Here is a 56934-nt window from a genome sequence, read left to right as displayed (position 1 = left end):
GCGCGGCGATACGACCCGGACGGCCGACAAGGCGGCAATGCAGGCCGATGGACATCATTTTCGGCGCGCCTTCCAGGCCTTCCTGATAAAGCGTATCGAACGTGTCCTTCAGGTAAGAATAGAACTGGTCGCCGGAATTGAAACCCTGCGGCGTTGCAAAACGCATGTCATTGGCATCGAGCGTGTAAGGAATGATGAGGAAGGGCTTGCCGTCCACACCCCTTACCCAGAACGGCAGGTCATCGGCATAGCTGTCGGAGGAATAGAGAAAACCGCCCTCCTCCTGCACCAGCCGCAAGGTATTGTCCGAGGGCTTGCCCTGGTACATGCCGTAGGGCCGCTCGCCGGCAACCTCGGTGTGCAGGCGCACGGCGTCCAGAATGTGCTGGCGCTCGAGGTCTTCCGGGTAATCCTTGTATTCGTGCCAGCGATAACCGTGGCTGGCAATCTCCCAGCCGGCCTCGTTCATGGCAGCCACGGCGTCAGGGTTGCGCAGCATGGCAAGCGTGACGCCATAAACCGTGCAGGGCACGTTTAGCCCGGTAAACAGCCGGTGCAGGCGCCAGAAGCCGGCGCGCGAGCCGTATTCGTAAATGCTTTCCATGTTGAGATTGCGCTGGCCCGGCCAGGCGGCAGCACCAACGATTTCCGACAAAAGGTTTTCAGAGGCCGGATCGCCGTCGAGAATGCAGCTTTCGCCACCCTCCTCGTAATTGATGACGAATTGCACGGCCACGCGGGCCTCTCCCGGCCAGTGCGGATGCGGCATCTGGCGTCCATAACCAACGAGATCGCGCGGATAATCAGTCTCTGCCACCATCAAATCACCTTTTGAAGCAAAGGCCTGACGGTAACATCCGCGTGGCGAAAGTCGAGACGCAATGTTGCATTGCACGCAAGGAGATGTCAGGCGCTGCGGCGTGCAGACACGCTGCCGAGCGGATGCAGCGAATGGACGACGAAAGGCGCTCCCGGTTCGCTTTCGACAAACAGCGCAAGGTTCAACACTTCCGGCGGCCGTTCGAGAAACGGCTCGAAATAACGGCGCAGCATCGCGTCGAAGCGCGGGATTTCCGATGCTCCCACCGGCCCGGTCAGCGTCATGTGGAAGCGGAATTCGTCCATCACATGCGGATGGCCGAAGCGGTAGAGATTGGAAAACTGCGTGGCCGACAGATGGCCGGGATCGGCGCGTTCCAGCTCCGCCTCGGTGAGGCTTGCGCGAAACACATCGAAATGCTGCACGACAGCGCCCGCCAGATGATGCAGCGGTTCCGATGGCAACACTGGCGCCAGCGCAAAACGGTTGCCAATCCGCACCACTTCCAGCTTTGGCAGGCGAAATGGCGGGTGCTGGCCGGAAAAATGCATGAGATTGCGCAAAAGCAGCGCCTCGGTCATGCCGTCCGCCAGCCGGAAAGGCGGCTTCAGCGTGCCATGAAACCCGTAGCGGCGCGGCACGGCCGTGTTGAAGGCGATCTCGTGAATGCCAAGGCCGCGAATGGCCGGCGGCTCCGTCGCCTCCCCGGAAAAGGCATTTCGCCCCAGCCATTGCGCAGCAGCAAGCGTCAGCGGATCACTGGCCGGCGGCGTAAAATTGATGGCATATCGCATACGTCACCTCACCTCGCACCCGCCAGGCCCCTCTCTCTGAGGTAGGATCTAGGTGATTTGCGTGACAGATTGACGACGCGGCATAGGGGTTATTTTTGCCTTTGCGCAACTTCAAGATGATGTGACAGGGAAAAAGAAGCCGGCAGCGGGCAAGGCATGCCACCCACAAACGCAAGCGCTGCATCAGCCAGCCGATGGGCAAGGCCAAAACTCACCTTGAAGCCGCCCGTCAAAGCAATGACATGGGCAAAATCAGGATGGGGTCCGACCATCGGATCACGGTCGATGGCCTTGGGGCGAAGGCCCGCCCAGCGCTCCACAACCTTTGCATCATGAAGTTTTGGCGACAGCGCCCGCGCCTTTTCGATCAACTGGTCCAGCAGCACATCGGTGGAGTGGGGGTCGTCGAACATTTCCTCGCTGGTACTGCCAACCGCCACATGTCCTCCCTCGTGGGCCACGACATAAAGGCCGTTGAGGAAGAGCACCGGCAGACCCGGATCGATATCCGCCTTCAGGAGTGCCGCCTGCCCTTTCACCGCGCTGCCGAGCGGACGAATAAGAGGCTGGCGCCTTGTGCCCAGTTGCTGCAGGAGCGGAAAGGAGCCCGGCCCGGCGGCGATGATGGCATGGCCAAAAGCGATCGTTTCACCGGTGGAAAGCTGCGCCAGCCGCCCCTCCAGCCGCTCGACGCGGATGCCATCGAGCCTGCGCACATGCCGCCCGGCATCAACAGAATTGACGAGCGCCGCCGTCAGCCGGCGCGGCGAAAGGCGCGCGGCAAATGTATCCTCGACCACGCCGCAGGGGGCGACATCCGGCGACAACCAGTCCGGCTGCGGCGGCCGGTCCAGCACGTTCCAGAAAAACTGCCGGCCGGGTGCCTGCCAATGGGTTTCGGCCATTTTCGAATGGCCTTCGGCAAGGCTGCGCAGATGCGGTTTCGGCAACGGGATCAGCCGGCCGCAGCGCGTATAACCGCAGGACAAGCCCGTCTCGGCTTCCAGACGAAAAATTTCGTCTTCCAACGCCAGCAGCGCATCGAACTGGAACTGTTTCTTGTCGTTGAAACGATCCGGCATATGCGGCATCAGTGCGCCGAGAAGGCCGCCGCTTGCACCCGAGGCGGGGTGATCCTGATCGATCAGCAGCGCCCTTATGCCCAGCCGCTCGGCCTTCACCGCCGCCCAGAGCCCCATGATACCGGCGCCGACGATCAATAGATCGACATGTCCAGGCGTTGTCGTGGCCGGGTTTGCGGATTGACCGGGAATGAAGACGGGACTATCGGCTTTTGTCATGAAAGACTGGCCCCTTGCAGATCCTGCGTCAGATTCCGAGATGACAGACACACATGTGGACTTGGCGCTTCAATGGCGTGAGGGCGATATGCCCTATTCAAGCCAGTTTGGCGATCATTTTTATTGCCAGACCGATGGCCGGCTGGAATGCGGCCATGTGTTTCTGGCCGGAAACGGCCTGCCGGAGCGCTGGGCAGAGGCGCAGACATTTCGCATCGGCGAGCTGGGTTTCGGCACCGGCTTAAATTTTTGCGAGACTTTTCGGCAATGGAAGCTCTTGGCTCCCGAAAGCGCCAGCCTGCATTTCACCTCGTTCGAGCTATACCCGATGGCCGGCTGCGACATCGACCGGGCGCTTGCCCACTGGCCACAGATCGATGAGGAGCGAAAGGCGCTCGTTGCCCGGTGGCCGGATGTCTGCCAAGGCAGCATCACGCTGCAACCTGCAGACAATGTTTCCCTCACGGTGATCTGCGGTGCGGCGGAAAGCACGGTGCCCTTGATGGCGGCCGATGTCGATGCCTGGTTTCTCGATGGCTTTGCGCCGTCGCGCAATCCGGCCATGTGGTCACCGCACTTGATGCAGGCGGTGTTTGACAAAACAAGGCCCGGCGGAAGCTTTGCCACCTATGCCGCTGCCGGCTTCGTGCGCCGCAACCTGCAGGCCGCCGGTTTTATCGTCAACCGCTCGCCGGGTTTTGCCGGCAAGCGCGAAATGCTCTCAGGCACCCGCCCCGCCTGAACAGTTATCGTCAGCCGCGCGAGGCCTCGCTGCCATGGCGGTTGATGCGCCATCGGCCGATCTTGGCTTCCAGGATCTCCGGGCTGATCGGCTTTGACAGGTAATCGTCCATGCCGGCGGCAAGGCAGAGATCCCGGTCGCTTTCCAGCGCATGGGCCGTGACACCGACGATCGGCACATGGCCACCCTCTTCCGCCTCGATTTCACGGATGCGGCGGCTCGCCTGATGGCCGTTCATCACAGGCATCGACACATCCATCAGAATAAGCGCCGGCTTTTGCGCCTTCCAGGCCTCCACCGCCTCGGCGCCATTGCCGACGATGCGAAAACGCAGGCCCGTGGCCTGCAGGATCTGGGTGAAGACGATCTGGTTGACGTCATTGTCTTCGGCCACCAGCACGTCGAGCAGGCCCTCGCGCTCGGCCGGCATGTCGATGATCATGCGCGACATCACGCCGGGTGCCGCCGATGCAACGGCTTTGACCGGCGCCGGGGATGTCTCTCTCCGCGGCGTCTCTCCCTGCTGCGTCTCGGCCAGCCGGCGCTCCTGGCGGCCGGTGCGCACCACTTCGGCAATGGTTGAGCGCAGAAGATGCGCACGCGCCGGCTTCATCAGATGCGCCTGGATGTTCAGCGTCTGGAAGGCTTGTTCGCTGCTTGCCGTATCCATCGAGGTCAGAAAGATGATGGCAAGATCACGAAGCGCCGGATCGTTGCGAATTTCGGCGGCCACATCGAGCCCGCTCATTTCCGGCATATGATAATCGAGAATGACGGCATCGACGGTAACGTCCAAGGCAGCGGCGGCCCGCAGCACGGCCAGTCCTTCCATGCCGTTTTCCACGGCAACGGCATCGAACTCCCAGAGAGACAACTGCTCAGAGAGAATCTGACGGTTGACCCGGTTGTCGTCGATGACGAGGATGCGGGCGCCACGAATGCTGGCTGTCGAGGCCTCCGGGAGGATGCGCCGGGCGCCGATGGCCAACGGCAGGGTGACGGTAAACACCGATCCCTTGCCATGGACACTCTCGACGCCGATCGTGCCGCCGAACAGCTTGACCAGCCCTGCCGTGATGGCAAGGCCAAGCCCGGTTCCCTCGTAACGGCGGGTGGAGGATGTATCGACCTGCGAAAACTTGTCGAAAATCGTCTTCAGCTTGTCATCGGGAATGCCAAGGCCGGTATCCTCGATACGGATCGTCAGCGACACCGTCGCCTCATCGACCACATCAGACGCCACCTCGATGAGGATATGGCCCTTCTCCGTGAATTTCACCGCATTGCCGACGAGATTGGTCACAATCTGGCGAAACCGGCCGGGATCGCCCACAACCGTATAATGGTTGGAGGCGCCGCGCACGAGAAGCTCGATGTCCTTGTCCGCTGCCGAAGACGATAGCAGCGTCGCCACATCCTCGATGGCGTCCACCGGATCGAAACTTGCCTTGCGCAACGTCATCTGCCCCGCATCGATCTTGGAGAAATCCAGGATGTCGTTGATGATGGTCAAAAGCGCATTGCCGGACTTGACGATGATATCGGTAAACGTCTTCTGGCGCGTGTCGAGATTGGATTTGGCCAGAAGTTCGGCCATGCCCAGCACGCCGTTCATCGGGGTGCGGATCTCGTGGCTCATATTGGCCAGAAACTCGGATTTTGCCCGGTCGGCCGATTCGGCGCGGTCCAGCAGCCGTTCCAGTTCACGTTCGCGCTGGCGCACATCGGTAACGTCATTAAACACGGCAAGCCAGTTGCCATTGCCGCTGAGGTTCATCTCCACGTCGATCCAGCAGATATCCTCGATGCAGAGCGAGGCGGAAAAGCCCTTGCCCTCCGTCTCCATCGTCTGCCAGTAGCGAAAGGTATCTTCCGCCTGTTCCGGCGAGCCGAAATCGCCGCGGGCTGCCATATAGGCAAAAACGGCCCGCCAGGGTTTTCCCGCCTGCACAAGACCCGCCGGCACCTGCAGGATCGCAGCCAGTGCCTCGTTGGAAAACACCACCCTGCCTTCGCGCAGGATCAACAGGCCCTGCGACATCACGCTGGTCGCATCCTGCATCATGGCGCCGTGCTGTTCGAGGGCCGCGCGCGCCTCCTGCACTTCCTGCTCGCGCCGGCGCATGGCCGTGGTATCAATATAGCTCAGCAGCATCTTGTCGTCAGACAGATGCTCGCGCGACATGAGAAGCGTGCGACCCTGGGCGGTGCGCAGCTCGATCGGCGAAAAATCGTCCGGTCTGGTCAGCACCGCAATGCGCGCAGCGTAGAAAGCATCGAAACTTTCATCGCCCTGGCCATAGATACCCGCCTCGTAATTGCCGCGCAGGAAATCCCGGTATGACTGGCCTGTCAGGCCGCCGCAGGCCGCCCCATCTCTGCCGAGCAGTTCGTGAAAGGTGCGGTTTGCATATTCGAAGGCGTGATTGCGATCGAGGATGGCAACGCCGACCGGCAGCGAATCCAGAATGGCCTGCACTTCAAGATGCAGCCGCTCGGCCTCCTGCTGGGCCTTGCGCACCAGAGAGACATCGGTGATGGAGCCCACCACGTAAGGCTCGCCTGCCGGTGACGAAATCCGTGCAAGCCGGGTGATGGCTGCAATCGTCGTCCCTTGCGCAAGCGGAATATCCTCCGTCTTTTCGATCGAACCGCCTTCAGCCAGAAGCTGGTCATTTTCCCGGCGGAAACGGTCGGCAGCGCCCGGGAACATCTCCTCTTCCGTGAGGCCGATCAGGTCGGCGCGCTCCTTGCCAAGCATCGCCTCATAGGCGGCATTGGCATAGATCAGGCGGCGCTGGCTGTCGCGCAGGAACACGGCCACCGGCAGGTCTTCGAAGGCGGCACGAAAGATCTCGGCCTCTTCGATCTTCTTGCCGAGGCGGATTTCCTGCACCTTGTATTCGGTAACATCCAGCCGCAGCATGATCAGCCAGCCATTGTCCAGCCGGCGGTTGACGCTGCGCATCCAGCGCCCGTCGGCCAGCGGCTCCATCGCTTGCCAGCTCTGAAGATGCAGGATGCGCGTGCGCTCCTCAAGCCATTCGCGGCGCCGGTCGCTGGCAACCGCGGCGTCGTCTGCCACCTCAGCCGCATGATCATAAACCTGCTCGATCAGCCGGTCGAGCGTCTGGCGGGGTGAAAGAGTGGCGCCCAGGCTTTCGAAATACTGCGCCAACGGCGTGTTATGATAGAGAAGTTCGTCGGTTTCGCTGAAAATGCCGATGCCGGCATCCAGCAGGTCCAGCGCCGTGCCGAGCATTTCAAGGCTCACCTGTCCGCGCGCCAGGCCACCTTCGTCATCGACCGCGCCCTGCGGCAAGGCCGGCTCTGCTCCCACCGGGAAAACAGCAGAGGCCACAGGCTCGAAAATCCCAAACAGATAGGCTTGGTCATCATCGGTGACGAAACGTTCGATGCGCAGTTCATGGCGCAGCGTCCCGGCGGCATCCCGGCACAACGCCACCTCGTCACTGCCGAAGACCAGCGCCCGCCGCTCTTTGTCCAGACCCGCCTCATCTTCGAGCGACAGCGCAAGATCGGACGTGACAAGACCCGGAAAATCCGCCCGCTCGGCACCGCACAGCTGCGCATAGGCATCGTTGACGGCGACATAACGCAGCATCCCGTCCTTGATGAAGGCCGGTACGTCGAGATCGTTGATCCTTTCGCAGGCCCGCTGCAGAAGTTCACTATCGCTACTCACCCGATCCCCCAACGAACCGCCACACGGACACCACCGCCCATGATTCGCACCATGATGCATCAAACCGGAACTTGAGCACCACTATGGTTAACAAACTGTTTCTGGGCCGGCATGGAGCAGCAACGGAAAAGGCTGATGCGATCCTGAGGGCCCGACAACACCGGAAACAAGCCGCCCACTTGGAGCCACCAATCCGCCACCATTTCGCCACAGTACCCGCTGACCGCGCCGAAGCCGCCCGCATGTTCAACTTCAGGCATTTGCCAGATGAACGGATGTTCAGACTTATCCTTTTGTTTTTCCTTTAATTTGCCGCGATCTGGGATGATCTTGAGGATGTACCCGATAAGGATCAAACGGGTGAAAGGAACAAAGCCATGTCAGTTCTGAAGAAGAGTTTTACTGCGGGTCTTGTCGCGCTCTCGCTGACCAGCGCGCTGATCGCAACTGCCCCTGCTGCCGAAGCGCGGGATCATTTCTGGGCAGGCGTTGCTGCCGGCACCGTGGGCGGCCTCATCGGTGGCGCGATTGCTTCGCAGCCGCGCGGACCCGTCTATGAAGAACGCATCTATGATGCACCTCCCCCGCCTCCGCCGCGCCAGGTGGTTTATGAGCGGACCTATTATCGCGAAGCGCCGCGTCCGCGCTGCCATTTCGAATGGCAGGAAAACGAATGGGGCGATGCCTACCGTGTCCGCGTCTGCCCGGTTTACTGACGGCAGTCGGCAACGGTGGCATGCGGGCGGGCGGTCGCGACTGACCCTCATCAGCCGATAAAATCAAGGAGCCCGCGTCGATCTCGACGCGGGCTCTTGACTTTAAAGCGTAAAAGACGCACATGCAGCATCAGCTTTCACCTTCCGGCCGCCGCGTGAGCTGGCCCTGCGACGAGAATATTCGCGAAGAAGGAACAAGGCGCTCTTATCAGGCCCAAGAGGCCAGCGCTGGGAAGCAATTTCCACTGACAAGTTCCCACTTCACGCGGGGTTCTTGACGCCAGAAGCAGACCGGACGGCATGGTGCCGCACCGGCGTACGTTTCTGGCGCCCCGAAAAGGTATTCGACTTGACGAATTTCCACGAGCTTGGTTTGACCAAGCAGCTCGTTGCCGCCGTTATCAGCCTTGGCTACGAGACCCCGACGCCGATCCAGGCGCAGGCCATTCCGCTTCTGCTCGAAGGCCGCGACATGATCGGCCTTGCTCAGACCGGCACTGGCAAGACCGCAGCTTTCGGCCTTCCCCTTATTGAAATGCTGCTCAAGGAACAGAAGCGTCCGGATAACCGCACGACCCGCACGCTGATCCTTGCTCCGACGCGCGAACTGGTGAACCAGATCGCTGCCAACCTGAAGAGCTACGTGCGCAACACGCCGCTGAAGATCAATTCCGTCGTCGGCGGCGCCTCGATCAACAAGCAGCAGATGCAGCTCGAAAAGGGCACCGACATTCTGGTTGCCACCCCCGGCCGCCTGCTCGACCTGATCAGCCGCCGCGCCATCGGCTTGACCGCCGTGCGTTACCTGGTGCTCGACGAAGCCGACCAGATGCTGGATCTCGGTTTTGTGCATGACCTACGCAAGATTTCCAAGATGGTGCCGGCCCGTCGCCAGACCCTGCTGTTTTCGGCCACCATGCCGAAGGCAATTGCCGATCTCGCCGGCGATTTCCTGAAGGATCCGGTCAAGGTCGAAGTCAGCCCTCCGGGCAAGGCTGCCGACAAGGTTGAACAGTATGTTCACTTCGTCAACGGCAAGAACGACAAGACCGAGCTTCTGAAGGCATCGCTGGAAAAGAACCCGGATGGCCGCGCCATGGTGTTCCTCCGCACCAAGCATGGCGCTGAAAAGCTGTTCAAGTACCTCGAACACCTGCAGTTCAAGGTTGCCTCCATTCACGGCAACAAGAGCCAGGGCCAGCGCGAACGCGCACTGAAGGCTTTCCGTGACGGTGAAATCCGCATTCTCGTCGCGACCGACGTTGCCGCCCGCGGCATCGATATCCCGGGCGTGACGCATGTGTTCAACTACGACCTGCCGGAAGTCGCCGACGCCTATGTCCACCGCATCGGCCGTACCGCCCGTGCCGGCCGTGATGGCATTGCGATTGCCTTCTGCGCACCGGATGAAACGCGTCTGCTGCGCGACATCGAGCGCCTGATGAACATCGAGATCACTGTTGCCTCCGGCGAACGCCCGACGGTGCTGGCAAGCCCTGCCCGCTCCAGCGGCAAGCCCGCCCGCAGCGGCCCTGCCCGCAATGGCGCCGGTCGTGGCCGTCCTGAAGGTGGTCGTCCTGAAGGCGGACGCGGTGAAGGCCCGAGCCGTGGCCGCGCCGAAAATCGTCCGTCGCGCCGTCCGCGCACGCCGGAAGGCGCTGCCCTTTCGGCCCGTGGCGAGGAACTGGGTGAACGCTCCTTCCGTGGCCAGCGCCGCAACGAGGAAGCTCCGCGTTTCGAAGCCGACAATGATCTTGCCTCGACCTCGGATTTCCGCGCGACGAAGAAGCCGGCCGGTGGCCGTCCCGATGGTCGCCCGGCCCGCAACGGCGAACGCAAGGGTGGCCATGCCGCCCACGGCGCCCATGAGCCGGCAACCCAGCGCACGGCCCGCACCGGCCAGGGCCGTCCCGGCCAGAAGCCGGCCGGCAACGGTGGCCCGGTGAAGTTCGGCGGCGAAGGCCGCACGGGTGGCCAGGGTGGCCGCACGCGTGACCGCGCCTAATCTGCCTCTGGCACAGCTCCAATGACCTCGGCCCGCCCCTTTCTCTAAGAAGGGGCGGGCTTTTTTATTTCGTGAAAGCGTTGATCTCGGCGCAAACGGCAGGACACATTCAACGCTGCACCTTGCTGGCGCTGCCGTTCCAGCAAGGCTGGTCTGGACTGGTCTTCCACCGGAGGATGAATCTCCCTGAAGCGTCGCGACAATTCTGCGGGTTTATATGCGGACTTTCTTGAGTGCCGTTAACTTGTGCAGGGGTACGAAAAGGCCTGTGCATTTTCTGTCCAACTGCAATCTTTTGAAAGACTTGCCAGCGTTGGTCTGCTAGCGGACATTCCGCTCAACGCATTTTAGCGGATCCTTGCATGGACGGCATCATTGGGGAACCCGACCCTTGCGCGGCGGCCTGGCGCATCTTTCATCACCCATCTTCGACCATTTGAATTAAATCAACGCGGACTGTGCATGGTTCTTGCATTGCCATCTGCGTTGTACTCTTATGGTCAAAAACCGGGGACGCACCATTGGCATTCGATGAAATGTTGACTGCGGATAACAATCCGCGACCGCCTTACCAGACTTACCAGGAGTGGTATGCAAGCCAGGATCCGGCGCATCTCATCCAGAAATCGAGAGACGCGGAAAACATCTTTCGCAAGACCGGCATTACCTTTGCAGTCTATGGACACGCGGATTCGTCTGAAAAGCTGATCCCCTTCGATATCATTCCGCGCATCATCGCCGCCCGCGAATGGCGAAAACTGGCGCAGGGCATCGAGCAGCGCGTTCTCGCCCTCAACGCCTTCCTCGATGATATCTACCATAAGCAGGAAATCATCCGGGCCGGGCGCATTCCGCGCGAACTGATCGAAAAGAACGTCACCTTCCTGCCTGAGATGATCGGCTTCAAGCCGCCCGGCGGCGTCTATACCCATATTGTCGGCACCGATATCGTGCGCACCGGCGAAGACCAGTTCTACGTGCTGGAAGACAATGCCCGCACGCCTTCCGGCGTCTCCTACATGCTGGAGAACCGGGAAACCATGATGCAGATGTTTCCCGAACTGTTTTCGCAAAACAAGGTGCAGCGGGTCGAGGACTATCCCTATCTTCTGCGCCAGTCGCTCGCCTCTCTTGCGCCTCCCGGCTGCAAGGGCCGCCCGCGCGTGGCCGTCCTCACGCCCGGCATCTACAATTCCGCCTATTACGAACACTCGTTCCTCGCCGACACCATGGGCGTGGAACTGGTGGAGGGATCGGACCTGCGCGTCATCGACGGCAAGGTGAAGATGCGCACGACCCGCGGTTATGAAGCGATCGACGTGCTTTACCGCCGCGTCGATGACGATTACCTCGATCCCCTGACCTTCCGGCCGGATTCGGCGCTTGGCGTTCCCGGCATCATGGATGTCTATCGCTCCGGCAATATCACCATTGCCAATGCGCCGGGCACCGGCATCTGCGACGACAAGGCGATCTATTCCTACATGCCTGAAATCGTTGAGTTCTATACGGGCCGCAAGCCGATTCTGGAAAACGTGCCCACCTGGCGCTGTTCGGAGGCCGACAGCCTCAAATACGTGCTGGAGCATCTGGAAGAGCTGGTGGTGAAGGAAGTGCATGGCTCCGGCGGCTATGGCATGCTGGTTGGCCCGACAGCCTCGAAGAAGGAACGCGCCGATTTTGCCGAAAAGCTGAAGGCGCGCCCCTCCAACTACATCGCCCAGCCGACACTGTCTCTGTCGACCGTGCCGATCCTCGTCAACAAGGGTATCGCGCCGCGCCATGTGGATCTGCGGCCTTACGTGCTTGTCTCCGACAAGGTGAAGATCATTCCAGGTGGGTTGACCCGCGTGGCGCTGAAGCAGGGCTCGCTGGTGGTCAACTCCAGCCAGGGCGGCGGCACCAAGGACACCTGGGTACTGGAAGATTGAGGGCGTAAAATGCTGGGAAGAACTGCCAACGGCCTCTACTGGATGTTCCGTTACATCGAGCGTGCCGAAAACATCGCCCGCCTGATCGATGCGGGCCTTCGGGTCTCGCTGACGCGGGCCGGCTCCTCCGACGAGGATTGGGACGGCGTGCTGCAAAGTGCCGGCGTGCGCGATGCCTATGCCACCGTGCATGATACGATGACGGCTGCCAACGCCATCGATTACCTGCTGCGCGACACGTCCAACCCGTCGAGCGTCATGTCCTGCATCGATTCGGGCCGCAACAATGCCCGCATGGTGCGCACGGCGCTGACGCGGGAAACCTGGGAAGCGACCAACGAATGCTGGATCGAGTTGAAGCAGCTTTTGTCCCGCAAGGTGAAACCTGCCGATCTGCCGGAAGCGATCGACGTGATCAAGCGGCGCGCCGGCCTCATCCGTGGCGCCTTCCACGGCTCGATGCTGCGCAACGATCTCTATAATTTCTCGCGCATCGGCACGTTCATCGAGCGGGCGGACAATACCAGCCGCATTCTAGACGTGAAATATTACGTGCTGCTGCCGGCGATCAGCCAGGTTGGCTCGTCGCTCGATAATTTCCAGTGGGAATCCATCCTGCGCTCGGTTTCGGCGCATCGCTCCTATGGCTGGGTCTATGACGGCGAATACAAGCCGTCGAGCATTGCCGATTTCCTCATCCTCAACGTGCGCATGCCGCGCTCGCTTGCCTATTGCTACGAAAAGATCGTCAGCAACCTGCATTATCTGGAAGAGGATTACGGCGAGCGCCACACGGCGCATGATACCGCCGCCTCGATCAAGACCATGCTGAAGCGTGGCTCGATTGCAGATGTGATGGACCAGGGCCTGCATGAGTTTCTGGAAGATTTCATAAACCGGAACAACAAGTTGAGCGCCGAAATTTCAGAAGGCTACCGCTTCTATCAATAAGCGGAGCGGGGGTACGGTCATGCGTTTGAAAATTTCTCACACGACAGAATATCGTTACGACGAGCCGGTGGCCTATGCGCTGCAGCGGTTGCGCCTGACGCCGCTTGGTGGCTCGACGCAAAAGGTCATCGACTGGGCAATCACCGTGGATGGCGCCAAGGTGGAAGCCGGTTATGCCGACCAGTTCGGCAACCGCGTCGAACTGGTTTCCATCGAAGGCGGCGCGCACACCATCCGCATCACCGCATCGGGTGAGGTCGAGACGGCGGACAAAGCGGGCGTGCTCGGTCCTCATACCGGCTTCGTGCCGCTCTGGCTTTATCTGCGCGATACGCCGCTGACCAAGCCCGGCAAGCTGATCCGCGAGCTTGCCCGCTCGCTGAAGGGCGACAGCGAACTTGCGCAGATGCACACGCTGATGGAAACCATCCACGGGACGGTTGCCTACCTGCCGGGCTCAACGGATGCGCAAACCACGGCCGAGGAGGCGCTGGAGGCAAAATCCGGCGTCTGCCAGGATCACGCCCACATCTTCATCGCCGCCGCCCGCGTGGCCAAACTGCCGGCCCGTTATGTCTCCGGTTATCTTTTGATGGAAGGACAGACCGAACAGGTGGCAACACATGCCTGGGCGGAAGCCCATATTCCAGGGCTTGGCTGGGTGGGCTTTGATGCTGCCAACAAGATCTGCCCCGATGACCGCTATGTGCGCGTGGCAACCGGCCTCTGCTATCAGGACTGCGCCCCGGTCTCGGGCATGCGCATCGGCCCCGGCACGCACGGCGAAAACCTCACCGTTTCGCTCACCGTAAAACCCGCAGACGGGCAGATGCAAAGCCAAAGTTCTGGACCAGCACCGGCACAAGAGGATCAGGCGCAGGCCTGAGTTTTTGACACGATTGTAGACAGACCATGACGCGAGACCGGTGCCCCTCAGCACCGGTTTTTTCTTTTCGCCGACGACGCCCCCTGACCCTTCCGTAGCAGCCGTGCCGGGTTTTTCGCCTTCCGGCAGGCTTGGCTTAAGGCAGGCCCCATGGCCTTCGTTTTGCCTTGCTTAATGCATGGTGCAGGGCCTTGCCTGACGCAAAGCGCAGAATTTTCGATTTTTACCGATCGGATCTCGCCCGTGCCGGGCTCCATAAGCTCCGCGCCATGCCCCTGTGTTTTTATGTCCGGCGCTTCTGGACAAGGCGAGACAGGCAATCGGGATCAGGCAATGCTGTTCGGACGATCGGTTTTCCAGACCATACTCACCCGACTTGACGTGGAGGCACCGGACGAGATCCCAGCCACGCCGCCATCCTACCGCGTGGCGGGCCTCACCAGCGGCTTCGTCATGCCCTCAGGCGCCGCTGAAGCCACCGATACCTCGGGATTTGACGATCCGTACCGCGCCATGCTCGACCAGTTCGACGCTGGCGCAAAAGAGCCGCAGGCGATGCCAGAGCGGCAGCCGGCATCAAAAACCCCCGAACCACCCCTCATGCCCCCGCATCTTGCGCGCCTTGGCGAAGAGGAGGTGGCGGAAGACCTCGGCATCTTGCCGACCGACAGCCCCGAAACCCTTGCCGAACGCCGCCGCACCTTTGCCCGCCACAACCACCCCGACAGCGTCGACGCCCTGTTTCGCGACAAGGCCAACACCCGCATGATGCTCGCCAACATGCTGATCGACCGGGCGCTGCGCCTGACCACGCTGCGCTGACGCAAATATCCACCGCACGCAGCCAGAGCACCACACCCCTCCCCGCCTGCTAATGCCTACTGCCTACTGCCTACTGCCTACTGCCTAAAACGGCCCCGACAATCCGCCAATCTTTCAACCCCATGCAAAGTTTTCTGCCTTTTGCCGATTGCTGACGCCCGCGACCTTTGTTATGAACCCTGCACCGGCACGAACAGTGCGTCACGCATCGGTTCGCAGAAGCACCCGTAGCTCAGCTGGATAGAGTGTTGCCCTCCGAAGGCAAAGGTCACTGGTTCGAATCCAGTCGGGTGCGCCATTTCAGCAAACAACCGCGAACCGCAGACGTTGCCGATTTGTGCATCGCACAATGCGTGGCATTAGTCGCTTCCGCGCCTGTGGATTTAAATATCTACGAACCGCAGACGCTTTCGCAAAGGAAGTCTAAAATTTCCCCGTACGCAGACATCTGAGCGCTTCGGCAACGAGATCGCGCATAAACTGGTGAGCCGGGGCCTTGTCGCTGGCGGCGTGCCACATCAGCATCAGTTTTGCGGGTGCAAGGCAGATCTCTTCGGGAAGCGGCCTGACGGACAGGTTGAAATGCTCGGCAAAACGTTCCGCCACCTGGGTGTGAACTGTGGCGATCATCGGGGCTTGAGAAACGATAGAGGGCACCGCCAGCAGGTGGGGCGTTCGCAGCGCAATCTGCGGCCACACATCCAGACGGTCCAAAGCGTTCAGCACGGCGTCTCCGTCTGCCCCCTCGACCACCAGCATCGGATAACGCCTGTAGTCATCCAGCGTCATCACATCGCCGATCGCGACCAGGGCCGCATTAAAAACCGTATGATACCCTTCGTGATAAATCACCCGTTGCTTGTGGTAGCTTCGCCCCCCGGCGAAGGTGCCGATGGCAAGATCAAAGACGCCCATCTCCAGACCATCGGCGACATCGACCCCGTCTATGGGGATCAATTTGAGCGTAACGCCGGGCGCCTTTTCCAGCAGCAAGGCCGAGACGGCTGGAACGAGGATGGCTTCGGCGCTGTCGGTCACGCCCAGTCGAAAGGACATTTTTGCTGTTGAAGGATCAAAGGGCATTTGCTCTTCAAACAGCATGCGGATCTTGCGCATGGTCGCCCGAAGCTCGACTTCGAGACTGATAGCTTTTGCCGTCGGCACCATGCCGCCCGCACTTCGCACCAGCAATTCATCCCCCAGCAAGCCTCGAAGACGCGCCAGATTATGGCTCATGGCGGGCTGACCGAGAGAAAGCCGCCGCGCCGCGCGCGACACATTCTTTTCCTCCAGAAGGGCCTCCATCGCAACCAGCAGGTTGAGATCGATTTTGGAAATATCAACCACGTCAATTCCGCTCATCATCTAGATCGATTTGATTGATGATGAGCATGGCGTATTTTTGGGGTCAAGCAACGAATTTTCCCGGAGGAAATCGCTCATGACCCACTCAATATCCCGTCGCAGCCTTCTCAAAACTGCCCCGGCCGCCGTGGTCGGAACCACGTCCGCTTCCCTCTTGAGCCGTCCGGATGCGGCGCAGGCGGCGTCAGTTGCCCAACCCAGCTCGAACCGCGACGCGTACGGGGACTGGAGCGCCGTCACTTACCTTTCCCTGGAGTGCCAGAAGCAGCGCACTGCGAACGAGGAGGCCGTGCGCATCACGCCGTATGCGGCCTTTCTCGATACGGATCTCTCGGTCCCCTCGGCGGCTGCGCAGGCCATCCAGTTCGGACAGCTTAACCCCAGCGAGGTACCTTCGCCGAGCGCGCAGAACCTCAACCGCCTGATCGATCCGTCCTTCAAGACGAAAGACAACGGTTATGCCGTTCTTGGTGGCCAGATGGCCTATGCGCAAAGCCGCATCGTTATGCCCGGCGTGACCACCGACATGTTCAAGTGGTGGTTTACCTGGCATCCCGTCGAAAAAGAGCGCTACATGCTGTGGTTTCCGCAGGCGCATATCGACACCAGCGTTGCCGACCCGGCTCGCCTGAAGGATACCTCGCTCAGCTACGAGAAGCGGCTCTTCAACAATCCCAACCGCATCCAGGAATGGATCGGCCCGAGCCGTCTCGACGCCATCATCCATTTCGCCGAACCGGCGACGCTCGGCTTCGACGCCCAGGCCCTGGCGCGGGAGGGTTTTACCGCAAGCGCCAGCGCCGTCTGCTACGCAACGCCGGCGCCCGATATCCCGTTCACGCTGATGGTCCATATCGCCCGCGATACAAGCGCCGGCATGGAACTCTTCAGCCGATACTGGATCGGAGCCCATCCGGACATGGCACGTTTTGCCAATGCGGAAAAGGCGCTGGCAATGCTGCAGCATATCGGCTTCAACGAACAGGTTGCGGAAATGACGGCCTATGAAATGTCGGTTCACGACATGACGGAGTTCAACCATCTCGCACGCATCCTGCCCGGCATTCATCAAGCCTTCAGCTGAAGAGAGGGCGATGGCCAACCTCGGCCATAAGCGCTTCGATCAGAAGAGGGCTATCGCGTAGACATAGCTCTCTTCTTCGCCCGGCGCGGCGCGCCAGGTACCGCCCATTGCCGCCGATATCAGGTCCTGTCAGCGTTCATTGGCAATCCTGACTGCTATGTCGAGCAAGACCTTGGCACCGGCCGTGACCTGATCCGGGTCGCACCATTCCTTTTCGCTGTGGGAGATGCCGTCCTTGCAGGGCACGAAGACGATGGCCGTCGGGCAAAGATGATGCATCGACAAGGCATCGTGGGAGGTCAGTGTCGGCAACATCATCGACGTGTAGCCGCGTTGCCGAGCGGTATCGATCACCTGGCCGGAAAGTTCCGGCGAGAGATCGAGCCGCTGGCGGTAGTGAGAGGTTGTCGCGTCGATGGTAAGGCCTGTTTCCTCGGCAATCCGTCGTGCCGCCGCCTCGATCCGGTCGATGATCTTTGCTCGCCCCTCTTCCGTCGCATGGACGGCAACATAAGAGAGCTTGGTCAGGTGGGGAATGTTGACGCGGTTGTTCGGCCAGTTGCGGATCACGGTGGCGCTCACCATGCCTTCCGGCTCGTTGTCCGCCCCGATCGCTTCAATCTCGAGAATGAGTTTTGCCGCGCCAACCAGTGAATTGCGCCGCGTCGACATGGCTGCCGTCTGGGAATGACCGTTCTCGCCGTTGATATCGATGAAGCCGCTGCATCCCCAGGAACTGTTGGAGACGGCGGCAATCATCGCGCCTGCCTTTTCCATCTCCGGACCCTGCTCGATATGCAGTTCGAGATAGGTATGAACAGGGCGACCGCCGACCGGCAGCGCCCCTGCATAACCGATGCGCGCCAGTTCATCGCCAAGCACCGCTCCGGCTTCATCCCGGCACTGCAAGGCCTGATCGAGCGGCAGAAGTCCGGCAAAGGCGCCCGAGCCCATCACGCCGGGCTGGAAACGCGCGCCCTCCTCATTGGTGAAATTGGCGATCTCGATCGCCCGCTTCGTGGTGAGACCGGCTTCGTTCAGGGCGCGAGCCACAGCAATCCCGGCCAGCACGCCCAAGACACCATCGAACTTGCCGCCCGGCATCTGGGTGTCGAGATGGCTGCCGATCATCAGTGGCGGCAAGGAGGGATCCGTCCCCTCCCGCCTTGCAAACATGTTGCCAATCGCATCGACGGTGACCAGCAGGCCGGCCTCCTGCGCAAAGTGGCGAAACAGGTTGCGCGCCTCGCGATCCGCATCGGACAGCGCCGGACGATAGCTGCCGCCGCCGGGCGTTGCGCCGATCGCTCCCATGGTCATGATATCGGCCCACAGGCGCGCGGCGTCGATCTTTGGCGATGCAGTCATGGTCCTTGTCCTTTCGCAATCCGGGCCAGCGGCAGCGGGTGAGATCAGGTTGTCTCGTGCAGCACGTCTTCCAATGTCTTCAGGAAAATATCGGCATGCTCCTTGCCGAAAGGCAGCGGCGGGCGGATCTTCAGCGTGTTGCCATGGATGCCGGCAGCGCTGATCAGCACACGGCGCTCACGCATGCGGTTGACGACGGCAAGCGACAGCGCCCCATCGGGTTCGCGGCTTTCACGGTCCTTGACGAATTCGAGGCCAAGGAAGAGGCCGGCACCGCGCACATCACCAATGGCGTCGAATGTCTGCTGCAGCTTGCGCATCCCCTCCAGCATATAGGTGCCGGTCGTTTCTGCATTGCGCATCAGGTCCTCGTCGCGGATGATGTCGAGCACGGCATTGGCGGCGGCAATGGACACGTGGTTGGCGCCGAAGGTGTTGAAATAACGGATGTCCCGGCCAAAACGCTCCTGCACCGCGCCCTTCATCACCACAGCGGCAATCGGCAGGCCGTTGCCCATGGGCTTGCCCATCACGGCGATATCCGGAACGATGCCGTGGCGCATGAAACCCCACATATGCGCTCCCGTACGGCCAAAACCCGGCTGGACTTCGTCGGCGATATAAAGCGCGCCGGCCTCATGCACGACGTCCAGCGTCTGTTTCAGAAAGCCGGCCGGCTCGGAGAAAATGCCGTCGGTTGAAAAAATGCTGTCGGCGATAAAGGCGGCGGGTTTGATGCCACGACGTGCCATGAAGGCGATCGCCTTGGACACTTCTTCGGCAAAGGCCTCACCGACATCCCGGCCGTCGGCGCGATAGGCATCCGGTGCCGGCACGGTGATGACATGCATGCCAAGCGGCATGTTCGGGCCAAGCGACGGCGAGAGCGACGCAGTGACGCTCGTTGTGCCGTGATAGGCGTTTTCGGTGATGATGATGCCGGTGCCGCCGGTATAATAACAGGCAAGCCGGATCGCGAGATCCACCGCCTCGCTGCCGGTGCAGCAATACATCACGCGGTTGAGGTCATCGGGAAAGGTCGCGAGCAGTTTTTCGGAATAGTCGAGGATCTTTTCGTCAAGATAACGTGTGTGGGTGTTCAGCACTGCCGCCTGTTCAGTCATCGCTGCGACCACGCGCGGATGGCAATGGCCAACCGAGGGCACGTTGTTATAGGCGTCGAGATAGGCATTGCCATCGGGATCGTAGAGCCAGACGCCTTCGGCGCGCACCAGATGCAGCGGATTTTCGTAAAACAGCCGATAGGATGGCCCAAGCATCGCCTGGCGCCGCTCGATCATCAAGCGCTCCCTCTCCGGCAGGCTGCCGAGACGCGCGGCATCAAAGCCGTTGATCATCGTGGTGGCGGGCTTGGTCATGGTTCTCATCCCTTGGGAGTACGGCAGGCGGCGGCAAGGCGCGCCATGGCATCGTCTTTTGAAATCGCGTCCAGCCGGGCAAACTGTTGCCAGACGGTGGGGCTATTGCGTGTGTAGAGTTCGCGGTGGTCCGGAAACAGTTTGCTGCGCCATTCGGGTATCGCAAGCCGCATCACCATGCGCGTGACGACAGCCGGATAAAGCAGCGAAATCTCGTGGTCGGACAGCGTCTTTTCCGTGCTGTAACCGCGCAGAAAATCACACATCGCCTCAATGGGGTCATCGGCATCACCCATCTGATAGGCGGCCCCCACGGCGACATCGAACAGCACCGGCGCATGCACCATGTCGCCGAAATCGATGATGCCGCTGATCGTGTCCGGATCCTCCACGCTGACGAGGATGTTTTCCATGTTGAAATCGTTATGAACGACCTGCGCCGGCAGGTCCGCCATACGCGGCGCGATCAAGCGTTCGAAGTCATCCATGCCACGCTCCAGCCGGGCACGCTGGCCGGCATCATCGAAGGCGCCGAAAAGGTCACGAATGCCTGCGGCGTGTTTCATGTCCCAGGTGATACGGTGGTTCGCCGCCTCATGCGAAAACCCTGCCAGTGCCTTCTGCATGCGGCCGAGCAGCACACCAACGCGAAAACGCTGGAGCGCCGACTGCGGCTGCGATTTCTGGGAGACACCGGGCACGAAGGTGACCATGCGCACGCCGCGCGTGCCACCGTCGTCATCGGTCATGCGGAAGTCCGCTTCACCGTCCAGCGTGCGGATGATCCTCTGAATCGGAATACCGGGGTCGGCGGCTTCCACATGCAACAACGCCTGGCTGTGCATGCTGGTCATCGCCGGGGGCTCGGCCGGGTTGAGCACCTTGAAGAGATAGTGCGTGCCATCGTCGAGCGTCAGCCGGTAATTGCTGTCCTTCTCGCCCCAGAGCCATTCGGCCTTGCCGACGAGCCCGTATTTTTCGCGCGCGATACGCTCGGCCTGGTCAGGCGGCACGGCCGTCACGCCCGTTTCCAGCTCTGCGCCAAGCCCGCCTGCCACCTCTTGGCTTGCCATGGAGGCCATCTGTTTTATCCCGGTGCTGCTTAAAATGATGGGGATGCGAAGGCAGAAGGCCTCCGCATCTTGTTTGGTTCAGACGACCCGCGGTGCGTTGAGAACGTCTTCCGGATAGGCCGCCTGGTAGGCAGAAGCCAGCGTCAGCACGATATCGTCGCGGTAACGCGGCCCGACGAATTGCAGGCCGATCGGCAGACCGCCGGCATCGAAACCGCAGGGCACCGAGACGGCCGGCTGCCCGGTCATGTTGAACGGATAGGTGAAGGGCGACCAGTCGGACCAGTCCTTGCCCTCGATGCCGCCTGGAAAATCGACGCCCGCCTCGATCGCCGTCACCGGCATGGTCGGCAGCATCAGGGCGTCATACTTTTCATGGAACAGCGCCATCGTCACCTTGAGATCGGCACGCACCTGTTCGGCCGCAACATAGTCGCGGGCGGTGTAGGCGCAGCCCTTCTCGTAGATCCGGATAAGACCCGGGTCCATCAGCCGCTTCTGCTCGTCAGTCGGATTGACCAACTCGACGGTTCTCGCCTCTGCCGCATACCAGAGCGCGAGCAGTGCGTCCTGCGGATTGGAGAACCCGGGATCGACCTCTTCGATGATTGCCCCCATATCGGCCAGACGCTGTGCGGCACGCTCGACGGCGGCGGCGACATCCGGTTGAACCTGCGCATAACCGAGATTGCGGCTATAGCCGATCTTCAAACCCTTGACGCTGGCGGCCTTGATCGCCGCGCGCCAATCCGGCACCGGTGTCGGGCAATAACCGTACATCGCCCTCGGCGTCGGCCCGGTCGTTGCATTCATGAACAATGCGGCATCCTCGACGGTGCGGGTCAGCGGACCACGATGGGCAAGCTCGAAGAGCGCTGTGGGTGTATCGGAGGGTATCCAGCCATAGGTCGGCTTGATCCCGAACGTGCCGGAGAAGGAGGCCGGGATACGAATGGAGCCCGCACCGTCGGAGCCCTCGTGCAGCACGCCCATGTTAAGCGCCGCGGCAACCGCTGCCCCGCCGGACGAGCCGCCGGATGCGCGGTCGGTGCGCCAGGGGTTCAGCGTATTGCCGAAGGCCGGACCGTGCGTGACACCCTTCCAGCCGAATTCGGGCGATGTCGTTGTGCCGAGAATGGTGACCCCGGCGCCGCGCAGGCGTTCCATGATCAGGAACTCCTTGTCCGACGGGGTCGTGGCGCCCAGCGCTGAACCCCGGCGCCACGGAATGCCCTTGACCGGCGTCAGTTCCTTGATCGTCGTCGGCGCGCCGTCGATGGGCGACAGCGGCTCGCCCTTCTGCCAGCGCGCTTCGGAGGCTTTTGCCTCTGTGAGCGCCAGTTCCGGCACCACAAAGGCAAACGCGTTGACGCTCGGATTGAACTTTTCGATCCGCTCGAGCGACGCCTTTGCCGCTTCGACCGGAGACGCCTTGCCCGCGGCAAACAGCTCGGACAGCTGGGCTGCGGTCATCTCGCCGAGATCCGTTTTTTCCATCATGCTCATGTCATTTCCTCGAAATGAATTACGCGCGTGCAGCCTGAACCTTGTCGAGCGCACGGCTGACGGCTGCAAACATCTCGTCGATCTGCTCGGCGGTGATGATCATCGGCGGGCAGAAGCAGATGGCTTCGGCAATGTTGCGCACGATCAGGCCTTCCTCCTCGCAGGCGGCGGACACGGCGGCAGCCGCATCACCGGCCTTGCCATCGGCAAAAGGCTTGATTTCAAGCGCGCCGAGCAGGCCGATGCCCCGCGCAGAATGCGACACCGGATGTTTCGCAAGCTCCTCCAGACCGGCGAGAAACTGCGCTTCCAGGCGGGCGACATTGCCCACGAGATCACGCTCCTGGATGATCTTCAGGTTTTCCAGCCCGACCGCGGTTGCAACCGGATGGCCGGATGCCGTGTAACCATGGCCGAACACGCCGATACGATCCGATTCATCGGCGATCGGCTGGTAGAAGTGGTCGTTCATGATGATTGCCGACAGCGGCATGTAGGAGGACGAGATCTGCTTCGACACAACGAGCACATCCGGCGTAATGCCGAGCGTCTCGCAGGCGAACATCTTGCCGGTGCGCCCGAAGCCGCAGATCACCTCGTCAGCGACGAGCAGGATGTCGTATTTCTTCAGAATCTCCTGAACGCCGGCCCAGTAGCCATCCGGAGGCACGAGAACGCCACCCGCACCGATCACCGGCTCGCCCCAGAAGGCGGCAATCGTCTCCGGGCCCTCCTTCAGGATCAGATCCTCAAGATCCTGAAGGATGCGCTTGGTGAAGTCCGCTTCGCTTTCGCCCTCAAGACCGAAATGGACGTAGGACGGGCAGGATGTATGGAGCATGCGGTCGAGCGGCAGGTCGAAACTCTCATGGTTGCGCGGCAGGCCGGTGAGCGACCCGGAGGCGATGGTGACGCCATGATAGCCCTTGATGCGGCTGATGATCTTTTTCTTGTCTTTCTTGCCGAGCGCGTTGGAACGGTACCAGACCATCTTGACCGCGAGATCATTGGCCTCCGAGCCGGACGAGGTGAAATGCACCTTGGACATCGGCACGGGCGCGATCTTGATCAGCATTTCGGCCAGATCAATCGACGGCCCATGGGTCTTGTAGGAGAAGGTGTGGTAATAGGGCAGCTTCGCCATCTGGGCCGTGGCAACGTCCACCAGCCGCTTTTCGCCAAAACCGAGTGCCACCGACCACAGGCCGGCCATGCCCTCGATATAACGCTTGCCATGGCTGTCGGTCACGTAGATGCCGTCACCGCTCTCGATCACCAGGCCGCCCTGCTTCTCATATTTGCGCAGGTTCACGTTCGGGTGCAGCTGGTAGGCCATGTCGCGGCCTTCCATCGAATTCGGCATGATCGTCATCGGTTTTTCTCCATTGAGCGGTTCGGGCTGTCATCGGCCCAATTGATGGTGACGTGAGACGGCTTCAGGCCGTCATCAGCGCTTCCTTTGCCCGACCGGGAATGGCCTCGATCAGGCTTTTCGTGTAGGCGTGCCGGGGGGTCTCGAAGATCTCGCTCCCCGTCCCGAGTTCGACAACCTCTCCCTGTCGCATCACCATCACCCGGTCGCAGATCTTGGCTGCGACGCGCAGATCATGCGTGATGAAAACGAGGGACAGGTTGAGATCCTTTTTCAACTGGGCAAGCAGTTCCAGAACCTGCGCCTGGATCGAGACATCGAGCGCCGACACGGCTTCGTCGGCGATGATGATCTCCGGTTCCAGCGCCAAGGCTCGGGCAATGCCGATGCGCTGCCGCTGGCCGCCGGAAAATTCGTGCGGAAAGCGATCGGTGCCTCTCGGATCGAGCCCCACCATTTCCATCAGTTCTGCCGCCCGCGCCAAAGCCTGTTTCGTATCCTGCCCATAGGCAATCGGGCCCGAGGCAATGATGCGCCCCACCTTCTCACGCGGATTGAGCGACGAATAGGGATCCTGGAAGATCATCTGCATGCGTCGGCGCATGGCCCTGAGTTCAGCACCTTTCAGATGCGCCATATCCTGACCGCCGAGCAGGACACGTCCACCATCGGGGTCCTGCAGCCGCACAAGGCAGCGCCCCACCGAGGATTTTCCCGAGCCGCTTTCGCCGACGATACCAAGCGTTTCGCCACGCCCGAGCGTGAAGGACACATCCTTGACCGCATGAACGTCGCGGGCCTTTGAAAACAGCCCGCCGCCCATCCGGTAGATTTTTGAGAGTTTCTCCACGGCAAGCAGTGGTTCGCGGATTTCAACGCTTGTGGCCGCCTGACCGGGCCGCGGGATCGCCGCGATCAGCTTTTTCGTATAGGGATGCTGCGGCGAAAACAGCACCTCTTCGGCAGTCCCCTGCTCCACGATGCGACCGAACTGCATGACCGTGACATAATCGGCGATTTCGGCCACGACACCGAAATCATGAGTGATGAACATCACCGCCATGTTGCGCTCTTTCTGCAGCTTGGCGATGAGTGTGAGGATCTGCGCCTGCGTTGTCACGTCAAGCGCGGTTGTCGGTTCATCGGCAACAAGCACGTCCGGTTCGAGCGCAAGCGCCATGGCGATCATCACGCGCTGGCGCTGCCCGCCGGACAACTGGAACGGATAGCTTTCGGCGGCCCGCGCCGGATCGGGCAGACCGACTTCCGTCAGGAGCGAGAGCGCCTTTTGCCGGCGTTCGCGGGGTGTCAGAAGGCCATGCGCCTCGAACACTTCCTCGATCTGCGCCGAGACCTTCATCAGCGGGTTGAGCGCCGACATCGGCTCCTGGAAAACCATGGCCACCCGACGCCCCCGGATGGCATAAAGCGCATCCGGGGGCATCCGGACCAGGTCCTCGCCCTCCAGCAGGATGCGACCCTGTGCGATCCTGACCGTATCGGGCAAAAGCCCCATCAGCGCATTGGCCGACATCGACTTGCCCGAGCCGCTTTCTCCGACCACACAGAGCATTTCGCCGGGAAACAACTTGAAGCTGACGCGATCGACGGCGAAGGCCCGGTCGGCACCATCAGGCAGTGCTATGCTGAGCTTGTCGATGAAGACGACGGGTTTTCCGCGTCCTTCTTCCTTCAGCGCACCCGGATGAATGACGGCATCCATTGCAAGAGTGTCTGCCATGATTATTTCCCCTTGCGCGCAAGACGCGGGTTGAGGGCATCGTTCAGCCCCTCGCCGACAAGATTAAGCGCCAGAACAGTCAGGAGGATGGCGAGACCGGGAAAGAAACTGACCCACCAGGCCTGCCGGATCACCGTGCGGCCAGCCCCGATGATATAGCCCCAGGACATGATGTTGCGGTCGCCAAGGCCGAGGAAGGACAGCGAGCTTTCAATGAGGATTGCCGCCGCCACCATCATCGAGGCCAGCACGATGATCGGCGAAAGCGTGTTCGGCAGGATCTGCCGCCAGATGATCGTCGCATGGGTCTGGCCCGAGAGGACGGCGGCCTCAACAAATTCCCGCGACCTCAGCGACATCACCTCTCCACGCAGCAGGCGCGCGACGGGCGGCCAGGAGACGACAGCAATCGAAATGATGATCGAGGTGATACTGGGCTGGAAGATCGCCACCAGAACCACCGCCAGCGCAAAGCTTGGCACGCTCTGGAAAAATTCGGTGAACCGCATCAGCACGTCATCCACCCAGCCACCGAAATAGCCGGCAATGGCGCCGATCGGAATGCCAATGAGAAGCGAAACCACCGTCGAGACAAGGCCGACCAGCAGCGAAACCCGCGCCCCGTGCGCAAGCCCCGCGGCAAGATCACGCCCCATCGGATCTGTGCCGAGCACGAAAGCATCCATGGTAAACGGCGGAATGAACGGCCGCTGCACCATGGCCCAGGGCGACTTGGTGAAGATGAAGGGCGCAACGATCGACAAAACGACGACAAGCAACAGGATGACGAGACCGATGACAGCGCCGCGGTTTTGCGAAAAACGTTTCCAGAAATCCTTCATGACGCCACCCGGATGCGCGGATCAACGAGGCGGTAAAGCACGTCGGTGATGAGGTTGAAGAACAGGACCATGGCGGCCGAGACGACGAAGACGCCGAGCAGCAGATTGTAATCACGCTGCGACAGGGCATCGAACATCAACCGGCCGATGCCCGGCCAGGCAAAGACCGTCTCGATCAGCACGGCGCCGCCGACAAGTTGCCCCGCCTGCAGGCCGGCAAGTGTGACGACCGGCAAAAGCGCATTGCGCAGCACATGGCGGCGCTGGATGATCCTTGGACGCAGGCCCTTGGCCTTGGCCGTCTTGACGAAATCGAGCTGGCCGACTTCGAGCATCGCAGCACGGGTCATGCGCGCATAGACCGCCATGAAAAACAGCCCGAGCGTCATGGCCGGCAAGATGAGGTGCAGGAGAATATCGAGGGAGCGGCTAAGGCCGGTGTAATTGGCGCCGACCGTCTCATAGCCGAAGCCTGGCAACCAGCCGAGCTGTACGGAAAACAGAAGCACCCCCATCAGCGCCAGCCAGAACAGCGGCGTCGCATAAAAGATCAATGCGACCAGCGAGATGATCGTATCGACCCATTTCCCCTGCCGTGCGGAGGCAAAGGCACCCGCCGTGACGCCAAGGCCAAGCGAGATGACGAAAGCCGAGAGAGACAAAAGCAGCGTCGCCGGCAGGCGCTCGCCGATCAGCTGGAGCACCGGCAACTGCTGGCGGTAGGAATAACCGAGGTCGAGCTGGACCACGGAGGAGACGTAGATCCACAGCTGCACATAAAGCGGCTGGTCGAGGCCGAAGCGTTCTCGCAGCTGTTGCAGGAAGGCAGGATCGGCATCACCGGCTTCCCCCGCCATGACGGACGCCGGATCGCCCGGCGCCGCATGGATGAGGAAGAAGTTGAGCACGGTGATACAGATCAGGATGACGACGGCCTTCAGCAGTCGGCCTGAGATGAATCTCAGCATGAGCAAGGCTCCGACTAGATTTTCCAGGTGCAGGATGAACCGGGTGGAGATGGCCTTCCACCCGGTATCGGCTTACTTCTTGATCCAGGCGTCGCGCATGGATTCCGGCAGGCCGGAGGCGGTCGTCACGATGTCCTGAACCTTGCAGTTGTAGATCGTCGGGAAGCCGAGTTCGAGCAGCCAGGCGACCGGAACGTCTTCCTGGAGGATCTTCTGGGCCCGATCATACAGTTCCTGACGCTTTGCCACCGGATAGGCGACGGCGGCCTCGTCGAACAGCTTGTCGAGTTCGGGGTTCGAATAACCTTCGACATTGTTGAACGGATTGCCCTTGGCAATCTGCGAGGTCTTGTAGTTACGGTCGACCCCGATGGCCGGGTCACCGTTCTGGTAGAGATAGGTGAAAGCGATGTCATAGTCCCAGTTGGACGTGCGCTGGTTCCACCCGGCAACGTCGGCCGATTCGATCTCGATGGGGATGCCGACCTCTTCGAGGTTCTGCTTGACGGCTTCCGCCCAGCGCTGCCAGGTTTCGCCATAAGGCAGCGGCAGCAGCTTCAACGCCTTGCCGTCATAACCCATCTCCTTCAGAAGCGCCTTGGCCTTGGCGGGATCATGCGCGTAATGCGGCTCGACATCCTTGTAGAAGGGAAGTTTTGACGACAGCGCACCGGTCGCCACCTTGCCATAGCCATTCCACAACACGTCTTTCGCAAATTCGCGGTCGAGCGCATACATCACCGCCTGGCGGAACTTCACATTGTCCATCGGCGGCTTGCGGTTGTTGAGCCACAACCAGGAGAGCGGCGCGAAATATTCCCAGCCCTTTTCCGTCGTGCAGGTATTGGGCAGATCCTTCAGCCGCGGAATGTCGAAGTTTTCGATAGAACCGCCCGGGAGAACATCCACCTTGCCGGTCTCGAAAGCGACGGAGCGCGAGGCGCCATCGGGAATGACCTGGTAATAGAGTTCATCCAGATACGGCTTGCCCTTCACATAATAGTCCGGGTTCTTAACGAGGTGGATGTAGCTGCCGCGCTTCCATTCGTCGAACTTGAAGGGACCGGTTCCGATCGGCTTGTCGTTGGCCGGATTGGTGGCGTAGTCGGTGCCTTCGTAGATGTGTTTCGGGATGATCGGCATCGTATAAAACGACAGGCCACGCATGAAGGCCTCGAAGGGCTCCTTCAGCTTGAACACCACCGTCTTGTCATCCGGCGCGGTGACGCTTGCCACATGGCTCATCAGGTTGCGATGGCGCGGCTGCATCTTCAAAAGGTAGTCGTTGGCGGAAAACAGCACGTCCGCTGACGTCATCGGCTTGCCGTCATGCCATTTCACGCCCTCCTGCAGAGCGAAGGTATAGGTCAGGCCATCCTCGGAAACCGTCCAGGATTTGGCGAGCGACGGCATCGGCTTCAGGGCCTCGTCGTAGCGCAGCAATCCTTCGTAGATATTGCCGCCCACCAGCAAAGCCGGGCCGTTCGTGGTGGTGCCAATCATGATGCTCGGCGGTTCCGGCTGAACGATCAGGTTCAGCTTGCCGCCGGGAACGGCCTGGGAAAAGGCCGCTGTCGTGGAGAGAAAAAGAGCCAATGAAGCAGAAATCAGTCGTCGCATGAGGTTCCCCTTATGATTTTCGTTTGCGTGCAGACGTCACTTCGCGATCATATCAGAGCAACAATATACCGATATATCGATGCCTCATCTTGACTCCCGCCATCGGCAGCTGTCAAGCAAGGCCGGTGAATTTTTGCATAAAACTTGAACTCACGCGTGCGCCGCACAAAAATTGATCAACCGCGAAAATTCAGGACGAGACAGGATCCGGGAAAAATGCAGACAGCAGAGAAAGGCCTCTGACGATGGCATCGATGGCACAGCGGGATACAAAGGTTCCTCACATCGCGTTGATCAGCGCTACGCTCGATCTCACCTTCCTGAAGGATGCGTTCAAAACGAGAGGCCTCGATGTTCGGCTGAGCCTTTATCCCGAAGAGGGTTTTGAGGCGGCCGATGTGGCCGTGTGCTGGAACCCGCCCCCTGGCCTGGTTTCAACCATGCCGAACCTGAAGCTCATCCACAGCATTGCAGCCGGCCTCGACAACATCTTTGCCGATCCGCACCTGCCTGCCGTTCCCGTGTGTCGTGTCGTCGATAGCCAGCACGCGTTCGGCATGGCGGAATATGCCATCTGGTCGGTTCTGCTGTTTCATCGAAGGATGGATCTGCATCTGCAAAACGCAGTCCATAAACGCTGGGAGCGTCCCGAACAGACGGCCGCGAAAGATTACACCGTCGGCATACTGGGTTTTGGCGCGATAGGACGCATTGTCGGGCAGCGTCTGCGCGCCCTCGATTACACTGTTCGTGCCTGGGCACGCTCCCCCAAGCAGGAGGCCGGCATCGCCAGTTATCACGGCGATGAGCAGTTGGAAGACTTCCTGTCCGGCTGCGACGCCCTGATCTGCCTGCTGCCACTGACGCAGGCGACGCGCGGCATCCTGAATGCGGACCTTTTTGCCATGCTGCCGCAAGGTGCTGCCATCATCAACATGGGCCGCGGCGAACATCTGGTCGAGGAAGACCTTCTGACGGCGATCGACAGCGGGCATCTGCGGGGCGCAGTCCTTGATGTCTTCCTTCAGGAACCGCTTCCCGAAGAAAGCCCGTTGTGGAGCCATCCGAAGATCTTCACCACGCCGCACATCGCATCGATGCCGAATTCGCAGGACGTCGTCGCGCAGATTTTCGAGAACGCCACGCGGGTCCTCGCCGGACAGGCCCCGCTGAATGCAGGGAGCCGGAGCCGCGGTTACTGAGCGGGCGGCGCCAGCATCAGATCCAGCCTGGACAGGTCAAAGCCCGGTTCCTGCACGATCAGGCCCGGCTGATCGGTCACGACATATTCCACGACTGCGGCGATATCATCGAGATGCTGGCGCAAGAGATCGTGGGCACGTCTGGCGTCACCAGCCCTGATCGCGTCATAGATGGCGCGATGTTCCTGCTCGACCTCATCGAAATAACCGGACCGGGGAATGGCTGTCCGTCGCACCCTGTCGAGCTGGCCGGTCGCGTTGTGAATGGTCTGCCAGATATCCGGGAATCCCGCCATGCGGCAGATCAGGCGATGAAAGTCATTGTCGACGGCGAGAAACCGGTCGTAGTCCTCACGCTTGGCGGCATCTGCCTGCAGGAACATCAGCAGATCGAAATCCCGGTCATGGATGGGGTCGTAACAACGCGCGGCAAGCCGCACCATCCGCAATTCGAGGCTGGAGCGAACGAGGTGTCCCTCGATGACGCCGCGGAGCGAAATATTGTTGACGAAGGTGCCGCCGCTGGGCACCACATTCACCAGGCCTTCCTGCGCCAGACGCAGCACAGCCTCGCGCATTGGCGTGCGCGACACGCCCAGTTGCGCGCAGGTTTCCTTCTCGCTGATCGTTGTCCCCGGCTGCATGCGCATGGTGATGATCGCGTGGCGGATGAAATTATAGGCGGCAAGGGCCTTCGGCTGCCCGGCGGCGCTTGCGGCACCATGATCCGGAAACAGGTCGGAACGTTTCAAATTGTTGTTCATTCTGAGCCACCTCCCCACCATGCGTATCGTTAAACTGTCATACCGATATATCGCGGCCTGTCCCTAGCCGCTTCGGCGCAGTTTGCAAGACAATATCCCAGATTTCAGAGACAAAGACCGTCAGACGTGCTGCCCGCCGTTGATATGGATCTCTGCACCATTGATGTAGGAAGACTGGTCGGTGCAGAGGAAATAGATCGTCCTTGCAACTTCGTCAGTGGTGCCGAAACGTCCCATCGGCACCTCGGCCTTAACCAGTGCATCTGTCCCCGGCGAGAGGATCGCCGTTGCGATCTCGCCTGGAGCGATTGCATTCGCACGAATGCCGCGAGGACCGAATTCTCCAGCCAGTTCCCGCGTCAATGCCGCAAGGCCGGCCTTTGACGCCGCATAAGCCACGCCCGCGAAGGGATGCACGCGCGACCCCGCAATCGACGTGACGTTGACGATGGAACCGCGGGCCGCCTCGAGTTCCGGCAGCAATGCCCGCACAAGAAGCGCCGTCGACACGAGATTGACGTTCAGCACCTTCATCCAGACCTCGGCATCCGTCTCCGCCACCCCCAGACGGCTGCCGCCCGGCCCTTTCGGCGAAATACCGGCATTGTTGACCAACGCCGCCAGCTTGCCCTCCGGCAAGCGCTGGCGTACCGTCTCGGCCAGCGCATCGATGCCGGAAAGATCAGCCAGATCGGCCTGGATGTGGCTCTCCTCAGCAGACGGCCAACGGCATTCCTCGGAAAACGGCTGACGCGATACCGTCAGAATTCGCCAGCCATGCTCCATGAAAAGCTTGACCGTCGCGTGTCCAATTCCACGGCTTGCACCAGTCAGAAGCAGATAGGGGGTGTTAGTCAAGGACGGAACTCCCATGAACCGACGATATGGGATAAACCCAATATACCGGTATGCTAGCGGCCCACTTGGGGTTTGCAAGCGCTTTTCGCGTATGCAAAGACTCTGTCGAGGGACAGGGCGCTGCTAGTGACCGGCTGCCCGTGAACTGCCGCCGCGTTCTGTTGCTTCCAGCCAATAGCGTAACGCAAGAAGTCATCGAGATGATCGACGGGTAGAACCAGCCCTCGCCGACGCCCGGCATCGCCGAGAACCACAGGCCATCTGTTACCAAGCTTCAAGACCGCTTTCAGGAAGTCTTTTAAACATCCGCAGACGGCCATCCGGCGCACCATTTCCGCCCCCGCCGCCATCCCATCCCGATATTCCCGCCCCACCTCTGATCCCAGGGCTATTGCATATGAGGCAAGTCCCCTCCCAAACCCTCCCCACAAGGGGGAGGGCTTAACCCGGCCGCGCCGTCCGTTTCAGGAAAGGGACGTTGACTGCCTCGTATCTCCCCTCTTGTTGGGGGGGGGGCCGAAGGACGGAGCAAGACCCGTGGCTCGCCCCGGTCGCCCGGCAGACCAGAGAGGGTCTTATTTCAAATACGATAGCCCCCTCTCTGATCCGGGTCGCTCATCACCGCGTAATCATGAAAAAGTGATTGGGCTGCCGCATGCCGAAGCAGGTGAAGAAAAGCGAGTTGCCGCAGAAGACCTGCGTTTCTTGTGGACGCCCGTTTTCATGGCGGCGCAAGTGGGTTCGGGATTGGCCGGCGGTCAAGTTCTGTTCGGAGCGATGCCGCAAAGCCAGGGGAGAGACCAGATGAAACAGCCTTCCATCGCCATTATCGGCGCCGGTATGGCGGGCCTTGCGCTTGCGGCAGAACTTTCGGCGCATGCGCAGGTGACCCTGTTCGACAAGAGCCGCGGTGTCGGCGGAAGGCTTGCCACACGCCGTGTGGGCGAGACCGGGTTTGACCATGGCGCGCAATATTTTACCGTGCGCGATGCCCGCTTCCACAGCGCACTCGAGCCGTTTCTGGAGGCCGGCCATGTCGAGGCGTGGAATGCGCCGCTGATGCGCCTCAATGCGGATCGGTCGCTGGAACGGCTTGTCGACCGGGCGCCGCGTTTTGTCGGCGTGCCGGCGATGACCTCGCTTGCCAAGGCGATGGCCGCTCCCTTCGAGGTGAAGGTCGACCAGAAGGTTTTTTCGATCGTTGGTGCTCCCGGTCGCTGGTACCTGGTGACCGAAGAGCAGCCTTATGGCCCGTTCGACTGGGTGATCTCGACCGCGCCCGCGCCGCAAACGCAGAGCCTTCTGCCACTTGGCGAGGCGGATAAGGCGGCACTTTCGACGGTGCGGATGAACGGCTGCTTCACGCTAATGCTGGAATTGCCGGGTGATATGCCGCTGCCGTTCGAGGCCTGCCAGGTGGCGGCTTTGACCGATTCGGCAGAGGGTTTGCCTGTCATCAGCTGGATTGCCGCCAACAGCAGCAAGCCGGAGCGGGAGGCGACCGCAGATGTTTCCCAAGGCTCATTGCCCGACCACACACTTGTTATCCATGCCGGCAGCGCCTGGTCCGATGCTCATCTCGAGGATGAGCCGGACACGGTGCGGGAGCATATGCTGACCGCCTGCCGGGATCTCTTTCCCACCCTTGCCTTTGATGCCGCAACTGGGGTGAAGCTGCACCGCTGGCGGTATGCCAATGTGGAAACACCGCTCGGGCAGCCCTTCATCCTCGACCGCGACAGGCAGATCGGCGCCTGCGGCGACTGGTGCATCGGCAACCGCGTGGAAGCGGCATTCCTGAGCGGCCACAGTCTGGGCGTCGCGCTGAGAGAGATGCTTTGCGACAGTTTACCTGCCCGGACGACACGAAAGAGGGAAGCGTGATGGTCTCGCCGCAACGCCTCACCGTGCTTTTGACATGCGCCGGCGCCCTGCCGTCCTACCTGCTGCAACTGCCCATGTTCGATGAGGGCGCCCGGCTTTTTGCCTTCATCGCCTATGGCGCGGTCATTGCAGCCTTCATGGCGGGGACGTTGTGGGGGCTGGTGCAAAGTGCTGAACGGTCGTCGATTGTGATATCCATGCTTGTGATCAGCAATGTGCTGGCGCTTATCGCCTGGGGCACGGTTCTGATGCCGGCAGGCCGTCTGGCGCTGGTGCTTCAGGCCGTATCGTTTGTCGGGCTTCTGGCCGGAGACCGGTATCTGGCGTCGGGCGCGCTCGAAAAGCGCTGGTATTTTACCCTGCGCCTCTCGGTCACGCTGCTGGTGCTGTTTGCTTATGGATTGGCGCTCATCACGTTTGACTGACAGCCATCTACCCGCTTTACCAGTCGATCGGCTGGCCATCATAGGCGAAAAAGCGGCCGCTTTCTTCCGACGAAAGCCCGTCGAGCACTGAAAGCATCGCCCTTGCACTGACCTGCGGTTCGCTGCGCTGGTGGCCGCCCGAATATTTTTCTGACAAGGACGTGGCAACCGTTCCCGGGTGAAGCGGCACCAGAACGGTGGCGGGATGGGTGCGGGCAAGCTCGATGGAGGCGGTGCGCACGATCTGGTTGAGGGCTGCCTTGGAGGCGCGATAAGACATCCAGCCGCCCAGCTGGTTATCGCCGATGGAGCCGACGCGGGCGGACAGAAACGCCATCAGCGCCCGGTCGCGTTTTGAGAGAAGCGGCGAGAAATAGCGGATCAGCAGTGCCGTTCCCACCGCATTCAGAGCAAACTGCCGCATCATTGCGTCTGCGGAAATCTGGCGGATCGATTTTTCCGGGCCAACCCCATCAATGGTGAGCCCGCCGGTTGCGCAGAAGATCAGCTGGAATTCACCCGACAGCGTGGCCGCCACCCGTTGAACGCTCTCCTCGTCGGTGACATCAAGCCCGTTTTCGCTGCGCGACAGACGCACCAGCTCGCCAGAACGCGGATCATCGGCAATGACGGCGCAGAGCGCCTCACCAATGCCGCCGCTCGCGCCAATCACCAGTGCGCGATAATCCTGTGGCAGGGATGTCATCAGGGCGTCTGTCATCATCGTCTCCAGCGGTTGTCGTGTTTTTCTTTATACGCATGAGCTGAAAGACCGGTTCTTTGCCTCACACCCGTTCTTTTGCATCAAGCTTTTCCAAAAACCGCCGGGCGCTCGCGCGATAATCCTGCCGCTGCCCCTCGGCCATGCGCGCCCATGTGGCATAAGGCTGGGCAAGGCGGTGATTGGCGGACAGCAGTTCCCGGTTGCGATCGAGAAAATCCCAGTAGAGCGCGTTGAACGGACAGGCGCCCTCACCCGTTTTCTTCTTCACTTCATAACGACAGCCCGTGCAGTAGTCCGACATCTTTGAGATATAATTGCCGCTTGCGGCATAGGGTTTGGAGCCCAGAAGCCCGCCATCGGCAAACTGGCTCATGCCGATCACATTGGGCATTTCCACCCATTCATAGGCATCCGCATACACCTCCAGATACCATTCATGCACGGCAGACGGCGCAATGCCCGAGAGGAGCGCAAAATTGCCGGTGATCATCAGCCGCTGGATGTGATGGGCATAGGCGTTGTCGATGGTCTCGCCAATGACGGTGGCAAGGCAGGCCATGTCCGTCTCGGCCGTCCAGAAAAAATCCGGCAGCAGGCGCGAAGCTTTCAAAAAATTGCTCGCGGCGTAGTCGGGCATCTTCAGCCAGTAGATCCCACGCATATATTCGCGCCAGCCGATAATCTGGCGAATGAAACCTTCAACCGCATTGAGCGGCGCACGCCCCTCCAGATAGGCGCGTTCGGCCGCACGACAGACGGAGAGCGGATCGAGAAAACCGATATTGATGTAAAACGATAAAAGCGCGTGGTTGAGGGTGGGATCGGATGCCAGCATCGCATCTTGCGTTTCACCGAAATGGCTCAAGAAATCCGCGATAAAATCGTCCTGCAGCGTTTGCGCATCGGCTGCGGTGACGGCAAGACCGAAGCCATCGAGGCGGCCGATATGATCGCCGAACCGTTCCGCCACCAGCTTCAGCACGTCACGCGTGATCGCATCCGGCGCAAACTGCCGGCGGCGCGGGCGCAGCAGATCCGGTTTTGCGGGCTTGCGGTTTTCCGCGTCGAAATTCCAGCGCCCGCCTGAAGGCACGTCCCCTTCCATCAGAAGGCCGGTCTTGCGGCGCATGTCGCGGTAGAAAAACTCCATGGTCAGTTGCTTGCGGCCGGCAGCCCAGGTGGCAAATTCTTCATGGCCGGCCAGAAAGCGATCGTCGGGGCGGATGTCCACCGGACAGCCCGCCGCCTGCTGCCAGCCGCGCATGTCGTCCAGCACACGCCACTCACCGGGCTCGGTGACGATGACGCGGTCCGGCGCCAGATCCGCCACGGCACGCAAAAGCTCGGCGCGAAACGAACCGGCGTTTTCGGGGTCGTCCAGATAGGTATAACGGACTTTGTATCCCGCCTCGCGCAGGCTCTCCGCATGATGGCGCATGCCCGACAGGATGAAGGCGATCTTGCGTTTGTGATGGCGCACATAGGTCGCTTCCGCCATCACCTCGCACATGAGGATGACGTCGCGGGCCGGGTCGGCATCGCGAAGGCTTGAAAGGTCGGGCGACAGTTGGTCGCCGAGAATGAAGATGAGATTGCGTGTCATGAACCGGCGGCTGGTCAAACTGGGGATCCATAGTCCCTTACGCCGTTATGGTCGGATCAGATTACACGAAGGGCTTCAGGAAAAGCCCTCGCCTGTCTCCTGGCTGGGTTCAGGAGCGATAAAGCAGGCCGGCGCTTTGCAGCTGGCGTGCGCCGTGATGGGTGACCAGCGAGCGGGCCATGGTGCAGAATGCCTGCGGATTTTGTCCATACTGGAGGGTGCTGGCGGCCACCTGCGCCTCCGCCTGCTGGCGCCTGCGGGTGGACGACCAGTTCATCTTTCCACCGAGGTTGAACAGTTCGACCTGAAGATTGTCGACGTTGAAGTTCAAGCCGAGGCAATTGGTGTTTGCCACGACGAAAACCGCATAGGTTTCAAACACCTTCATGGGATCGCCGCGCGCCTGATCTGCCGCTGCCGCCGTTGAAAAAACCAGAGATGCCAGAAGAATTGTAATGCGCAACATGAGCTGCCCTCCTGATGATGAAACTACGCTCAGCAGGATTTTTCACAATTGCTACTTTTCACCCCTCTAAAATGTTAACCATATCATGGCAGAAACGATGCCCCCTGTGGCAGCTACGCTCTTGCGCTGGTGATTATGCCCGTCGAAGCGGAATGATTCGAGCCGGTTGCGCCGCCTCGTTTCCGGACAGGGAAACGCCGGGAAGGCGGGTGCGGCCGATCGGGAAACGCATGATGCACTCGTCCTCCTCCAACTCATCCGGGCGGCGGGTCAGGAGATCATAAAGCTCCGGCACCAGGCCATCGCCATTCTGCTCTGCAAGCTTGTGCAGGCCGATCAAAAGGGTCGGGTCGCGGCGGTCTTCACTCATCTCGTCTCACTCAATCTCTGTTCGCTGCGCTCATGCATGGTCTGAAGTGCCCGCTCCAGCGAGGATTTTGAACCGTTGCGCAAGGGGATGAAGGCCTTGGAAAACTTCTTGCAGCCGGTCTTCACCCGCAGACACGCATCATGGCTGATACAGTCGATGGGGCAGAACACACAATCGACGGAGGGCAAAAGTGTATCGATGCGCGATACTGCTTCGCGCAAGCCGCCATCGTGGTGGATCAACTCGGCGCCGAAATTGCTGGCGATCTGGCGCAGATGCGCCACCTGGCAATCACGCCCGCCGACATAGAGAAAGCTTTTGACGCTGCGACTGTCCTGCGCCTTTGCCGGCATTGCCTCATCCCGCGCCCTGCTGTCAGCCTTGCGCTTGTCTTTCTTCGCCACGGCTCGTCTTCCTCTTCATCATCCGAGTCATTTCCCCCTCGCAAGGGTGCTTGGCGGGCACCATAGATAACATGACAAATCGAGTAAAGAATAAACTTGAGTGTTTGCATCATGATTATGTGCGCCCGTCCCCACCGCGCCAGGATTTGACGATTCGCACGGGCAAACTTTTACCGTTTGATAAAAATTTTGGCCGTGTTACGCTCCCGCAGTTGCGTAAGAATTCCATGATAAATGAGGGATGCAACATGGACAGACTGGGAAGCGGCATCGCGGGAGGCCGGCTGGCACCCGCAGACTATGACAAGAATTTTTCCGACCTTCATCCACGGTTAGACCGGCACGAGGCGCTCGTTGCCGCCGATCGCTGTTACTTCTGCCACGACGCGCCGTGCATGACGGCCTGTCCCACCGCCATCGATATTCCGCTGTTCATCCGGCAGATATCGACGGGCAATCCGCTGGGTTCGGCCCGCACCATTCTTTCGCAAAACATTCTCGGCGGCATGTGCGCGCGCGTCTGTCCCACCGAAACGCTGTGCGAGGAAGCCTGCGTGCGCCACACGGCAGAAGATCGCCCCGTGGAGATCGGTCGGCTGCAACGTTATGCCACCGATATTGCCATGGAGACCGGCCGGCAGTTTTTTGCCCGCGCGGCAGAAACCGGAAAGACCATCGCCGTGATCGGCGCCGGCCCGGCGGGCTTGGCGTGCGCACACCGGGCTGCCATGCACGGCCACACCGCCATCATCTTCGATGCCCGCGAAAAGCCCGGCGGTCTCAACGAATATGGCATCGCCACCTATAAGGCGACCGACGATTTTGCACAGCGTGAGGTGGATTATCTTCTCGCCATCGGCGGGATCGAGATCCGTACCGGACAGGCGCTCGGCCGCGATTTCTCGCTGTCGGATCTCACCCGCGATTACGATGCGGTGTTTCTCGGCCTCGGCCTTGCCGGCGTCAATGCACTCGGACTGGAGGGCGAAGATCTTGCCGGTGTCGATGATGCGGTGGATTTCATTGCCGCCCTCCGCCAGACAAAAGACAAGGCCGATGTGCCGATCGGCCGGCGCGTCGTCGTGCTCGGCGGCGGCATGACGGCCATCGATGCGGCCATTCAGGCAAAGCTGCTGGGCGCCGAAGAAGTCACGATCTGTTACCGGCGCGGCAAGGAGCAGATGAACGCCTCTGAATACGAGCAGGATCTTGCCGCCTCCAAGGGCGTGCTGATCCGTCACTGGCTGTCGCCCAAACGCATCCTCGGCCGTGACGGAACGGTTGCCGGCATCGAACTCGACTATACCGCCCTCCGCGACGGCCACCTGACCCTAACAGGCGAAACGGGCGTGATTGCCTGCGACCAGGTGCTGAAGGCCATCGGCCAGTCTTTCACCACAAGTGGCCTTGGCGCGCTTGCGATGGAACGCGGAAAGGTCCTCATCGACGAACACTGTCGAACCTCGCTCCCGAAGGTTTATGCCGGAGGTGATTGTACCAGCCGCGGCGAAGACCTGACGGTGCAGGCCGTCGCCCACGGCCGCGATGCGGCAGAGGCCATTCATCTTCAGCTTGTCTCAGCCGGTCAGCCGGCTGTGGCGGTCGCGTGAACAGGGGGAGGATGAACCATGGCTGATCTCACAAACAATTTCGTCGGCATCAAATCGCCCAACCCCTTCTGGCTGGCGTCTGCGCCACCCACCGACAAAGCCTACAATGTCGAGCGCGCCTTCAAGGCGGGCTGGGGCGGTGTCGTCTGGAAGACGCTCGGCTCCGAAGGCCCGCCGGTCGTCAACGTCAATGGTCCGCGCTACGGCGCGATCTGGGGCGCCGACCGCCGGCTTCTGGGCCTCAACAACATCGAACTGATCACCGACCGCGACCTGCAGACAAACCTGCGCGAAATGAAGCAGGTGAAGATGAACTGGCCGGACCGGGCACTGGTTGCCTCGATCATGGTGCCTTGCGTGGAAGAGGAGTGGCGCGCCATCCTGCCGCTGGTCGAAGAAACCGGCGTCGACGGCATCGAGCTGAATTTCGGCTGTCCGCACGGCATGTCCGAGCGCGGCATGGGTTCGGCCGTGGGCCAGGTGCCGGAATATATTGAAATGGTGGTGCGCTGGTGCAAGCAGTACACGCGCATGCCGGTCATCACCAAGCTGACGCCGAACATTTCCGACATCCGCCACCCGGCACGCGCAGCAAAACGCGGCGGCACCGATGCCGTCTCGCTCATCAACACCATCTCCTCCATCGTCTCGGTCGATCTCGACACGTTTTCGCCCAATCCCTCGATTGGTGGAAAGGGCAGCCATGGCGGTTATTGCGGCCCGGCGGTGAAACCGATTGCGCTCAACATGGTTGCCGAAATCGCCCGCGATGCGGAAACCTACCGCATGCCGATCTCCGGCATCGGCGGCGTCACCACCTGGCGCGATGCGGCGGAATTCTTGGCGCTTGGCGCCGGCAATGTGCAGGTCTGCACCGCCGCCATGACCTATGGCTTCAAGATCGTCGAGGAAATGATCTCCGGCCTCTCCGACTGGATGGACGAAAAGGGCCACAAAACGCTCGATGACATCACCGGCCGCGCCGTCGGCAATGTCACCGACTGGCAGTTTCTCAACCTCAATTACGTCGCCAAAGCCCATATCGACCAGGACGCCTGCATCAAATGCGGCCGCTGCCACATCGCCTGCGAGGACACGTCTCATCAGGCGATCACGCAGATGGTCAATGGCGTGCGCCACTTCGAGGTGATCGAGGAGGAATGCGTCGGCTGCAACCTCTGCGTCAACGTCTGCCCGGTCGAAAACTGCATCACGCTGGAGGCGCTACCGGCCGGAGACCTCGACAAACGCACCGGAAAGCGCGTGGACCCGACTTACGCAAACTGGACGCAGCATCCGAACAATCCAATGGCTGTGGTGGCGGCGGAGTGAGGGACACGGGGCGGGCGGGGTGTGATGCCCCGCTTTGTTTATGGGGATGTGCAGTAAGTGGCCACTGCAATGGCCGTGTCGCAAACCGTTGCTAGCGTCACCTTGCCGAGTCTTCCAATTGCAGCAGGGGATCAAATGAGCGCCACATTGAAGGAACTGAGCGACCGAATAGTTCAGGTTGGCGACCTTTATGCGAGGGTGCACAACATCCCGCGTAACCCAGACTGGTATCTGCTGAAACTGACGGAAGAACTTGGTGAACTGACAGCTGAACATCTATTGATGGACGGTCGGTCGAAACTCAACACCGAGGGTTCAGGCGGCACCCGCGAGGCACTCGAGAACGAAGCCGCTGATTTGTTTGGCCAGTTCATCCTTTATCTCAGCGAAAATCACATCGACATCGAAGCGGCCATAGAACGCAAATGGCTTCGGCATCTTGAACGGTATGTGGAACTCGATCGGGCTGCAGCAACCGCAAGCATCTGAACCTCACTTGTTCCAAAGGGCGATGCCATAGGTCAGGGCAAACCCGGGCGGAAGGGATTGCAGACTGGCGCCGGAAGCAGTCGCCAGCTTGTGAGGTTAAGAGCCCGCCGGAAACAAGGAGCAAGCCCGCTCATGCACTGTGATGGGAATATCATCATCCCCTCTGCGTCAACATGGCTGATTTAGGATGCGGCAGTTTTGAGGTAGAGGTCCCTCACGATCAATAGCGTCCAGTCATAACATGCAAACATCCGATATGTGGGACTGGTTCCCTATCGTCTTCTTTCCGCTCAAGATTCTCGTGTTGGGCGTGGGCATGTTCTACGCCATCAAATGGCATCGCGATCAGGAGAAAAAGAAGTAGCACCATCAGCGGCGCGTCAGCGCAGCGCCCCCCGATTGGGGAAGCGATTTCTGCTGCGTCGCCCCCGCCTCCATTGCGCCTCATGCAACCGAGGAGACTGTGCCAAGGGCCTCAGACCGTGCGCGCCGGTGCAACCGCGCCCTCGATAAGCTTGGCGTTTAGCACCAGATGGTGCTAATTTGGCAGCAGCAGAGGAGCCTAAGTCATGCGCTCAACAATAAAGCTCGACGACCAGCTTCTTGAGCAGGCACGAGCCCTCACCGGTACGAAGGAAACGGCAGCGCTTGTTCGCCAAGCGTTGGAGACGCTTGTGCGTATCGAATCCGGCAGGCGCCTCGCAGCCCTTGGTGCCTCCATGCCTGACGCAGAAGCAGCACCGCGCCACCGCAGCGACAGCGGCGCATGATCTTGGTCGATACCTCCATCTGGATCGATCATTTTCGGCATGGCGACGATGAACTCCGTGTGATCCTCGAAGAGGACCGTCTGTTGTGCCACCCCTTCGTGATTGGGGAACTGGCGCTTGGCAGTCTGCGAAATCGTGATGCGGTCATTGCGTTGCTTGAGGCACAGCAACAAGCCTTGGTAGCCACACACGAGGAAGTCATGCTGATGATCGCACGTCATTCCATATTCAGCATGGGCATCGGCTATACAGAGGCACATTTGCTCGCATCGACCTTGCTCGATCGCAGATATGCCTTATGGACCAGAGACAAACGGCTTACCGCTGCGGCTCAAAAGGCGGGCGCACTGCTTCATACACCGACCACTATCGTCAGTTGAATGCACGAGAACATTGCCTTCACCATCCCCCACATTACAAATCATTCGCGATGCGATAAGAGCAGACCTTCTCTGCCTCCCCAACCGGCGACAACTGGTCGGCAGACACCTTTTCGCACCCATTCCGGAGATAGAAACATTATCAAGATCATGGTTTTGCTGCACAGCGCGGTTGGCGTGGACTGGCAGTCTCCCCCGAAGGGCACCAGCCTGAAGACGTTGGGTGAAGCCGAAGAGCAGGGGTTTGTCGAAGTGCGCGGCGAGTTCCAGAAGCGCCAGATGCGGCTGACGCCGCTTGGCGTCCAGCATCTGGAGCGCGACAGGCGACGGCTGGAAGCGCGCCGGACGTAAGCTGCGCGCGCTGCGGCTCCTTCACCGGCGTCGCGTGCAGCGGCGGCAATATCCAAGGACCCGGCCATCCAAACACCCTCAATGTCAATCGAACGTGACAGCCGCACCGGGCGTGAGAACCAAAAGGCAGGCGAAGCGTCTGGCCAAATCAGCCGGTGAAAGGCATAATTGTCGCTTGAACTTTCGTGCCATATCTTCGCATGCATTGGATCTGCAATGGTGGAATCGATACCGGATATCCTGAGGTCCTGGCTGGAAACGCCAGGCCGGGACTTGGATGGATCGAGCCCCATTCTGAAGAGCGGTGCGCCTCCGGGCAATTTTGGCGATCTGGGCACGTTGATCGACCGCTCGTTCAAGGCGGCGCGCGTCGGCATCTGGGAATGCAGCCTGCCGGATGAGACGCTGCGCTGGACGGACACGGTGTTTGAACTGTTCGACATTGAGCCGCAATCGGCGATCAGCCGCGATTACATCGTCTCGCTTTATTGTCCGCAATCGCGCCTCGACCTGAAGGCCGTGCGCGACAAGGCAATCGAAGACGGCACAGGCTTCACGCTCGATGCCCGCATCACGACGGCCAAGGGCAATCTTCGCTGGATCCGGATCACGGCAATCGTCGACCGGATCGACGGGCGTCCGGTCCGCATTTTCGGCATGAAGCAGGATATTACCTCGGAAAAGCTGATGTTCGAGCAGATCCGCCGCATGACCGAGGTGGACAGCCTGACCGGCCTTGCGTCGCGCGCACGGTTCGAGGACCTGTTTCGCACGATCTGGACGGAAAAGCAGGCCTTGCCCCACGCCCTGCTGCTGATCGATCTCGATGGCTTCAAGGCGGTCAATGACCGGCTCGGGCATCAGGCCGGCGATGAATTCCTGCGGTTGACGGCGCGCCGCCTGATCGAGGCAGCACCCACGGCCGTGATGCGGGCGCGGATCGGCGGCGACGAATTCGCCATCATCCAGGCCTTCGAGACGCAGCAAGACCTGATCATGCTGACCCGGCAGATCGCCGAGGTGCTGGATGACGACGTATCCCTCAGCCTCCACGGCCTGACGGTGAGCGCCTCGATCGGCGCGGCGGAGATCTGCCAGACCAGCACGCCGGAGGAAATTTTCCTGCGGGCAGACCGGGCGCTTTACCGCGCCAAGGCCTGCGGCAAGGCCGCCTTCAATCTTGATCTGCAGCCATGACGGCAGGCTTCTCCCCCGCGCTCCGCACCGGATAAAAGTAACCGCTTTTCGTCAAAATCCCGCCGACGAAACAAAAAACGGAAACAAAAACCGAGAGCCATTCTGTCTCATCAGACGCTCCAGACCGAGCGGGCGACAGACAACAGGCGCCTGCCTCGAATGGCTTTTTCCGCCTGCGCGCCATTCGCAACGCTTGCGATGGAAGACAAAGCTGCGGCACTTCATTTCCCGAGGGCGAACGCCGGTCCGGTTATGTCCCGTCGGGCGGCCCCTCGCCCAGCACCGCCACCATCGCCCGCATGGCGCGCGTTTCATGCCGTTCGCGATGGCGCAGGAGAAAGAACGGCCGCGTCGGCATGGGGAAATCCGGCATGACCAGCCGCCCTTGCGCCAGATGCGCCTCCACCGCGCGAAAGGAGAGCACGGCAGCGCCCGTGCCGGCTTCGACAGCCGCAATCACCGCTTCGTTCGAGGGTAGCTCCAGCGCCACCTGAAGGGCCGCGGGCGTTATGCCCAGCCGCTGCAACTCCTGTTCAAGGCCGGCGCGCGTGCCAGATCCCGGTTCACGGTGGATCCAGCTTGTGGTCAGAAGATCGGTCGGGGCAAGCCCCTCGCCTTTTGCCCAGCGGTGGCGCCGGCCAACAACCAGCACCAGCCGGTCCTCCCCCACCCGCGTGACCGAAAGCGCCGGCGCATCCACCCGCCCCTCGACCACGGCCAGATCGGCGCGCCCCGCCAGCACCGCCTCGGCTGCCTGTCGCGTATTGCCGACGCTGATGGCCAGCACCACCGGCGGATGACGCTCGCGGTAGACCATCAGCCGCGAGGGCAGCCAATAGCTTGCAACCGTCTGGCTTGCATGGATCGACAGCGTTCCCGACGGTGCGCCGGACAGATCCTTCAACAGGCGCGCTGCCTCATCCGCCTGTTCCAGCACGGCACGCGCCTGCGGCAGAAACAGCCGGCCCGCCTCGGTCAGTTCGATACCGCGCCCGACGCGGTTGAACAGTTTTATGCCGTGGCGCGCCTCCAGCGCGGCAATCGCGGCGCTGACGGTTGATTGCGTGAGATTGAGCTGTTCGGCAGCCCGCGTGACATGGCTTTCCGCAGCCACCGCCAAAAAGATCCGCAACTGTTCAAGGGTCATCGGCAATCATCGTTATTTTCGATTAAACCGACAATATCGATTTGTTGGACCGATGAAAGGGGCAGGCGCACACTGCGGGCATCAAATTTTTCAGAATGATGCGCCTGCCATGCCGAACCAAACTCTCCCCGCTGATCGCGCCAAGACCCCGGCCATGCCAGGCCTTGACCTGTTGCCGGGCCTTGCCCTGACCGGCACCATTGCTGCATCCGCCATGCTGTTTCGCGCCTATTCCGGCATCGGTGCGCTGTCGCCGCTCATTCTTTCGATCATCATCGGCATGGTGATCGGCAATCTCACCCAGCCGCCTGCCGCCTGCCGGCCCGGCATGGCATTTTCCCTCAAACGGCTGCTGCGCTTCGGCATCATTCTGCTCGGGCTGCAGATCACGCTGTCGCAGGTTCTCTCACTGGGTCTTGGCGGCCTGATCACCGTGACGCTGACGCTGGCCGTCAGTTTCCTCGCCATCATGGGCGCGGGGCGTGTACTCGGCGTTGATCGGCGGTTGACCGGGTTGATCGCCGCCGGCACCTCCGTCTGTGGCGCATCGGCGGTGATTGCCGCCAATGCCGCCGTGCGAGGTCGCGACGAGGATGTGGCCTATGCGGTGGCCTGCGTCACTATTTTCGGCTCCATCTCCATGCTCGCCTATCCGCTGCTGATGGTGCCTCTGCATCTGGATGCGACGGCCTATGGCCTGTGGTCGGGCGCCACCATTCATGAGGTGGCGCAGGTCGTGGCCGCCACCTTCCAGGCCGGCGATCTTGCCGGCCAGTATGGCACGATCGGCAAGCTTGCCCGCGTCATGCTGCTGGCACCGCTGGTTCTGACACTGGCGCTGACCGTGTTTAAAAGACCGGCGGGCGAGAAGGCTGCGGGCTCACCCTTCCCGTGGTTCGTCATCGGCTTTTTGCTGATGGTGGCGTTAAACAGCGCCGCAAGCCTGCCGTCCGAATTCCGCCAGATCGCCAGCCAGGCCGCAACCTTTCTGCTTGCAACCGGCCTTGCCGCGATGGGCCTGCAGACGCAGGTGCGCCAGCTTGCGGCCCGCGGCCTGCGGCCGCTGGCGCTTGGTGCCTTCGGCTGGCTGTTCATCTCGGGTTTCGGTTATATGATGGTGAAGCTGACCGGCTTTTGAGCCCGTATCAGTTAACGGCCTTTTCCACCTTCAGCCCGCGCAGAAAAAGCTCTTCCAGATAACGGGCGGCATCCTCGAAACGGCCTTCTCCGGCCTTGTTGCCAAGGACAGCGCGCACCTGCACATCGAAATCGGCATAATGCTGCGTGGTCGACCAGATGGAAAAGATCAGGTGATAGGGATCGCATTTGGCGATCTTGCCGGCCTTCGCCCAGGTGCGGATAACTTGCGCCTTCTCATCCACCAGTGCCTTCAGGGGGCCGGTCAACTCGTCCTCGATATGCGGCGCACCCTGCAGGATCTCGTTGGCAAAGAGCCGGCTTTCGCGCGGAAAATCCCGCGACATGTCCAGCTTGCGGCGGATATAGGAGCGGATTTCAGACTCGGGATCGCCGTCCGCATCAAAGGCCTTCAGAGGCTCCAGCCAGGTAAACAGCATGCGGTCGAGAAGCGTGCGATGCACGGCCTCCTTGGTGCGGAAATAATAGAGCAGATTGGGTTTTGACATGCCCGCAGCGTCTGCGATCTGGTCGATCGTTGCGCCGCGAAAGCCATAGGCGGAAAACACGTCCAGCGCCGCTTCGAGGATCTTTTCCTCTTTCTCTTCCTGAATGCGGGTGCGCCGCTGCGTTTTCGCCGCTCGTGGAATCATGGACCCGTTATCCCCTCTTGCACTGCGCACGACAAGACGCAGATGCACAAAAATTACCCCAGAAAGCCCGTTGCCGGATTTCTGTTCATTTTTTCATCCCGGCGGCGTTTTTCGACTTGAGTGCAACCACGGAAATTGTAAGGTTTTACCAACCGGTCAATTTATCGGCGACGCACCCGACAAAGGCAAGCCATAGCTTGCTGCATCACAAGAAGGACGCGCGCCACGACCGCACGGGAACAGCAGCCGGGCATCAGACCCCCAAGGGCTGAAACAGTTGAAGGAATGAGCGAATGGTGGCGGCACCAGGCGAGAACTTGCGTGTGAACGGCGATCGGCTGTGGGACATGCTGATGGAGATGGCAAAGATCGGCCCCGGCATTGCCGGCGGCAACAATCGCCAGACCCTGACGGATGAAGACAGCGAAGGGCGCCACCTGTTCAAGCGCTGGTGCGACGAGGCGGGGCTTTCGACCGGCGTCGACAAGATGGGCACGATGTTTGCAACGCGCCCCGGCACCGATCCGGATGCGCTTCCCGTCTATGTCGGCAGCCATCTCGATACGCAGCCGACGGGCGGCAAATATGACGGCGTGCTTGGCGTTCTCGCCGGGCTCGAAGTTATCCGCACGCTGAACGACCTCAATATCCAGACAAAACATCCCATCGTCGTCACCAACTGGGCAAACGAGGAAGGCGCCCGTTTTGCCCCGGCCATGCTGGCGTCTGGCGTGTTTGCCGCCATACACAGCCTCGATTACGCCTACGGGCGAAAAGACCCCGACGGCAAGACCTATGGCGAGGAACTGAAGCGCATCGGCTGGCTGGGTGATGAAGAGGTCGGCGCGCGAAAGATGCACGCCTATTTCGAATATCACATCGAGCAGGGCCCGATCCTTGAAGCCGAGGAGAAGCAGATTGGCGTGGTCACCCACTGCCAGGGGCTGTGGTGGCTTGAATTTACGCTTGTCGGACGCGAGGCGCATACCGGTTCCACGCCGATGACCATGCGCGTTAATGCCGGCCTCGCCTTCGGCCGTATCCTGGAAATGGTGCAGGCGGTTGCCATGGAAGAGCAGCCGGGGGCGGTTGCCGGCGTTGGACAGGCCTTCTTCTCCCCCAATTCGCGCAATGTGCTGCCGGGCAAGGTTGTCTTCACCGTCGACATGCGCACGCCAAGCCAGGAGAAGCTTGACCGCATGCGGGCCAAGATCGAGGCGGAGGCCGCAAAAATCTGCGAACCGCTCGGCGTCGGCTGCTCGGTGGAAGCCGTCGGCCATTTCGATCCGGTGACATTCGATCCGGTGCTGGTGGAGCGGGTGCGCTCGGCTGCCGAAAAGCTCGGATACAGCCACATGAACATCATCTCCGGCGCCGGCCACGATGCCTGCTGGGCGGCAAAACTTGCCCCGTCGACCATGATCATGTGCCCCTGCGTCAACGGCGTCAGCCACAACGAGGCGGAAGAGATTTCGAAGGAGTGGGCAGCCGCCGGCTGCGACGTGCTGTTTCACGCAGTGGTTGAAACGGCGGAGATTGTGGGGTGATCATGCTCGCGCAAGCCGCCCCCTCATCCGCCCTTTGGGCACCTTCTCCCCGCGGGGGAGAAGGGAGGGTGCGTGTTGCGCTGTCGGCAATCTCCACAGAACGTCCGGCATCCAGAGACAGGGTTTGGCAGCGCAGAAGCCATGGAAACACCTTCTCCCCCGCGGGGAGAAGGTGCCGGCAGGCGGATGAGGGGGCGCCACGCATGGACAGACATGACGTCACCAAGCGCCGCCCCGGAAAAACGACCCACGCACGCCAACTGCGACAGACGGAAACCGAAGCCGAATATTACCTCTGGAGCGATCTGCGGGCGCGCCGACTGAACGGCCACAAGTTTGCCCGCCAGATTCCGCTTGGCGCTTACGTCGTGGACTTTCTCTGCCGCGAAAAAGGGCTGGTGGTGGAACTGGATGGCACCCAGCATGCCGACAGTCTTCACGATATCGTCCGCACCCGCTGGCTGAATGCACAGGGGTACGGCGTCATTCGCTTTTGGAACCATGAGGTGCTGATGGAACGGGCGGCCGTGCTGGAAACGATCCTTGCCGTTCTGGACGGACGACTGACTGAGGCATGTGAGAGTATTCGGTTTTCACCCGCCGTTCGGAGGGCAAGATGATGTTTGCGCAAGCGGCCCCCTCATCCGCCTGCCGGCACCTTCTCCCCGCTGGGGAGAAGGGAGGCTTGCCGCACCACCATCATTCAACAGCCACGCATCACATCCGTCATCAGGCATTTATGTCGAGGTTAGCCATGGAAACCCCATCTCCCCTGCGGGGAGAAGGTGCCGGCAGGCGGATGAGGGGGCGGCGCGCATGACCGAAAATCAAGACACCCGGGAGAGACACACACCATGACCACAGTCATCAAAAACGGTACGATCGTCACCGCCGATCTCACCTACAAGGCGGATGTGAAGGTGGACGCGGGGAAGATCATCGAGATCGGCCAAAACCTCTCCGGCGATACCGTGCTGGATGCCACCGGCTGTTATGTCATGCCGGGGGGTATCGATCCGCATGTGCATCTGGAAATGCCGTTCATGGGCACCTATTCCGCCGATGATTTTGAAAGCGGCACCCGTGCCGCCTTGGCCGGCGGCACAACCATGGTGGTGGATTTCTGTCTGCCCGACCCCGGCCAGTCGCTTCTCGATGCGCTGAAGCGCTGGGACAACAAGGCGACACGCGCCAATTGCGATTATTCCTTCCACATGTCCGTGACGTGGTGGGGCGAGCAGGTGTTCAACGACATGAAGACGGTCGTTGAGGAAAAGGGCATCAACACCTTCAAGCATTTCATGGCCTACAAGGGCGCGCTGATGGTGAACGATGACGAGATGTTCGCCTCGTTTTCGCGCTGCGCCGAGCTGGGTGCGCTGCCGCTGGTGCATGCCGAAAACGGCGATATCGTTGCCGCCATGCAGGAAAAGCTGATGGCTGAGGGCAATAACGGCCCGGAAGCCCATGCCTATTCGCGGCCTGCGACCGTCGAGGGCGAGGCCACCAACCGCGCCATCATCATTGCCGATATGGCGGGCGCGCCGCTTTATGTCGTCCACACCTCCTGCGAGCAGGCGCATGAAGCGATCCGCCGGGCGCGCCAGAACGGCATGCGGGTTTATGGCGAACCGCTGATCCAGCACTTGACGCTGGATGAGAGCGAATATGCCAACCCAGATTGGGACCATGCCGCACGCCGCGTGATGAGCCCACCGTTCCGCAACAAGCAGCATCAGGATAGTCTCTGGGCGGGGCTTGCCAGCGGCTCGCTGCAGGTCGTCGCAACCGACCACTGTGCCTTCACTACCGACCAGAAGCGGTATGGCGTGGGCGATTTTCGAAAAATCCCGAACGGCACCGGCGGTCTTGAAGACCGCATGCCGATGCTGTGGACTCATGGCGTGGCGACCGGCCGCATCACCATGAACGAATTCGTCGCCGTCACCTCGACCAATATCGCAAAAATCCTCAACGTCTATCCGAGGAAAGGCGCCATTCTCGTCGGCGCCGATGCCGATCTCGTCGTCTGGGATCCGACGCTGACCAAGACAATCAGTGCAAAGGCGCAGCAATCTGCGATCGATTACAATGTCTTCGAGGGCAGGACCGTAAAAGGCCTGCCGCGCTACACGCTGACCCGCGGCGTGGTCGCCATCGAAGAGGGCGCAATCAAGACCCGCGAGGGCCATGGCCAGTTCGTGGCGCGCGAGCCCTATCCGGCCGTCTCCAAGGCGCTGTCGACCTGGAAGGACCTGACGGCGCCACGCAAGGTGGAACGCTCGGGCATTCCGGCATCGGGCGTGTGAGAGGCACATGACGCGGCACATCAAGCGGCGATATTTTCAGCCAAAGGCCCCACCGGGCCTTTGCGCACGCATCATTTCTGACAAGGCTTTTTCATGAACCCCTCGCCTCTTTCCGTCGTTTCCGCCAAAAATCTTGGCCTCACCTTCGAGACCAATGACGGGCCTGTGCATGCGCTGTCGAATGTCGATCTCGAGATCAACAAGGGCGATTTCGTCTCGTTCATCGGCCCCTCCGGCTGCGGCAAAACGACGTTTCTGCGCGTCATCGCGGATCTCGAAAAACACACGGCCGGCACCATCACCGTCAACGGCATGACACCGGAGGAGGCCCGCAAGAACCGTTCCTACGGTTATGTCTTCCAGGCCGCCGCCCTTTATCCCTGGCGCAGCATCGAGAAAAACATCGCGCTGCCGCTCGAAATCATGGGGTATGCGAAATCCGAGCAGGACAAGCGGGTCGCTGCCATGCTCGACCTCGTCAATCTCAGTGGCTTTGGCAAAAAATATCCCTGGCAGCTCTCCGGCGGCATGCAGCAGCGCGCCTCGATCGCCCGTGCGCTCGCCTTCGATGCCGACCTGCTGCTGATGGACGAACCCTTTGGCGCGCTTGACGAAATCGTGCGCGATCATTTGAACGAACAACTGCTCAAACTCTGGGCCGCGACGAAAAAAACCATCTGTTTCGTCACCCATTCCATTCCCGAAGCGGTCTATCTCTCCACCAAGATCGTCGTGATGAGCCCCCGCCCCGGCCGCGTCACCGACATCATCACATCGACACTGCCGAAGGAGCGCCCGCTCGATATCCGCGAGACACCGGAATTTCTGGAGATTGCTCACCGCGTGCGCCAGGGCCTAAAGGCGGGGCATAGCTATGATGAATAGTATGTTGCAAATGGCCTTTTTGGCGCAGGGAGGAACGCCATGAGCGCCTACCTGCGTGACCGCATCCTGCCGGTCCTCACCGTTATCGCCGCCATCCTCGTCCTCTGGCATGTCGCCGTCGTTTATCTCAACGCCCCCTTCGTGCGCGATCAGGCGGCGCGCGCCGGCGAGGCGATCACGCTGTCGCAGCTGGTGGAGCGCACGTTTGCGCAGGAACGGCCGGTGCTGCCCGCGCCGCACCAGATCATCGCCGAACTTTGGGATACCACCGCCAACAAGGCGGTGACCTCCAAGCGCAGCCTCGTCTACCATGCCTGGATCACGCTTTCGGCGACGCTTGCCGGTTTTGCCATGGGCACGGTGCTCGGCATCGCACTGGCCATCGGCATCGTCCACAGCCGGGCGATGGATCGCTCGCTGATGCCCTGGGTGATTGCGAGCCAGACCATTCCGATCCTTGCCATCGCGCCGATGATCATCGTGGTCCTGAATTCCGTCGGCATTTCCGGGCTGATGCCGAAGGCGCTGATTTCCACCTATCTGTCGTTTTTCCCCATCGTCGTTGGCATGGTGAAGGGCCTGCGAAGCCCCGATACGCTGCTGATCGACCTCATGCACACCTACCACGCAAGCCAGGCCCAAACCTTCTGGAAGCTGCGCTGGCCGGCCTCCATGCCTTATCTCTTCACCTCGCTGAAGGTGGCGATTGCCATTTCGCTGGTCGGCGCCATCGTTGGCGAATTGCCGACGGGTGCAGTGGCGGGGCTCGGCGCGCGCCTGCTGTCCGGCTCCTATTACGGTCAGACGATCCAGATCTGGGCTGCCCTCTTCATGGCGGCCGGGCTTGCTGCCGTGCTTGTTTCCATCGTCGGTTATGCCCATCAACGGGTGCTGAAACGCATGGGGGTTAAGCCATGAACGGGTTTCTTGTCTTTGCGCTCGTCTTCTGGATTTTTGCCTGGGGGCTGAATGCCTGGCTGGTGAAGCTGCGGCCGAAAAACCAGAATTTTGCGCGCCTGATCGGCATTGCCGTGCCGGTGCTGTTCGGGGTGACGCTGCTGGTCATCTGGGAATGTGTGGTGCGCGGCTTTGCCATTCCCACCATCCTTCTGCCGCCGCCGTCGATGATCTGGACACGCATCCTCTCCTCGACGCCGATCCTCTGGGCGGATTTCCAGCAGACGTTTTTGAAATCGGTCATCACGGGTTATGTCGCCGGCTGCGGCCTCGGGTTTATCGTCGCCATCCTCGTCGACCGCTCCCCGTTTTTGCAAAAGGGCCTGCTGCCCATCGGCAATTTCGTATCGGCTTTGCCGGTCGTCGGCGTGGCGCCGATCATGGTCATGTGGTTCGGCTTCGACTGGCCGTCCAAGGTCGCCGTCGTGGTGATCATGACCTTCTTCCCGATGCTGGTGAACACCGTGCAGGGGCTTTCGGCGTCCAGCCACATGGAGCGCGACCTGATGCGCACCTATGCCGCCGGCTGGGGCCAGACGCTCATAAAACTTCGGCTTCCGGCCGCCTGGCCGTTTATCTTCAACGCGCTGAAGATCAATTCGACGCTGGCGCTGATCGGTGCCATCGTGGCGGAATTCTTCGGCACGCCCATCGTCGGCATGGGCTTTCGCATTTCCACGGAAGTGGGGCGCAGCAATGTCGACATGGTCTGGGCCGAGATCGCGGTTGCCGCTGTCGCAGGCTCGGTCTTTTACGGTCTGGTGGCGCTCAGTGAGCGGGCCGTCACCTTCTGGCATCCGTCCGTCCGCGGTGGGCGGGCGTAAGGGTAAAATCGCAAACAACAACAAGAGGGAACTGAACCATGACAATCAAACTAGCCTCCCTGCTGCTGGCCGCAGCAGTTTCGCTAACGGCCATGCAGGCTGCCGCCGCCGACAAGGTGACGCTGCAGCTGAAATGGGTAACGCAGGCGCAGTTCGCCGGTTATTACGTTGCCAAGGACAAGGGCTTCTACGCGGAAGAAGGCCTTGACGTCGACATCAAGCCGGGCGGCCCGGACATTGCCCCGCCGCAGGTTCTGGCCGGTGGCGGCGCTGATGTGATCGTCGACTGGATGCCGTCTGCCCTTGCAACGCGCGAAAAGGGCGTTCCGCTCGTCAATATCGCCCAGCCCTTCAAGTCTTCGGGCATGATGCTGACGTGCCTCAAAGAAACCGGCATCACCAAGCCTGCCGATTTCAAGGGCAAGACGCTCGGTGTCTGGTTCTTCGGCAACGAATATCCGTTCCTCTCCTGGATGGCGACGCTCGGCATCAAGACGGATGGCTCCGCCGATGGCGTCAAGGTGCTGAAGCAGGGCTTTAACGTCGATCCGCTGTTGCAGAAGCAGGCCGCCTGCATCTCCACCATGACGTACAATGAATACTGGCAGGTCATCGATGCCGGCATCAAGCCGGAAGAACTGGTGACGTTCCAGTATGAAAAGGAAGGCGTGGCGACGCTGGAAGACGGGCTTTACGTTCTCGAAGACAAGCTGAAGGACCCGGCCTTCAAGGAAAAGATGGTCAAGTTCGTACGCGCTTCAATGAAGGGCTGGAAGTGGGCCGAGAAGAACCCGGATGAAGCAGCCGGCATCGTTCTGGAAAATGACGCCTCAGGCGCGCAGACCGAAAAGCACCAGAAGCGCATGATGGGCGAAGTGGCAAAGCTGACGGCCGGCTCCAACGGCGCGCTCGACAAGGCGGACTACGACCGCACGGTCAAAACCCTGCTCGGCGGCGGCTCGGACCCTGTCATCACCAAGGAACCGAAGGGCGCCTACACGACCGAGATTACGGCGGCGGCCCTGAAGTAAAAACATTCGCCTGATATACTTGGGTTAAACTGACGCGCGGCCTCTGCCGCGCGTTTTTTATTGCGCCCTGCGAGAATTGTGGTCTCTCTGCCACAGAATTGATCCACACGGCTGATACGGTTGAACTGGTCACGTTTTCTTGTACGTTGATCTTGCGCGAAAATTCCGACGTAACCACCTATGCGTCGGTAACTATTAGACCGATGCCAGCTGCCATTTTTTGGCCCGCCAAACAGCAGGAGGAGGCTGTGCGGCGCGCAACGCCCTTTAAAAAGATCCTCTAAAATTTCGGCGCGCTTTCCCCTGGAGGCCGCGCCCGCATGCAGGAACAGGTCGGAAAGCTCATGATTGCCCAGAAGATGCCCGCTGCCATACTGACAACCGCCGCCGGCCTGTTTGCAGCAGTGCTTGCCTTTCCGGCAGGCGCGCAGCAGGCGGCCGCGCCGGGCGCAACGCCATCTCCAGCCTCTGCACCGGCCCCTGCCGCTGGCCAGGTGGCGCTTCCCGCCATCGTGGTCACCGAGGCGGTGGACAGGCCCCTGACCGATAGCGTCGTTGCAAGCGGCACGATCCGCGCTGTGCAGGAGGTTTACGTCCAGCCGCTGGTGGACGGGCTTTCGATCAAGTCGCTCGGGGCCGATGTGGGAGACCGGGTCAAGGCAGGCGATGTGGTCGCCACGCTCAACGAAGACACGCTTCTCCTGCAAAAGAGCCAGCAGCAGGCCAACAAGGCCAAGGCAGAAGCAGCCCTTGCCCAGTTTCAGGCGCAGGTGATCGAGGCGGAAGCCAATCTTGATGATGCGGTTCGCCAGCGCAATCGGGCGCAGACGCTGAGCCGCAACGGCACCGTATCGGCCTCACAGGTTGAACAGCTGACGGCGACGGCATCGGCTGCCGAAGCGCGCCTTAATGCGGCCCGTCAGGCGGTTAATGTCGGCAGGGCCGACATCAAGGTCGTCGATGCCCAGATTGACGATATCGACCTTCGTCTGGAACGTACCGCCATCAAGGCGCCTGTGGATGGCGTGGTGTCGGTGCGCAATGCCAAGATCGGCGCGATTGCCGCGGGCTCGGGCTCTCCCCTCTTCACGCTGATCCGCGATGGCGATATCGAGCTTGTGGCCGATGTGGGCGAAGGCGATATCCGCCGCATCAAACAGGGCTTGTCCGCGCGCGTGATGATCAATGGCGCCGATCAGCCGCTGTCGGGCACCGTGCGCCTCGTGTCGCCCACAGTCGATCCGGTCACCCGCCTTGGCGCGGTGCATATCGCGGTGGACGAGAACAGCGGCGCAAAAGCCGGCATGTACGGATCAGCCAACATCATCGTCACCGAGACCACGGCGCTGTCGCTGCCGCAATCGGCGGTGACCACGGATCGCCACGGCTCCATCGCCCGCCGGGTGGAGAACAATGTGGTGAAGCAGGTCAAGATCGAAACCGGCATCCAGCATGACGGGTATGTCCAGATCCTGAGCGGTCTTGCCGCCGGTGATGTGGTGGTGGCCAAGGCCGGCGCCTTTGTGCGCGATGGCGACCGCATCACACCGGTGCGGGCCGCCCCCGTCGTTTCGAACTGAGAGCGCGCACGATGAACTTTTCCGCCTGGTCGATCCGAAACCCCATCGCGCCGCTTCTTGCCTTCGCCCTCCTGATGTTCATGGGCATTCAGGCCTTCAACAAGCTGCCGATCACCCGTTTCCCGAATATCGATGTGCCGGTGGTTTCCATCACCGTGACGCAGAGCGGCGCCTCGCCGGCAGAACTTGAAATGCAGGTGACGAAGGAGATCGAGGACGCGGTTGCCTCGATCAGCGGCGTCGATGAAATCTCCTCCACCGTCACCGATGGCCAGTCGCAGACCGTTGTGCTGTTTCGCATCGAAAAGCCGACGGAAGAGGCGGTACAGGACACCAAGGACGCCATCGACCGCATCCGCGGTGACCTTCCGGCCTCCGTCGAAGAGCCGATCGTCACCAAGGTGGACGTGGAGGGACAGGCGATCCAGACCTTTGCGGTTTCCTCGCCCAACATGACGCTGGAGGAACTGTCCTGGTTCGTCGATGACACGATCACCCGCTCGCTTCAGGGCCAGCCCGGCATCGGCCGCATCGACCGTTACGGCGGCGCCGACCGCGAGGTCAACATCGCGCTTGACCAGGCCAAGCTGAACGCCTTTGGCATCACCGCGCCCCAGGTGAACCAGCAGTTGCGCGGCACGAATGTCGATCTCGGTTCCGGCCGCGGCCAGGTGGGCGAGAACGAGCAGACCATCCGCACGCTCGGCGATTCGCGTGATGTGGCGCAGCTTGCCAACACGACGATTGCGCTGCCGAACGGCAATTTCGTCAAGCTCTCTGACCTTGGCACCGTCAAGGACACCTATGAGGAGCCCAAGTCGTTTTCGCGCTTCAATGGCGAGCCGATCGTCACTTTCGCCGTGTTCCGCGCCAAGGGCGCCAGCGAAGTCTCGGTGGCCGAAACCGTGGCGGAGCAGCTGGATGGTATCCGCAAGGACCATCCCAATGTCTCGATCCAGATGGTCGATGACAGCGTCTACTTCACCTATGGCAATTACGAAGCCGCCATCCACACGCTGATCGAGGGCGCGATCCTTGCCGTC

The 56934-nt window shown here is 60.9% G+C and carries 53 protein-coding genes and 1 tRNA gene (2 of these 54 running past the window's edge); 30 read left to right on the top strand and 24 right to left on the bottom strand.

The genetic code is table 11. The features are described 5' to 3' along the window. The 3 genes from puuE to AC4CWF_RS05540 all read right to left on the bottom strand — a co-directional run. A protein-coding gene (puuE, locus tag AC4CWF_RS05550) for an allantoinase PuuE (protein WP_491284133.1) crosses the window boundary here: on the bottom strand, window positions 1–820 show its 5' portion. Its footprint begins 107 nt before the window's first position; the window shows 820 of its 927 coding nt (coding positions 1–820); it begins with the start codon at window positions 818–820; its stop codon lies beyond the left edge, outside the window. 86 nt (window positions 821–906) lie between these two features. Next, window positions 907–1614: a DUF1045 domain-containing protein gene (locus AC4CWF_RS05545; protein WP_491284132.1), complete on the bottom strand. Its 708-nt coding sequence runs from the start codon at window positions 1612–1614 to the stop codon at window positions 907–909. 89 nt (window positions 1615–1703) lie between these two features. Further along, the gene (locus AC4CWF_RS05540) at window positions 1704–2915 is read right to left on the bottom strand and encodes an NAD(P)/FAD-dependent oxidoreductase (protein WP_491284131.1); all 1212 of its coding nucleotides are present in this window, start codon (window positions 2913–2915) and stop codon (window positions 1704–1706) included. Between the two features lie 40 nt (window positions 2916–2955). Here AC4CWF_RS05540 and mnmC2 point away from each other — a divergent pair, with 40 nt between their 5' ends. Beyond that, complete coding sequence (gene mnmC2 / locus AC4CWF_RS05535) at window positions 2956–3657, top strand: tRNA (5-methylaminomethyl-2-thiouridine)(34)-methyltransferase MnmC2 (RefSeq protein WP_491284130.1); 702 nt, start codon at window positions 2956–2958, stop codon at window positions 3655–3657. A gap of 10 nt (window positions 3658–3667) precedes the next feature. On the opposite strand, the gene AC4CWF_RS05530 is transcribed toward mnmC2, so the two are convergent. Further along, on the bottom strand, window positions 3668–7363 hold the full coding sequence (locus AC4CWF_RS05530) for a PAS domain-containing hybrid sensor histidine kinase/response regulator (RefSeq protein ID WP_491284129.1): 3696 nt from the start codon (window positions 7361–7363) through the stop codon (window positions 3668–3670). 59 nt (window positions 7364–7422) lie between these two features. After that, the gene (locus AC4CWF_RS05525; protein ID WP_491284128.1) at window positions 7423–7719 is read right to left on the bottom strand and encodes a hypothetical protein; all 297 of its coding nucleotides are present in this window, start codon (window positions 7717–7719) and stop codon (window positions 7423–7425) included. A gap of 21 nt (window positions 7720–7740) precedes the next feature. On the opposite strand from AC4CWF_RS05525, the gene AC4CWF_RS05520 reads away from it, so the two are divergent. From AC4CWF_RS05520 to AC4CWF_RS05490, 7 genes are all read left to right on the top strand, one after another. After that, complete coding sequence (locus tag AC4CWF_RS05520; protein ID WP_491284127.1) at window positions 7741–8079, top strand: hypothetical protein; 339 nt, start codon at window positions 7741–7743, stop codon at window positions 8077–8079. A gap of 349 nt (window positions 8080–8428) precedes the next feature. Beyond that, window positions 8429–10084 (top strand): DEAD/DEAH box helicase, encoded by a 1656-nt coding sequence (locus AC4CWF_RS05515; RefSeq protein ID WP_491284126.1) that lies wholly within the window; start codon window positions 8429–8431, stop codon window positions 10082–10084. Between the two features lie 521 nt (window positions 10085–10605). Continuing rightward, window positions 10606–12015 (top strand): circularly permuted type 2 ATP-grasp protein, encoded by a 1410-nt coding sequence (locus tag AC4CWF_RS05510; RefSeq protein WP_491284125.1) that lies wholly within the window; start codon window positions 10606–10608, stop codon window positions 12013–12015. Window positions 12016–12024: 9 nt separating this feature from the next. Further along, window positions 12025–12966, top strand: a complete 942-nt coding sequence (locus AC4CWF_RS05505; RefSeq protein WP_491284124.1) for an alpha-E domain-containing protein — start codon at window positions 12025–12027, stop codon at window positions 12964–12966. Window positions 12967–12985: 19 nt separating this feature from the next. Continuing rightward, on the top strand, window positions 12986–13852 hold the full coding sequence (locus AC4CWF_RS05500; RefSeq protein ID WP_491284123.1) for a transglutaminase family protein: 867 nt from the start codon (window positions 12986–12988) through the stop codon (window positions 13850–13852). A gap of 333 nt (window positions 13853–14185) precedes the next feature. Next, window positions 14186–14674 (top strand): hypothetical protein, encoded by a 489-nt coding sequence (locus tag AC4CWF_RS05495; RefSeq protein WP_491284122.1) that lies wholly within the window; start codon window positions 14186–14188, stop codon window positions 14672–14674. Window positions 14675–14895: 221 nt separating this feature from the next. Continuing rightward, window positions 14896–14972 (top strand) — tRNA-Arg (locus AC4CWF_RS05490). 125 nt (window positions 14973–15097) lie between these two features. On the opposite strand, the gene AC4CWF_RS05485 is transcribed toward AC4CWF_RS05490, so the two are convergent. Continuing rightward, complete coding sequence (locus AC4CWF_RS05485; RefSeq protein WP_491284121.1) at window positions 15098–16021, bottom strand: LysR family transcriptional regulator; 924 nt, start codon at window positions 16019–16021, stop codon at window positions 15098–15100. A 94-nt stretch (window positions 16022–16115) separates the two neighbouring features. Between AC4CWF_RS05485 and AC4CWF_RS05480 the strand changes: the two genes are divergently transcribed. After that, entirely contained in the window at window positions 16116–17123 is a 1008-nt protein-coding gene (locus tag AC4CWF_RS05480) for a DAPG hydrolase family protein (protein WP_491284120.1), read from the top strand. A gap of 129 nt (window positions 17124–17252) precedes the next feature. Here the strand turns inward: AC4CWF_RS05480 and AC4CWF_RS05475 are convergent, their stop codons facing one another. From AC4CWF_RS05475 to AC4CWF_RS05435, 9 genes are all read right to left on the bottom strand, one after another. Then, complete coding sequence (locus AC4CWF_RS05475) at window positions 17253–18491, bottom strand: Zn-dependent hydrolase (protein WP_491284119.1); 1239 nt, start codon at window positions 18489–18491, stop codon at window positions 17253–17255. 44 nt (window positions 18492–18535) lie between these two features. Then, on the bottom strand, window positions 18536–19870 hold the full coding sequence (locus tag AC4CWF_RS05470) for an aspartate aminotransferase family protein (protein WP_491284118.1): 1335 nt from the start codon (window positions 19868–19870) through the stop codon (window positions 18536–18538). Between the two features lie 5 nt (window positions 19871–19875). Next, window positions 19876–20952, bottom strand: coding sequence for a phosphotransferase (locus AC4CWF_RS05465; RefSeq protein WP_491284117.1), 1077 nt, complete (start codon window positions 20950–20952; stop codon window positions 19876–19878). A gap of 69 nt (window positions 20953–21021) precedes the next feature. After that, on the bottom strand, window positions 21022–22449 hold the full coding sequence (locus AC4CWF_RS05460; RefSeq protein ID WP_491284116.1) for an amidase: 1428 nt from the start codon (window positions 22447–22449) through the stop codon (window positions 21022–21024). A gap of 19 nt (window positions 22450–22468) precedes the next feature. Beyond that, complete coding sequence (locus AC4CWF_RS05455) at window positions 22469–23821, bottom strand: aspartate aminotransferase family protein (protein ID WP_491284115.1); 1353 nt, start codon at window positions 23819–23821, stop codon at window positions 22469–22471. Between the two features lie 64 nt (window positions 23822–23885). After that, entirely contained in the window at window positions 23886–25544 is a 1659-nt protein-coding gene (locus AC4CWF_RS05450; RefSeq protein ID WP_491285231.1) for an ABC transporter ATP-binding protein, read from the bottom strand. A 20-nt stretch (window positions 25545–25564) separates the two neighbouring features. After that, complete coding sequence (locus AC4CWF_RS05445) at window positions 25565–26404, bottom strand: ABC transporter permease (protein ID WP_491284114.1); 840 nt, start codon at window positions 26402–26404, stop codon at window positions 25565–25567. Further along, entirely contained in the window at window positions 26401–27372 is a 972-nt protein-coding gene (locus AC4CWF_RS05440; protein WP_491284113.1) for an ABC transporter permease, read from the bottom strand. Before AC4CWF_RS05440 ends, AC4CWF_RS05445 begins: the two co-directional genes overlap by 4 nt. Window positions 27373–27444: 72 nt before the next feature. After that, window positions 27445–28992 (bottom strand): ABC transporter substrate-binding protein, encoded by a 1548-nt coding sequence (locus tag AC4CWF_RS05435; protein ID WP_491284112.1) that lies wholly within the window; start codon window positions 28990–28992, stop codon window positions 27445–27447. Window positions 28993–29246: 254 nt separating this feature from the next. Between AC4CWF_RS05435 and AC4CWF_RS05430 the strand changes: the two genes are divergently transcribed. Further along, on the top strand, window positions 29247–30194 hold the full coding sequence (locus AC4CWF_RS05430; protein WP_491284111.1) for a 2-hydroxyacid dehydrogenase: 948 nt from the start codon (window positions 29247–29249) through the stop codon (window positions 30192–30194). Here AC4CWF_RS05430 and AC4CWF_RS05425 read toward each other — a convergent pair. Continuing rightward, window positions 30188–30958: a GntR family transcriptional regulator gene (locus tag AC4CWF_RS05425; protein WP_491284110.1), complete on the bottom strand. Its 771-nt coding sequence runs from the start codon at window positions 30956–30958 to the stop codon at window positions 30188–30190. The genes AC4CWF_RS05430 and AC4CWF_RS05425 overlap by 7 nt on opposite strands. A 120-nt stretch (window positions 30959–31078) precedes the next feature. Continuing rightward, window positions 31079–31744: an SDR family NAD(P)-dependent oxidoreductase gene (locus AC4CWF_RS05420; RefSeq protein WP_491285229.1), complete on the bottom strand. Its 666-nt coding sequence runs from the start codon at window positions 31742–31744 to the stop codon at window positions 31079–31081. 727 nt (window positions 31745–32471) lie between these two features. Here AC4CWF_RS05420 and AC4CWF_RS05415 point away from each other — a divergent pair. Genes AC4CWF_RS05415 through AC4CWF_RS05405 form a run of 3 tightly spaced genes read left to right on the top strand, consistent with a single transcriptional unit; the run spans window position 32472 to window position 34125 of the window. After that, on the top strand, window positions 32472–32624 hold the full coding sequence (locus AC4CWF_RS05415) for a DUF2256 domain-containing protein (RefSeq protein ID WP_491284109.1): 153 nt from the start codon (window positions 32472–32474) through the stop codon (window positions 32622–32624). Continuing rightward, entirely contained in the window at window positions 32621–33700 is a 1080-nt protein-coding gene (locus AC4CWF_RS05410) for an NAD(P)/FAD-dependent oxidoreductase (protein WP_491284108.1), read from the top strand. The genes AC4CWF_RS05415 and AC4CWF_RS05410 overlap by 4 nt, the downstream gene beginning before the upstream one ends. Next, window positions 33700–34125 carry a DUF3429 domain-containing protein gene (locus tag AC4CWF_RS05405; RefSeq protein WP_491284107.1) on the top strand — a complete coding sequence of 142 codons (426 nt, stop codon included), beginning with the start codon at window positions 33700–33702 and terminating at the stop codon, window positions 34123–34125. Before AC4CWF_RS05410 ends, AC4CWF_RS05405 begins: the two co-directional genes overlap by 1 nt. A gap of 16 nt (window positions 34126–34141) precedes the next feature. Here AC4CWF_RS05405 and AC4CWF_RS05400 read toward each other — a convergent pair whose 3' ends face one another. The 5 genes from AC4CWF_RS05400 to AC4CWF_RS05380 form a co-directional block, all read right to left on the bottom strand. After that, the gene (locus AC4CWF_RS05400) at window positions 34142–34846 is read right to left on the bottom strand and encodes an SDR family NAD(P)-dependent oxidoreductase (RefSeq protein ID WP_491285227.1); all 705 of its coding nucleotides are present in this window, start codon (window positions 34844–34846) and stop codon (window positions 34142–34144) included. Window positions 34847–34910: 64 nt separating this feature from the next. After that, window positions 34911–36452 (bottom strand): cryptochrome/photolyase family protein, encoded by a 1542-nt coding sequence (locus AC4CWF_RS05395; protein WP_491284106.1) that lies wholly within the window; start codon window positions 36450–36452, stop codon window positions 34911–34913. A 109-nt stretch (window positions 36453–36561) separates the two neighbouring features. Continuing rightward, a complete protein-coding gene (locus AC4CWF_RS05390) occupies window positions 36562–36918 on the bottom strand; it encodes a hypothetical protein (protein WP_491284105.1) in 357 nt (118 codons plus the stop codon). A gap of 133 nt (window positions 36919–37051) precedes the next feature. Then, complete coding sequence (locus tag AC4CWF_RS05385; protein WP_491284104.1) at window positions 37052–37288, bottom strand: hypothetical protein; 237 nt, start codon at window positions 37286–37288, stop codon at window positions 37052–37054. Beyond that, window positions 37285–37641: a DUF2325 domain-containing protein gene (locus AC4CWF_RS05380; RefSeq protein WP_491285225.1), complete on the bottom strand. Its 357-nt coding sequence runs from the start codon at window positions 37639–37641 to the stop codon at window positions 37285–37287. The genes AC4CWF_RS05385 and AC4CWF_RS05380 overlap by 4 nt, the downstream gene beginning before the upstream one ends. A 299-nt stretch (window positions 37642–37940) precedes the next feature. Here AC4CWF_RS05380 and AC4CWF_RS05375 point away from each other — a divergent pair, with 299 nt between their 5' ends. The 7 genes from AC4CWF_RS05375 to AC4CWF_RS05345 all read left to right on the top strand — a co-directional run bounded on the left by AC4CWF_RS05375 (window position 37941) and on the right by AC4CWF_RS05345 (window position 43821). After that, the gene (locus AC4CWF_RS05375; protein WP_491284103.1) at window positions 37941–39302 is read left to right on the top strand and encodes an NAD(P)-dependent oxidoreductase; all 1362 of its coding nucleotides are present in this window, start codon (window positions 37941–37943) and stop codon (window positions 39300–39302) included. 18 nt (window positions 39303–39320) lie between these two features. Then, window positions 39321–40634 carry an NAD-dependent dihydropyrimidine dehydrogenase subunit PreA gene (preA, locus tag AC4CWF_RS05370; protein ID WP_491284102.1) on the top strand — a complete coding sequence of 438 codons (1314 nt, stop codon included), beginning with the start codon at window positions 39321–39323 and terminating at the stop codon, window positions 40632–40634. A 135-nt stretch (window positions 40635–40769) separates the two neighbouring features. Beyond that, a complete protein-coding gene (locus tag AC4CWF_RS05365) occupies window positions 40770–41123 on the top strand; it encodes a nucleoside triphosphate pyrophosphohydrolase family protein (protein WP_491284101.1) in 354 nt (117 codons plus the stop codon). Between the two features lie 569 nt (window positions 41124–41692). After that, entirely contained in the window at window positions 41693–41893 is a 201-nt protein-coding gene (locus tag AC4CWF_RS05360; RefSeq protein WP_491284100.1) for a type II toxin-antitoxin system VapB family antitoxin, read from the top strand. After that, window positions 41890–42273, top strand: coding sequence for a type II toxin-antitoxin system VapC family toxin (locus AC4CWF_RS05355; RefSeq protein ID WP_491284099.1), 384 nt, complete (start codon window positions 41890–41892; stop codon window positions 42271–42273). The genes AC4CWF_RS05360 and AC4CWF_RS05355 overlap by 4 nt, the downstream gene beginning before the upstream one ends. 150 nt (window positions 42274–42423) lie before the next feature. Beyond that, entirely contained in the window at window positions 42424–42624 is a 201-nt protein-coding gene (locus AC4CWF_RS05350; protein ID WP_491284098.1) for a hypothetical protein, read from the top strand. 216 nt (window positions 42625–42840) lie between these two features. Continuing rightward, window positions 42841–43821 carry a diguanylate cyclase domain-containing protein gene (locus AC4CWF_RS05345; RefSeq protein WP_491284097.1) on the top strand — a complete coding sequence of 327 codons (981 nt, stop codon included), beginning with the start codon at window positions 42841–42843 and terminating at the stop codon, window positions 43819–43821. Window positions 43822–44071: 250 nt separating this feature from the next. Here AC4CWF_RS05345 and AC4CWF_RS05340 read toward each other — a convergent pair whose 3' ends face one another. Beyond that, the gene (locus AC4CWF_RS05340) at window positions 44072–44968 is read right to left on the bottom strand and encodes a LysR substrate-binding domain-containing protein (RefSeq protein ID WP_491284096.1); all 897 of its coding nucleotides are present in this window, start codon (window positions 44966–44968) and stop codon (window positions 44072–44074) included. 109 nt (window positions 44969–45077) lie between these two features. On the opposite strand from AC4CWF_RS05340, the gene AC4CWF_RS05335 reads away from it, so the two are divergent. After that, window positions 45078–46106: a YeiH family protein gene (locus AC4CWF_RS05335; protein ID WP_491284095.1), complete on the top strand. Its 1029-nt coding sequence runs from the start codon at window positions 45078–45080 to the stop codon at window positions 46104–46106. Between the two features lie 7 nt (window positions 46107–46113). On the opposite strand, the gene AC4CWF_RS05330 is transcribed toward AC4CWF_RS05335, so the two are convergent. Continuing rightward, entirely contained in the window at window positions 46114–46758 is a 645-nt protein-coding gene (locus AC4CWF_RS05330) for a TetR family transcriptional regulator C-terminal domain-containing protein (protein WP_491284094.1), read from the bottom strand. 293 nt (window positions 46759–47051) lie between these two features. Between AC4CWF_RS05330 and AC4CWF_RS05325 the strand changes: the two genes are divergently transcribed. The 9 genes from AC4CWF_RS05325 to AC4CWF_RS05285 form a co-directional block, all read left to right on the top strand. Further along, window positions 47052–48305 carry a Zn-dependent hydrolase gene (locus AC4CWF_RS05325; RefSeq protein ID WP_491284093.1) on the top strand — a complete coding sequence of 418 codons (1254 nt, stop codon included), beginning with the start codon at window positions 47052–47054 and terminating at the stop codon, window positions 48303–48305. A gap of 203 nt (window positions 48306–48508) precedes the next feature. After that, entirely contained in the window at window positions 48509–48925 is a 417-nt protein-coding gene (locus tag AC4CWF_RS05320) for an endonuclease domain-containing protein (RefSeq protein ID WP_491284092.1), read from the top strand. Window positions 48926–49159: 234 nt separating this feature from the next. Continuing rightward, window positions 49160–50614, top strand: a complete 1455-nt coding sequence (gene hydA, locus AC4CWF_RS05315; RefSeq protein ID WP_491284091.1) for a dihydropyrimidinase — start codon at window positions 49160–49162, stop codon at window positions 50612–50614. A 93-nt stretch (window positions 50615–50707) separates the two neighbouring features. Beyond that, window positions 50708–51499, top strand: coding sequence for an ABC transporter ATP-binding protein (locus AC4CWF_RS05310; protein WP_491284090.1), 792 nt, complete (start codon window positions 50708–50710; stop codon window positions 51497–51499). Between the two features lie 39 nt (window positions 51500–51538). Next, window positions 51539–52417, top strand: coding sequence for an ABC transporter permease (locus tag AC4CWF_RS05305; protein ID WP_491284089.1), 879 nt, complete (start codon window positions 51539–51541; stop codon window positions 52415–52417). After that, on the top strand, window positions 52414–53280 hold the full coding sequence (locus AC4CWF_RS05300) for an ABC transporter permease (RefSeq protein ID WP_491284088.1): 867 nt from the start codon (window positions 52414–52416) through the stop codon (window positions 53278–53280). Before AC4CWF_RS05305 ends, AC4CWF_RS05300 begins: the two co-directional genes overlap by 4 nt. A 38-nt stretch (window positions 53281–53318) precedes the next feature. Then, window positions 53319–54311 carry an ABC transporter substrate-binding protein gene (locus AC4CWF_RS05295; RefSeq protein WP_491284087.1) on the top strand — a complete coding sequence of 331 codons (993 nt, stop codon included), beginning with the start codon at window positions 53319–53321 and terminating at the stop codon, window positions 54309–54311. A 359-nt stretch (window positions 54312–54670) separates the two neighbouring features. Beyond that, the gene (locus AC4CWF_RS05290) at window positions 54671–55891 is read left to right on the top strand and encodes an efflux RND transporter periplasmic adaptor subunit (protein ID WP_491285223.1); all 1221 of its coding nucleotides are present in this window, start codon (window positions 54671–54673) and stop codon (window positions 55889–55891) included. 11 nt (window positions 55892–55902) lie between these two features. Continuing rightward, window positions 55903–56934, top strand: partial view of an efflux RND transporter permease subunit gene (locus AC4CWF_RS05285; RefSeq protein WP_491284086.1) — the 5' portion only. The gene runs 2298 nt beyond the window's last position; the window shows 1032 of its 3330 coding nt (coding positions 1–1032); it begins with the start codon at window positions 55903–55905; its stop codon lies beyond the right edge, outside the window.

It is taken from the genome of Neorhizobium sp. PAMB6630 (assembly GCF_058242775.1).
Note: the sequence above shows the minus strand (reverse complement) of the source record. Positions and strands in the feature narration are given on the sequence as shown.

Coding starts and splice junctions, on each gene's coding strand:
- AC4CWF_RS05320 (WP_491284092.1), top strand. CDS start 48,509: ATGGACAGACATGACGTCACCAAGCGCCGCCCCGGAAAAACGACCCAC.
- AC4CWF_RS05390 (WP_491284105.1), bottom strand. CDS start 36,918: ATGTTGCGCATTACAATTCTTCTGGCATCTCTGGTTTTTTCAACGGCG.
- AC4CWF_RS05340 (WP_491284096.1), bottom strand. CDS start 44,968: ATGACCCTTGAACAGTTGCGGATCTTTTTGGCGGTGGCTGCGGAAAGC.
- AC4CWF_RS05460 (WP_491284116.1), bottom strand. CDS start 22,449: ATGAGCATGATGGAAAAAACGGATCTCGGCGAGATGACCGCAGCCCAG.
- AC4CWF_RS05355 (WP_491284099.1), top strand. CDS start 41,890: ATGATCTTGGTCGATACCTCCATCTGGATCGATCATTTTCGGCATGGC.
- AC4CWF_RS05295 (WP_491284087.1), top strand. CDS start 53,319: ATGACAATCAAACTAGCCTCCCTGCTGCTGGCCGCAGCAGTTTCGCTA.
- AC4CWF_RS05420 (WP_491285229.1), bottom strand. CDS start 31,744: ATGGAGCATGGCTGGCGAATTCTGACGGTATCGCGTCAGCCGTTTTCC.
- AC4CWF_RS05380 (WP_491285225.1), bottom strand. CDS start 37,641: ATGCCGGCAAAGGCGCAGGACAGTCGCAGCGTCAAAAGCTTTCTCTAT.
- AC4CWF_RS05410 (WP_491284108.1), top strand. CDS start 32,621: ATGAAACAGCCTTCCATCGCCATTATCGGCGCCGGTATGGCGGGCCTT.
- AC4CWF_RS05325 (WP_491284093.1), top strand. CDS start 47,052: ATGGTGGCGGCACCAGGCGAGAACTTGCGTGTGAACGGCGATCGGCTG.
- AC4CWF_RS05300 (WP_491284088.1), top strand. CDS start 52,414: ATGAACGGGTTTCTTGTCTTTGCGCTCGTCTTCTGGATTTTTGCCTGG.
- AC4CWF_RS05435 (WP_491284112.1), bottom strand. CDS start 28,992: ATGCGACGACTGATTTCTGCTTCATTGGCTCTTTTTCTCTCCACGACA.
- AC4CWF_RS05450 (WP_491285231.1), bottom strand. CDS start 25,544: ATGGATGCCGTCATTCATCCGGGTGCGCTGAAGGAAGAAGGACGCGGA.
- AC4CWF_RS05495 (WP_491284122.1), top strand. CDS start 14,186: ATGCTGTTCGGACGATCGGTTTTCCAGACCATACTCACCCGACTTGAC.
- AC4CWF_RS05440 (WP_491284113.1), bottom strand. CDS start 27,372: ATGCTGAGATTCATCTCAGGCCGACTGCTGAAGGCCGTCGTCATCCTG.
- AC4CWF_RS05500 (WP_491284123.1), top strand. CDS start 12,986: ATGCGTTTGAAAATTTCTCACACGACAGAATATCGTTACGACGAGCCG.
- AC4CWF_RS05350 (WP_491284098.1), top strand. CDS start 42,424: ATGGTTTTGCTGCACAGCGCGGTTGGCGTGGACTGGCAGTCTCCCCCG.
- AC4CWF_RS05360 (WP_491284100.1), top strand. CDS start 41,693: ATGCGCTCAACAATAAAGCTCGACGACCAGCTTCTTGAGCAGGCACGA.
- AC4CWF_RS05405 (WP_491284107.1), top strand. CDS start 33,700: ATGGTCTCGCCGCAACGCCTCACCGTGCTTTTGACATGCGCCGGCGCC.
- AC4CWF_RS05505 (WP_491284124.1), top strand. CDS start 12,025: ATGCTGGGAAGAACTGCCAACGGCCTCTACTGGATGTTCCGTTACATC.
- AC4CWF_RS05475 (WP_491284119.1), bottom strand. CDS start 18,491: ATGACTGCATCGCCAAAGATCGACGCCGCGCGCCTGTGGGCCGATATC.
- preA (WP_491284102.1), top strand. CDS start 39,321: ATGGCTGATCTCACAAACAATTTCGTCGGCATCAAATCGCCCAACCCC.
- AC4CWF_RS05395 (WP_491284106.1), bottom strand. CDS start 36,452: ATGACACGCAATCTCATCTTCATTCTCGGCGACCAACTGTCGCCCGAC.
- AC4CWF_RS05465 (WP_491284117.1), bottom strand. CDS start 20,952: ATGGCCTCCATGGCAAGCCAAGAGGTGGCAGGCGGGCTTGGCGCAGAG.
- AC4CWF_RS05480 (WP_491284120.1), top strand. CDS start 16,116: ATGACCCACTCAATATCCCGTCGCAGCCTTCTCAAAACTGCCCCGGCC.
- AC4CWF_RS05335 (WP_491284095.1), top strand. CDS start 45,078: ATGCCGAACCAAACTCTCCCCGCTGATCGCGCCAAGACCCCGGCCATG.
- AC4CWF_RS05385 (WP_491284104.1), bottom strand. CDS start 37,288: ATGAGTGAAGACCGCCGCGACCCGACCCTTTTGATCGGCCTGCACAAG.
- mnmC2 (WP_491284130.1), top strand. CDS start 2,956: ATGACAGACACACATGTGGACTTGGCGCTTCAATGGCGTGAGGGCGAT.
- AC4CWF_RS05415 (WP_491284109.1), top strand. CDS start 32,472: ATGCCGAAGCAGGTGAAGAAAAGCGAGTTGCCGCAGAAGACCTGCGTT.
- AC4CWF_RS05310 (WP_491284090.1), top strand. CDS start 50,708: ATGAACCCCTCGCCTCTTTCCGTCGTTTCCGCCAAAAATCTTGGCCTC.
- AC4CWF_RS05470 (WP_491284118.1), bottom strand. CDS start 19,870: ATGACCAAGCCCGCCACCACGATGATCAACGGCTTTGATGCCGCGCGT.
- AC4CWF_RS05330 (WP_491284094.1), bottom strand. CDS start 46,758: ATGATTCCACGAGCGGCGAAAACGCAGCGGCGCACCCGCATTCAGGAA.
- AC4CWF_RS05545 (WP_491284132.1), bottom strand. CDS start 1,614: ATGCGATATGCCATCAATTTTACGCCGCCGGCCAGTGATCCGCTGACG.
- AC4CWF_RS05305 (WP_491284089.1), top strand. CDS start 51,539: ATGAGCGCCTACCTGCGTGACCGCATCCTGCCGGTCCTCACCGTTATC.
- AC4CWF_RS05430 (WP_491284111.1), top strand. CDS start 29,247: ATGGCACAGCGGGATACAAAGGTTCCTCACATCGCGTTGATCAGCGCT.
- hydA (WP_491284091.1), top strand. CDS start 49,160: ATGACCACAGTCATCAAAAACGGTACGATCGTCACCGCCGATCTCACC.
- AC4CWF_RS05365 (WP_491284101.1), top strand. CDS start 40,770: ATGAGCGCCACATTGAAGGAACTGAGCGACCGAATAGTTCAGGTTGGC.
- AC4CWF_RS05290 (WP_491285223.1), top strand. CDS start 54,671: ATGCCCGCTGCCATACTGACAACCGCCGCCGGCCTGTTTGCAGCAGTG.
- AC4CWF_RS05345 (WP_491284097.1), top strand. CDS start 42,841: ATGGTGGAATCGATACCGGATATCCTGAGGTCCTGGCTGGAAACGCCA.
- AC4CWF_RS05455 (WP_491284115.1), bottom strand. CDS start 23,821: ATGACGATCATGCCGAATTCGATGGAAGGCCGCGACATGGCCTACCAG.
- AC4CWF_RS05445 (WP_491284114.1), bottom strand. CDS start 26,404: ATGAAGGATTTCTGGAAACGTTTTTCGCAAAACCGCGGCGCTGTCATC.
- AC4CWF_RS05425 (WP_491284110.1), bottom strand. CDS start 30,958: ATGAACAACAATTTGAAACGTTCCGACCTGTTTCCGGATCATGGTGCC.
- AC4CWF_RS05375 (WP_491284103.1), top strand. CDS start 37,941: ATGGACAGACTGGGAAGCGGCATCGCGGGAGGCCGGCTGGCACCCGCA.
- AC4CWF_RS05400 (WP_491285227.1), bottom strand. CDS start 34,846: ATGACAGACGCCCTGATGACATCCCTGCCACAGGATTATCGCGCACTG.
- AC4CWF_RS05540 (WP_491284131.1), bottom strand. CDS start 2,915: ATGACAAAAGCCGATAGTCCCGTCTTCATTCCCGGTCAATCCGCAAAC.
- AC4CWF_RS05520 (WP_491284127.1), top strand. CDS start 7,741: ATGTCAGTTCTGAAGAAGAGTTTTACTGCGGGTCTTGTCGCGCTCTCG.